The 57,671-nt window shown below is 58.3% G+C and carries 51 protein-coding genes (1 of these 51 running past the window's edge); 25 read left to right on the forward strand and 26 right to left on the reverse strand.

The window, feature by feature from the left end; translation table 11 throughout:
* Positions 1-571 precede the first annotated feature (571 nt).
* Complete coding sequence (locus TU76_RS16970; protein WP_019825759.1) at positions 572-2,065, reverse strand: CoA-acylating methylmalonate-semialdehyde dehydrogenase; 1,494 nt, start codon at positions 2,063-2,065, stop codon at positions 572-574.
* A gap of 84 nt (positions 2,066-2,149) precedes the next feature.
* A complete protein-coding gene (gene aptA, locus TU76_RS16975; protein ID WP_019825761.1) occupies positions 2,150-3,499 on the reverse strand; it encodes an omega-aminotransferase AptA in 1,350 nt (449 codons plus the stop codon).
* Positions 3,500-3,623: 124 nt separating this feature from the next.
* On the opposite strand from aptA, the gene TU76_RS16980 reads away from it, so the two are divergent.
* From TU76_RS16980 to TU76_RS17000, 5 genes are all read left to right on the forward strand, one after another.
* Entirely contained in the window at positions 3,624-4,544 is a 921-nt protein-coding gene (locus TU76_RS16980; protein ID WP_019825763.1) for a LysR family transcriptional regulator, read from the forward strand.
* Positions 4,545-4,600: 56 nt separating this feature from the next.
* Positions 4,601-5,251 carry a TetR/AcrR family transcriptional regulator gene (locus TU76_RS16985; RefSeq protein ID WP_048352175.1) on the forward strand — a complete coding sequence of 217 codons (651 nt, stop codon included), beginning with the start codon at positions 4,601-4,603 and terminating at the stop codon, positions 5,249-5,251.
* Between the two features lie 13 nt (positions 5,252-5,264).
* Complete coding sequence (locus TU76_RS16990) at positions 5,265-5,867, forward strand: IMPACT family protein (RefSeq protein ID WP_048352176.1); 603 nt, start codon at positions 5,265-5,267, stop codon at positions 5,865-5,867.
* Positions 5,868-6,011: 144 nt separating this feature from the next.
* Complete coding sequence (locus TU76_RS16995; protein ID WP_019825770.1) at positions 6,012-6,698, forward strand: SDR family oxidoreductase; 687 nt, start codon at positions 6,012-6,014, stop codon at positions 6,696-6,698.
* Positions 6,699-6,786: 88 nt separating this feature from the next.
* Entirely contained in the window at positions 6,787-7,740 is a 954-nt protein-coding gene (locus TU76_RS17000) for an adenosine deaminase (RefSeq protein ID WP_048352177.1), read from the forward strand.
* A 133-nt stretch (positions 7,741-7,873) separates the two neighbouring features.
* Here the strand turns inward: TU76_RS17000 and TU76_RS17005 are convergent, their stop codons facing one another.
* Positions 7,874-8,791 carry a LysR family transcriptional regulator gene (locus TU76_RS17005; RefSeq protein WP_048352178.1) on the reverse strand — a complete coding sequence of 306 codons (918 nt, stop codon included), beginning with the start codon at positions 8,789-8,791 and terminating at the stop codon, positions 7,874-7,876.
* Positions 8,792-8,915: 124 nt separating this feature from the next.
* On the opposite strand from TU76_RS17005, the gene TU76_RS17010 reads away from it, so the two are divergent.
* Both TU76_RS17010 and TU76_RS25420 read left to right on the forward strand, forming a co-directional pair.
* Complete coding sequence (locus tag TU76_RS17010) at positions 8,916-9,929, forward strand: zinc-binding alcohol dehydrogenase family protein (RefSeq protein ID WP_048352179.1); 1,014 nt, start codon at positions 8,916-8,918, stop codon at positions 9,927-9,929.
* Positions 9,930-10,053: 124 nt separating this feature from the next.
* Positions 10,054-10,224 carry a hypothetical protein gene (locus TU76_RS25420; protein ID WP_019825774.1) on the forward strand — a complete coding sequence of 57 codons (171 nt, stop codon included), beginning with the start codon at positions 10,054-10,056 and terminating at the stop codon, positions 10,222-10,224.
* A 1-nt stretch (position 10,225) separates the two neighbouring features.
* Here TU76_RS25420 and TU76_RS17015 read toward each other — a convergent pair whose 3' ends face one another.
* A complete protein-coding gene (locus tag TU76_RS17015) occupies positions 10,226-11,422 on the reverse strand; it encodes a multidrug effflux MFS transporter (RefSeq protein ID WP_019825776.1) in 1,197 nt (398 codons plus the stop codon).
* Positions 11,423-11,572: 150 nt separating this feature from the next.
* Positions 11,573-11,773, reverse strand: a complete 201-nt coding sequence (locus TU76_RS17020) for a heavy-metal-associated domain-containing protein (RefSeq protein ID WP_019825778.1) — start codon at positions 11,771-11,773, stop codon at positions 11,573-11,575.
* A 146-nt stretch (positions 11,774-11,919) separates the two neighbouring features.
* Between TU76_RS17020 and TU76_RS17025 the strand changes: the two genes are divergently transcribed.
* The 3 genes from TU76_RS17025 to cueR all read left to right on the forward strand — a co-directional run bounded on the left by TU76_RS17025 (position 11,920) and on the right by cueR (position 15,199).
* The gene (locus tag TU76_RS17025) at positions 11,920-12,300 is read left to right on the forward strand and encodes a hypothetical protein (protein ID WP_019825780.1); all 381 of its coding nucleotides are present in this window, start codon (positions 11,920-11,922) and stop codon (positions 12,298-12,300) included.
* Positions 12,301-12,396: 96 nt separating this feature from the next.
* Positions 12,397-14,784, forward strand: coding sequence for a heavy metal translocating P-type ATPase (locus tag TU76_RS17030; protein ID WP_151121075.1), 2,388 nt, complete (start codon positions 12,397-12,399; stop codon positions 14,782-14,784).
* 13 nt (positions 14,785-14,797) lie between these two features.
* Positions 14,798-15,199, forward strand: a complete 402-nt coding sequence (gene cueR / locus TU76_RS17035) for a Cu(I)-responsive transcriptional regulator (protein WP_019825782.1) — start codon at positions 14,798-14,800, stop codon at positions 15,197-15,199.
* A gap of 59 nt (positions 15,200-15,258) precedes the next feature.
* On the opposite strand, the gene TU76_RS17040 is transcribed toward cueR, so the two are convergent.
* From TU76_RS17040 to TU76_RS17050, 3 genes are all read right to left on the reverse strand, one after another.
* Positions 15,259-16,059 (reverse strand): sulfite exporter TauE/SafE family protein, encoded by an 801-nt coding sequence (locus TU76_RS17040; RefSeq protein WP_046808567.1) that lies wholly within the window; start codon positions 16,057-16,059, stop codon positions 15,259-15,261.
* Positions 16,060-16,067: 8 nt separating this feature from the next.
* Complete coding sequence (locus TU76_RS17045) at positions 16,068-17,633, reverse strand: bifunctional protein tyrosine phosphatase family protein/NAD(P)/FAD-dependent oxidoreductase (protein WP_082136554.1); 1,566 nt, start codon at positions 17,631-17,633, stop codon at positions 16,068-16,070.
* Positions 17,634-17,703: 70 nt separating this feature from the next.
* Positions 17,704-18,033 (reverse strand): ArsR/SmtB family transcription factor, encoded by a 330-nt coding sequence (locus TU76_RS17050; RefSeq protein ID WP_019825789.1) that lies wholly within the window; start codon positions 18,031-18,033, stop codon positions 17,704-17,706.
* A gap of 92 nt (positions 18,034-18,125) precedes the next feature.
* On the opposite strand from TU76_RS17050, the gene TU76_RS17055 reads away from it, so the two are divergent.
* A complete protein-coding gene (locus TU76_RS17055) occupies positions 18,126-18,989 on the forward strand; it encodes an MBL fold metallo-hydrolase (RefSeq protein WP_048352180.1) in 864 nt (287 codons plus the stop codon).
* Between the two features lie 177 nt (positions 18,990-19,166).
* Here the strand turns inward: TU76_RS17055 and TU76_RS17060 are convergent, their stop codons facing one another.
* Positions 19,167-20,060, reverse strand: a complete 894-nt coding sequence (locus tag TU76_RS17060) for a PA4780 family RIO1-like protein kinase (protein ID WP_019825793.1) — start codon at positions 20,058-20,060, stop codon at positions 19,167-19,169.
* 141 nt (positions 20,061-20,201) lie between these two features.
* A complete protein-coding gene (locus tag TU76_RS17065; RefSeq protein WP_048352181.1) occupies positions 20,202-20,996 on the reverse strand; it encodes an AraC family transcriptional regulator in 795 nt (264 codons plus the stop codon).
* A gap of 82 nt (positions 20,997-21,078) precedes the next feature.
* Between TU76_RS17065 and TU76_RS17070 the strand changes: the two genes are divergently transcribed.
* Positions 21,079-22,092, forward strand: coding sequence for a bile acid:sodium symporter family protein (locus TU76_RS17070; protein WP_048352182.1), 1,014 nt, complete (start codon positions 21,079-21,081; stop codon positions 22,090-22,092).
* A gap of 111 nt (positions 22,093-22,203) precedes the next feature.
* On the opposite strand, the gene TU76_RS17075 is transcribed toward TU76_RS17070, so the two are convergent.
* Positions 22,204-23,478, reverse strand: coding sequence for an acetyl-CoA C-acetyltransferase (locus tag TU76_RS17075; RefSeq protein WP_046810465.1), 1,275 nt, complete (start codon positions 23,476-23,478; stop codon positions 22,204-22,206).
* Between the two features lie 122 nt (positions 23,479-23,600).
* On the opposite strand from TU76_RS17075, the gene TU76_RS17080 reads away from it, so the two are divergent.
* The 7 genes from TU76_RS17080 (at position 23,601) to TU76_RS17110 (ending at position 30,552) form a co-directional block, all read left to right on the forward strand.
* Complete coding sequence (locus TU76_RS17080) at positions 23,601-24,953, forward strand: 3-oxoacyl-ACP reductase (protein WP_019825800.1); 1,353 nt, start codon at positions 23,601-23,603, stop codon at positions 24,951-24,953.
* 3 nt (positions 24,954-24,956) lie between these two features.
* Positions 24,957-25,811, forward strand: coding sequence for a MaoC family dehydratase (locus tag TU76_RS17085; protein ID WP_048352183.1), 855 nt, complete (start codon positions 24,957-24,959; stop codon positions 25,809-25,811).
* A 221-nt stretch (positions 25,812-26,032) separates the two neighbouring features.
* The gene (locus TU76_RS17090; protein ID WP_019825804.1) at positions 26,033-26,338 is read left to right on the forward strand and encodes a nucleotide pyrophosphohydrolase; all 306 of its coding nucleotides are present in this window, start codon (positions 26,033-26,035) and stop codon (positions 26,336-26,338) included.
* A complete protein-coding gene (locus tag TU76_RS17095) occupies positions 26,335-27,084 on the forward strand; it encodes a methyltransferase domain-containing protein (protein WP_046810468.1) in 750 nt (249 codons plus the stop codon). Before TU76_RS17090 ends, TU76_RS17095 begins: the two co-directional genes overlap by 4 nt.
* A 23-nt stretch (positions 27,085-27,107) precedes the next feature.
* Positions 27,108-27,722 (forward strand): DUF4136 domain-containing protein, encoded by a 615-nt coding sequence (locus TU76_RS17100; RefSeq protein WP_046810469.1) that lies wholly within the window; start codon positions 27,108-27,110, stop codon positions 27,720-27,722.
* Between the two features lie 28 nt (positions 27,723-27,750).
* The gene (locus TU76_RS17105) at positions 27,751-28,338 is read left to right on the forward strand and encodes a DUF4136 domain-containing protein (RefSeq protein ID WP_019825810.1); all 588 of its coding nucleotides are present in this window, start codon (positions 27,751-27,753) and stop codon (positions 28,336-28,338) included.
* 234 nt (positions 28,339-28,572) lie between these two features.
* Positions 28,573-30,552: a pilus assembly protein TadG-related protein gene (locus TU76_RS17110; protein WP_048352184.1), complete on the forward strand. Its 1,980-nt coding sequence runs from the start codon at positions 28,573-28,575 to the stop codon at positions 30,550-30,552.
* A gap of 202 nt (positions 30,553-30,754) precedes the next feature.
* On the opposite strand, the gene TU76_RS17115 is transcribed toward TU76_RS17110, so the two are convergent.
* Together TU76_RS17115 and TU76_RS17120 are read right to left on the reverse strand one after the other, a co-directional pair.
* A complete protein-coding gene (locus TU76_RS17115; RefSeq protein ID WP_048352185.1) occupies positions 30,755-33,505 on the reverse strand; it encodes a PAS domain-containing sensor histidine kinase in 2,751 nt (916 codons plus the stop codon).
* Positions 33,495-33,938 carry a TadE/TadG family type IV pilus assembly protein gene (locus TU76_RS17120; RefSeq protein WP_048352224.1) on the reverse strand — a complete coding sequence of 148 codons (444 nt, stop codon included), beginning with the start codon at positions 33,936-33,938 and terminating at the stop codon, positions 33,495-33,497. Before TU76_RS17120 ends, TU76_RS17115 begins: the two co-directional genes overlap by 11 nt.
* A gap of 71 nt (positions 33,939-34,009) precedes the next feature.
* Between TU76_RS17120 and TU76_RS17125 the strand changes: the two genes are divergently transcribed.
* Together TU76_RS17125 and TU76_RS17130 are read left to right on the forward strand one after the other, a co-directional pair.
* Positions 34,010-34,483: a prepilin peptidase gene (locus TU76_RS17125; RefSeq protein WP_048352186.1), complete on the forward strand. Its 474-nt coding sequence runs from the start codon at positions 34,010-34,012 to the stop codon at positions 34,481-34,483.
* A 116-nt stretch (positions 34,484-34,599) separates the two neighbouring features.
* Positions 34,600-35,385 carry a response regulator transcription factor gene (locus TU76_RS17130; protein ID WP_046810473.1) on the forward strand — a complete coding sequence of 262 codons (786 nt, stop codon included), beginning with the start codon at positions 34,600-34,602 and terminating at the stop codon, positions 35,383-35,385.
* Between the two features lie 74 nt (positions 35,386-35,459).
* Here TU76_RS17130 and TU76_RS17135 read toward each other — a convergent pair whose 3' ends face one another.
* The 8 genes from TU76_RS17135 to cpaB are packed head-to-tail and all read right to left on the reverse strand — an operon-like array spanning position 35,460 to position 42,885.
* Positions 35,460-35,726, reverse strand: a complete 267-nt coding sequence (locus TU76_RS17135) for a DUF3613 domain-containing protein (protein WP_048352187.1) — start codon at positions 35,724-35,726, stop codon at positions 35,460-35,462.
* A gap of 17 nt (positions 35,727-35,743) precedes the next feature.
* Positions 35,744-36,433: a tetratricopeptide repeat protein gene (locus TU76_RS17140; protein ID WP_048352225.1), complete on the reverse strand. Its 690-nt coding sequence runs from the start codon at positions 36,431-36,433 to the stop codon at positions 35,744-35,746.
* A 14-nt stretch (positions 36,434-36,447) separates the two neighbouring features.
* Positions 36,448-37,332: a type II secretion system F family protein gene (locus TU76_RS17145; RefSeq protein WP_046810475.1), complete on the reverse strand. Its 885-nt coding sequence runs from the start codon at positions 37,330-37,332 to the stop codon at positions 36,448-36,450.
* Position 37,333: 1 nt separating this feature from the next.
* Complete coding sequence (locus TU76_RS17150) at positions 37,334-38,218, reverse strand: type II secretion system F family protein (RefSeq protein ID WP_048352188.1); 885 nt, start codon at positions 38,216-38,218, stop codon at positions 37,334-37,336.
* Between the two features lie 10 nt (positions 38,219-38,228).
* Positions 38,229-39,503, reverse strand: a complete 1,275-nt coding sequence (locus TU76_RS17155) for a TadA family conjugal transfer-associated ATPase (protein WP_019825828.1) — start codon at positions 39,501-39,503, stop codon at positions 38,229-38,231.
* A complete protein-coding gene (locus tag TU76_RS17160) occupies positions 39,500-40,699 on the reverse strand; it encodes a CpaE/TadZ family protein (protein ID WP_048352189.1) in 1,200 nt (399 codons plus the stop codon). Before TU76_RS17160 ends, TU76_RS17155 begins: the two co-directional genes overlap by 4 nt.
* Positions 40,696-41,922, reverse strand: coding sequence for a type II and III secretion system protein family protein (locus TU76_RS17165; RefSeq protein WP_048352190.1), 1,227 nt, complete (start codon positions 41,920-41,922; stop codon positions 40,696-40,698). Before TU76_RS17165 ends, TU76_RS17160 begins: the two co-directional genes overlap by 4 nt.
* Positions 41,923-41,949: 27 nt before the next feature.
* Positions 41,950-42,885, reverse strand: coding sequence for a Flp pilus assembly protein CpaB (cpaB, locus tag TU76_RS17170; protein ID WP_048352191.1), 936 nt, complete (start codon positions 42,883-42,885; stop codon positions 41,950-41,952).
* Positions 42,886-43,220: 335 nt separating this feature from the next.
* On the opposite strand from cpaB, the gene TU76_RS17175 reads away from it, so the two are divergent.
* Both TU76_RS17175 and TU76_RS17180 read left to right on the forward strand, forming a co-directional pair.
* Complete coding sequence (locus tag TU76_RS17175) at positions 43,221-43,445, forward strand: Flp family type IVb pilin (RefSeq protein ID WP_048352192.1); 225 nt, start codon at positions 43,221-43,223, stop codon at positions 43,443-43,445.
* Between the two features lie 30 nt (positions 43,446-43,475).
* A complete protein-coding gene (locus TU76_RS17180; RefSeq protein ID WP_019825835.1) occupies positions 43,476-43,889 on the forward strand; it encodes a response regulator in 414 nt (137 codons plus the stop codon).
* Between the two features lie 60 nt (positions 43,890-43,949).
* On the opposite strand, the gene TU76_RS17185 is transcribed toward TU76_RS17180, so the two are convergent.
* The 3 genes from TU76_RS17185 to pbpC all read right to left on the reverse strand — a co-directional run bounded on the left by TU76_RS17185 (position 43,950) and on the right by pbpC (position 49,832).
* Positions 43,950-45,632, reverse strand: coding sequence for a ShlB/FhaC/HecB family hemolysin secretion/activation protein (locus tag TU76_RS17185; RefSeq protein WP_019825836.1), 1,683 nt, complete (start codon positions 45,630-45,632; stop codon positions 43,950-43,952).
* Positions 45,633-45,822: 190 nt separating this feature from the next.
* Complete coding sequence (locus TU76_RS17190; RefSeq protein ID WP_048352193.1) at positions 45,823-47,175, reverse strand: collagen-like triple helix repeat-containing protein; 1,353 nt, start codon at positions 47,173-47,175, stop codon at positions 45,823-45,825.
* Between the two features lie 320 nt (positions 47,176-47,495).
* On the reverse strand, positions 47,496-49,832 hold the full coding sequence (gene pbpC / locus TU76_RS17195; RefSeq protein ID WP_269457731.1) for a peptidoglycan glycosyltransferase PbpC: 2,337 nt from the start codon (positions 49,830-49,832) through the stop codon (positions 47,496-47,498).
* Positions 49,833-49,915: 83 nt separating this feature from the next.
* On the opposite strand from pbpC, the gene TU76_RS17200 reads away from it, so the two are divergent.
* Positions 49,916-50,209 carry a hypothetical protein gene (locus tag TU76_RS17200; RefSeq protein WP_019825839.1) on the forward strand — a complete coding sequence of 98 codons (294 nt, stop codon included), beginning with the start codon at positions 49,916-49,918 and terminating at the stop codon, positions 50,207-50,209.
* Positions 50,210-50,321: 112 nt separating this feature from the next.
* On the opposite strand, the gene TU76_RS17205 is transcribed toward TU76_RS17200, so the two are convergent.
* Positions 50,322-55,211 (reverse strand): alpha-2-macroglobulin family protein, encoded by a 4,890-nt coding sequence (locus TU76_RS17205; RefSeq protein ID WP_048352194.1) that lies wholly within the window; start codon positions 55,209-55,211, stop codon positions 50,322-50,324.
* A gap of 194 nt (positions 55,212-55,405) precedes the next feature.
* On the opposite strand from TU76_RS17205, the gene TU76_RS17210 reads away from it, so the two are divergent.
* A complete protein-coding gene (locus TU76_RS17210) occupies positions 55,406-56,749 on the forward strand; it encodes an MATE family efflux transporter (RefSeq protein WP_046810398.1) in 1,344 nt (447 codons plus the stop codon).
* 78 nt (positions 56,750-56,827) lie between these two features.
* Here the strand turns inward: TU76_RS17210 and speA are convergent, their stop codons facing one another.
* Positions 56,828-57,671 carry the end of an arginine decarboxylase gene (gene speA, locus TU76_RS17215; protein ID WP_019825845.1) on the reverse strand. Its footprint extends 1,076 nt past the window's final position, so 844 of the gene's 1,920 nt are visible here — the last part of the coding sequence; its start codon lies off the right edge, out of view; its stop codon occupies positions 56,828-56,830.

Raw genomic sequence — 57,671 nt, forward strand, 5'->3', positions numbered from 1 at the left:
TTCAAACATCTTTGGGTTTTTAAGAAACCCTAAACTTGGCTCAGCAATCGTTGGTTACATCTTTGATTTCTCGCGGAGTAACTTGTGATGCTGATAATCTTGTTGACTATCAGTCTGACTCCACAAGCACCCACACGAATTGCTTGATTCAGTTGTTAAAGAGCGGTTGGTTTAGCTTTCGCTGAACCGAGGCGCGCATTCTACAGCAGCCTCTGTTGCTGTCAAGCGGTTATTTTAAGATGTTTTCAAAGTTTCCTCTGTAACATCAACCACTTGCGCTTTCGATCTCTCGTTAGCGGGAGGCGAATTCTACAGCGTTACACGCTGCTGTCAACACCTTATTTCCTGCTTCGATGACCTGAAGCTGACACTGCCGAAAATCAATCCAACTCATTGAAACTCAAGGAGTTTTCCGTTTCGACTGCGCCGGAAGTGGGCGAATTATAGGCCGTTACAATTCTGGGTCAAGCACTTGTTTCACATTTCTGTCACAGAACCCTAAAAGCCCCTCAAAAGCAGAGGCCAGCCTTGCGGCTGGCCTCTCTTCTTCTATATAGAGCTGCCGCCCGCCTTACAGGCTCGGGAATGCAAACTGCGATGCCTCATGACTGGCCCGTTGCGGCCAGCGCTGGGTGATTGCCTTGCGGCGCGTGTAAAAGCGCACCCCATCCGGACCATAAGCATGCAGGTCACCAAACAGCGAACGCTTCCAGCCGCCGAAGCTGTGGTACGCAACCGGTACTGGCAGCGGAACGTTAACCCCCACCATCCCGACTTCAATTTCATCGCAGAACAAACGAGCAGCCTCGCCATCACGCGTGAAGATACAAGTGCCATTACCGTACTCGTGATCATTGATCAGTTGCATGGCCTCTTCCAGGCTCTTGACCCGCACGATGCACAACACCGGACCGAAGATTTCTTCTTTATAGATGCGCATTTCAGGCGTCACGCGATCGAACAGGCACCCCCCCAGGAAGAAGCCTTCTTCATGACCCTTGATACTCAACCCACGCCCATCAACCACGAGTTCGGCACCTGCCGCCACGCCATCGTCGACATAGCCGCTGACCTTGTCACGCGCCTGCCCTGTAACCAACGGCCCCATGTCCAGACCACAGGAAGTACCCGCCCCGATTTTAAGCGCCTTGATTTGCGGAACCAGCTTGGCAACCAGGGCATCTGCCACTTGATCGCCCACACACACCGCTACCGAAATAGCCATGCAGCGCTCGCCGCACGAACCGTAAGCAGCCCCCATCAACGCACTGACGGCGTTATCAAGATCCGCATCCGGCATCAGTACCGCATGGTTCTTCGCCCCACCCAACGCCTGAACGCGTTTACCGAGCTTGGTGCCTTGCGCGTAGATGTACTCGGCAATCGGAGTCGAGCCCACAAAGCTCAACGCTTTAACTTCCGGCGCCTCGATCAAGGCGTCCACAGCAGACTTGTCACCGTGAACCACGTTCATCACGCCCTTGGGCAGACCGGCTTCCTGCAGCAACTGAGCAATCAACAGCGTCGAGCTTGGATCACGCTCCGATGGTTTCAGAATGAAGCAGTTGCCGCACACGATCGCCAATGGATACATCCACAGAGGAACCATGGCCGGGAAGTTGAAGGGCGTAATCCCTGCAACCACACCCAGTGGCTGAAAATCCGACCAGGCATCAATGTTCGGGCCTACGTTGCGGCTGTACTCGCCTTTCAAGATTTCAGGAGCTGAACACGCATACTCAACGTTCTCAATCCCGCGTTTCAATTCGCCTGCAGCATCTTCCAGCGTCTTGCCATGCTCTTCGCTGATCAACTGCGAGATACGTGCTTCGTTCTGCTCCAGCAATTGCTTGAAGCGGAACATCACCTGAGCACGCTTGGCTGGAGGTGTATTACGCCACGCTGGGAATGCTGCTTTCGCCGCATCGATGGCTTGTTGAATTGTCTCGCGACTGGCCAACGGCACCTGATGAATCACTTTACCGGTGGACGGGTTAAACACATCAGCGGTGCGACCGGAATCGCTCAGCAGTTCGCCATTGATCAAGTGTTGGATGGTGCTCATGAATACTCCAGAAAAGTTGTCCACAGGCGCGAATGCTGCGCGCCTGTGTGAATGCAATGAGGTTCGCTTCTATATATAGAAGGATCAGTCAATCTGGTTCAGTGCTTCGCCGACCGCATCGAACAAACGATCCAGGTCTTGCGGTTTGCTGTTGAAGGTTGGCCCGAACTGCAGGGTGTCACCGCCAAAGCGCACGTAGAAACCGGCTTTCCACAGTTTCATCGCTGCATCGAACGGACGCACAATCGCATCGCCATCACGCGGTGCAATCTGAATCGCCCCCGCCAGGCCGTAGTTACGAATATCAATGACGTTCTTCACGCCTTTCAAGCCGTGCAAGGCATTCTCAAAATGCGGCGCGACTTCAGCCACGCTCTGCACCAGGTTTTCCTTTTGCAGCAGATCGAGCGCTGCAAGACCTGCAGCGCAGGCCACTGGGTGGGCGGAATAGGTATAACCATGAGGGAATTCAACCGCGTACTCAGGCGTCGGCTGATTCATGAACGTGTGATAAATCTCGCTGGTCGCAATCACGGCACCCATAGGGATCGCACCGTTAGTGACTTGCTTGGCAATACACATCAAGTCAGGCGTTACACCGAAGCTGTCAGCACCGAACATCGAACCTGTACGACCAAACCCGGTAATCACCTCATCGAACACCAACAGGATGTTGTGCTGGTCGCAGATTTCACGCAGGCGCTTCAGATACCCCTGAGGTGGAACCAGTACACCGGCCGAACCGGCCATAGGTTCCACAAACACCGCCGCAATGTTCGAGGCATCGTGCAGTTCGATCAATTTGAGGAGCTCGTCGGCCAGGGCAATACCGCCCAGCTCCGGCATACCGCGAGAAAACGCGTTGCTTGCCAACAGCGTGTGCGGCAAGTGATCAACATCCATCATTGCCTGGCCAAACATTTTACGGTTGCCGTTCACACCGCCCAGGCTAGTGCCGGCGATGTTCACACCGTGATAACCACGAGCACGGCCAATCATCTTGGTTTTAGTCGACTGACCTTTCAGGCGCCAGTAGGCACGCACCATCTTGACCGCAGTATCGGCACACTCCGACCCCGAGTCAGTGAAGAACACGTGATTGAGATTGCCCGGCGTCAGCTCGGTGATTTTTTCTGCCAGCTTGAAGGACAGCGGGTGGCCATACTGGAACGCCGGGGAGTAATCGAGCGTGCCCAATTGCTTGGCAACAGCTTCCTGGATTTCTGTGCGGGTATGCCCTGCGCCGCAAGTCCACAGACCTGAAAGCGAATCGTAGATTTGCCGACCCTTATCGTCCGTCAGATAACTACCTTTAGCGGCCACGATAAAGCGCGGATCGCGATGGAAGTTACGGTTGGCGGTGTAAGGCATCCAGTGAGCATCCAGCTTGAGCTGGCTGGTCAGGTTCAATTCGGCATTCTCGGGCATGTTCATCAGCAAAACCTCGCAAGGCGAAAGCGGCGTAGGATGTTGAAAGCGTTGTTGCACCTAAATTGCCACGCCTATAAAGTCGATGAAATCCAACTCTTCTAACCTTTAGTTAGGCTTCCACTAAACTATGAGCAGCCGTCGTCCCGATGCACTGGCCCAGGTCAGCGACTTTGATATTCGATTGCTGCGCATTTTTCGCAGCGTGGTGGAGTGCGGCGGCTTCTCGGCGGCAGAGACAGTGCTCGGTATAGGCCGCTCGGCCATCAGCCAGCAAATGAGTGACCTTGAGCAACGCCTGGGCTTACGCCTTTGCCAGCGTGGGCGCGCCGGGTTCTCGCTGACAGAAGAAGGCCGAGAGGTCTATCAGTCGGCGCTGCAGTTACTGGGCGCACTCGAAAGTTTTCGTACAGAGGTCAACGGCCTGCACCAGCACTTGCGCGGCGAGCTGACCATTGGACTGACAGATAACCTCGTCACCCTGCCCCACATGCGCATCACCCATGCCTTGGCCCAACTCAAAGAGCGCGGCCCGGATGTGCAAATCCATATCCGCATGATTTCGCCCCACGAAGTTGAACAGGGAGTACTCGACGGGCGCCTGCATGTGGGCGTCGTACCTCAGGCCAGCACGTTGTCCGGGCTGGAATATCAGCCGCTCTACAGCGAGCGCTCCTTGCTGTACTGCGCCGTAGGTCATCCGTTGTTTTATGTCGATGACCGGCAACTGGAAGATGCGCGGCTCAATGACCAAGATGCCATCGCTCCTACCTTCCGCCTGCCCTCCGATATTCAGGCTCACTATCAAGCTCTCAACTGCACCGCCAGTGCGTCGGACCGCGAAGGCATGGCCTTTTTGATTTTGACCGGACGTTACATTGGCTATTTACCCGATCATTACGCCAGCTTGTGGGTTCAGCAGGGCCGGCTACGGGCGCTGAAGGCAAAAACGCGTTTCTACGATTTGAGCCTCGCATCCGTCACCCGTAAAGGTCGTCGTCCACACCTTGTACTGGAAAGTTTCCTTGAGAGCCTGGAGGCGACGCGTTAACGTGAAAAACCTCGCAATGGTACAGAATGCTCCCACACAGATTGCCTGGAACGACCATGACCTTTGATGTCCCCGCCCACGATGGCAAGCCTGCAAGTCGCATTCGCCAAAAAAACGAAGAGACCATTCTCAAGGCCGCTGAGGATGAATTTGCCCGTCACGGCTTCAAAGGCACCAGCATGAACGCCATCGCGCTCAGCGCCGGGCTGCCAAAAGCCAACCTGCACTATTACTTCATCAATAAGCTGGGTCTCTACATCGCGGTTCTCAGCAATATCCTCGAATTATGGGACAGTACCTTCAATGCCCTGACCGCTGAAGATGATCCCGCTCAAGCCCTGACACAGTACATCCGCGCCAAAATGGAGTTCTCGCGCCGCCAGCCCCAGGCTTCCCGTGTTTTTGCCATGGAAATCATCAGCGGCGGCGCCTGCCTGACCGAATACTTCACTCAAGACTACAGAGCCTGGTTCCAAGGCCGGGCCGCAGTATTCCAGGCCTGGATCGATGCCGGAAAAATGGACCCGTTCGACCCCGTGCACCTGATTTTCCTGCTGTGGGGCAGTACTCAGCATTACGCCGACTTTTCGACGCAGATTTGTCGCGTATCGGGCCGTACACACCTGACCAAACAGGACATGCAAGCGGCCTGCGACAACCTGATTCGTATCATCCTTAAAGGCTGCGGCCTGACGCCCACTGTCTAAGCCTGGAACCGACATGCCTTCTACCCTCACGGGACTTTGCGAATACCGCGAAGAAATCCGTAAAAGCCGCTTTATCACTTATGCCGCGCCCATCACCAGTGCCCAGCAAGCCGTCGACTTTATCGATCAATACAGCGACCTCAATGCGTCGCACAATTGCTGGGCCTGGAAGCTCGGGGATCAATACCGCAGCAGCGATGATGGCGAGCCCGGCGGGACAGCCGGACGTCCGATACTCTCAGCCATTGAAGCTCAGGATTGCGATCAGGTCGCGGTGCTGGTGATCCGCTGGTATGGCGGTATCCAACTGGGGACCGGCGGACTGGCTCGCGCCTATGGTGGTGGCGCGAACAAATGCCTGCAAAGTGCCGAAAAACTGCCTTTGGTCAGCCGTGTAGCCCTCACCTGCTCCTGCAGTTTCAGTGAACTTGCTCTGGTCAAACTGCGCCTGACCGAACTGAGCGGCCTGATCATCGACGAATCGTTCACCGCCAATGGCGTTGACTTACAACTGGCGCTGGCCGAAGAACAGATTGCTCCTGCACAACAACAACTGGCTGACTTAAGCCGCGGCAGAATTTTACTCCAGCGCCACAGCCTCAAGACTGACGAGTAAAGGTGCTACTTTCCTGCATCCATAGTTGCCCACAGCCACTGTGCACCTGCCTGTGGATAACCTGAGCACATAGCGCTGCAGCCCGTTTCAAGCACTTGTACGCTTTTTAGCCAACTCTTATCACCTTTCTATAGGACGCTACTCATGACGGCAAAACATGCACTGATCATCGGAGCTTCACGTGGCCTGGGCCTGGGTCTGGTCAAAGAGTTGCTCGCAGATGGATGGAACGTCACCGCGACAGTTCGTGATCCCAAAAAAGCAGAGGCACTGAAGGCTCTGGGTCCGGTGCGTATCGAGCGCCTGGACATGGACAATCAGCAAGCCATCAAGGCGTTGAGCAATACGTTACACAACGAAATCTTTGACCTGCTGTTCGTGAACGCCGGGGTCAAAGGCCCGGACGATCAACTGTCGGGCAACGCGACGCTGGCCGAGGTGGGGCAGCTGTTTTTCACCAACAGCGTGGCGCCGATCAATCTGGCCCGCGAGTTTGTCAGCAAGGTCCGCAAAGACAGTGGCGTACTGGCCTTTATGAGTTCAGTGCTCGGCAGCGTCATTCATCCTGACGCCCCTGAGTTGGCCCTCTACAAGGCCAGCAAAGCGGCGCTCAACTCCATGACCAATACGTTTGTGCGTTACGAACTGGGCGATAACAACCCAACCGTGCTGTCCATGCACCCTGGCTGGGTGAAAACCGATATGGGCGGCGAAGGCGCGGACATTGATGTCCAGACCAGCACCCGGGGCCTGGTTGATCAGGTCAAGGCGTTTGCCGGCAAAGGCGGCCATCATTTTATCGATTACAAAGGCCAGACGATTCCCTGGTAAGCCGCCTGCGACAAATGGCGGGAGAACTGTGCCGCCTCCCGCCTGTAGAATGTCGACATCTGCACCCGATTTGATGAGAAAAACTTTTATGTATGACTGGCTCAATGCCCTGCCAAAAGCTGAACTTCACATGCACCTTGAGGGTTCTTTAGAGCCCGAGTTGCTGTTCTCGCTGGCCGAGCGCAACAAGATCGCCTTGCCCTGGAACGATGTTGAGACCTTGCGCAAGGCGTATGCTTTCAACAACCTGCAAGAGTTTCTGGACCTCTACTACAAGGGCGCGGACGTACTGCGCACCTCTCAAGACTTCTACGACCTGACCTGGGCTTACCTGTTGCGCTGCAAGGCACAGAACGTCATTCACACCGAACCGTTCTTCGACCCGCAAACCCACACCGACCGTGGTGTTCCGTTTGAGGTCGTGCTCAATGGTATCGCCAGTGCACTCAAGGATGGTGAGCAGCAACTGGGTATCACCAGCGGCCTGATCCTGAGCTTCCTGCGCCATTTGAGCGAAGAAGAAGCAGAAAAAACCCTCGATCAGGCACTGCCATTTCGCGATGCATTTGTCGCCGTGGGTCTCGACAGTTCAGAAATGGGCCACCCGCCCAGCAAGTTCCAGCGCGTCTTCGACCGGGCACGCCATGAAGGCTTCCTGACCGTGGCCCACGCGGGTGAAGAAGGCCCTCCGGAATACATCTGGGAAGCCCTCGACCTGCTGAAAATTCAGCGTATCGATCACGGCGTACGCGCAATCGAGGACGAGCGTCTGATGCAGCGCATCATCGACGAACAAATCCCGTTGACCGTGTGCCCGCTGTCCAACACCAAGCTGTGCGTGTTTGATCACATGTCGCAGCACAACATTCTCTACATGCTTGAGCGCGGCGTAAAAGTCACGGTCAATTCTGATGATCCGGCCTACTTCGGCGGTTACATGACAGAGAACTTCCACGCGCTGTACACCGACCTGGGCATGACCCAGGACCAGGCCAAACGCCTGGCGCAAAACAGCCTGGATGCGCGTTTGATCAAGCCGTAACACACCCTGTGGGAGCGGGCTTGCCCGCGATGGCATCAACTCGATCAGACAGACACACCTGATTGTTAGCATCGCGAGCAAGCCCGCTCCCACAGACATCTGAAACTGCATCACCGTCAGTACCACAACAGTTTTACTGTTTTCCCGGGTACAACTTGCTCAACATCGCACACCGCTCACTGAGCATCTCGTGCAACAACCGCACCGGCTTGCTCAACTGCGCGCGATGACCGCAGAGCAGATTCAACGGTGCACGCTCACACACAAGCTCCGGCAGTAACACCTTGAGCCTGCCCGCAGTCACATCGCCCGCCACATCCAGCCATGACTTGTAGGCAATGCCCTCCCCGGCGACTGCCCACAAGCGCACCACATCGGCATCATCGCTGAAACGATTGCCGCTTACCGTCAGCCCCAGCTCGCGCTTGCCATCATTGAATTGCCAATGGTCGTGAACCCGCGTGCCAAGCATGTAAAGCAGGCAATTATGTTGCAGCAATTGCTCAAGTTGACGCGGCTCCCCCTTGCGCGCCAAGTAGCCGAGCGACGCACACAGCACTCGACGATTGTCCGGGGCCACCGGCAGTGCCACCAGGCTGGAGTCTTCTGGCTCGCCATAACGCAAAGCGATATCCACAGGCTGACGAAACAGGTCGGCAATACGGTCGCCCAATAAAAGCCGTACGGTCAGTTGGGGATGCTCACGCTGAAACTCATCCAGCCAGGGCAACAGCAGATTACGCCCGAAGTCCGAGGGAGCTGACAACTGCAGCACACCGCTGACTTGATCTTGCCCACGCGCCAACAAGCGCCGTCCTTCATCAAGACTGCTCAACGCCGTACGGGCATATTCGAGAAAGCCGTCACCTTCGGCCGTCAGACGCAAGCTGCGGGTCGAGCGAGCCAGCAACCGAGCACCCAACTGCGCTTCTATCCGCTTGAGTGCCGCGCTGGCCACCGCGGGTGACATGTCCATCACTCGGGCGGCGGCCGACAGGCTGCCCAAGTCGGCAGCGCGAACAAACAATTGCAGGTCATCAAAACGCAGCATCCAGAACTCACTCGGCCATTATCAAAAAAATATTGAAAGAGACTGCTGTTTTAGCCGGTTTTATCATCCTGCGAAATAGCCAATTATCTCTACCAGATTCTTACCCCTTTTCAGGACATGTCCGATGAAAGCTGTCGCCTACTACAACTCGCTGCCCATTCACGACCCACTGGCCCTGCAAGACATCGAATTGCCTGAACCGGTCGCCGGTCCAAGGGACTTGCTGGTCGAGGTCAAAGCCATCTCCGTCAACCCGGTGGACACCAAAGTCCGCCAGAACGTGCAGCCAGAGGCCGACGCTGCCAAAGTTCTGGGTTGGGATGTCGCCGGGGTCGTAAAGGCCGTAGGCAGTGACGTCAGCTTGTTCAAGGTGGGCGACACTGTGTTTTACGCCGGATCCATTGCCCGGGCCGGGGCCAACAGTGAACGCCATGTGGTTGATGAGCGAATTGTGGGGCACATGCCAAAAAGCCTCGACTTTGCCCAGGCAGCCGCGCTGCCGCTGACCGCCATCACCGCATGGGAGCTGCTGTTTGAGCGCCTTGGTGTTACAGAAGGTAAAACTGACGAGCAGCAAAGCCTGCTGATCGTCGGCGCAGCCGGTGGCGTTGGTTCGATCCTGACGCAACTGGCCCGCCAACTGACCGCGCTCAAGGTGATTGGCAGCGCATCACGCGCTGAAACCAAAACCTGGGTCCGCGAGCTTGGTGCCGATGTTGTTGTCGATCACAGCCAAGCGTTGAGTGAAGAGCTCAAGCGCCACGGCATCAACACCGTCACCCACGTCGCCAGCCTGACCCAGACCGATCAGCATCTGGATCAACTGGTCGAAGCCCTGGCACCACAGGGCAAACTGGCATTGATCGACGACCCCAAGGCTCTGGATATCACCAAGCTCAAGCGCAAGAGTCTGTCACTGCACTGGGAATTCATGTACACCCGCTCACTGTTCGAAACCGCGGACATGATCGAGCAGCATCACTTGCTTAATCGAGTCGCTGACCTGATTGATGCTGGCACCCTGCGCACCACCGTCGGCGAGCACTTCGGCACCATCAACGCGGCGAACCTGCGCCGCGCCCATGCGCTGCTGGAAAGCGGAAAATCCAAGGGCAAAATTGTGCTCGAAGGGTTCTGATAAAACGCGACACGGGACTGATGCGGCCAACGCTCAACCGTCAGTCAGAGACTTGACCCCGGACATATTTACCCACGTATTTCGGCATACACTGGCCTCCTTTGCGAACCGAAGGAGGCCAGTCATGAAAATCCTGATACGAGCGTTAGCAAGATCCCGTAACTGCCAATGGCAGGTTCAAATCGACCAACAAGCCGTCAATTTTCGCAGCGAGTCCGAGGCCCGCGCCTTTGTGGACAAATTGCAATCTCGCCTGCAAGCCCCGCATAGCCTGCCCGAACGTTTGGCAGGCTGAATCAGATCGACTGCTGAGCGGCGATCCGGGCGGTGTACAAACGCCGGGTCGCCATCGCGATCGCCACGGCCAAAACCCCACACAGCGTAATGACCAACGCCATTGGCATAGCGCTACCATCGTGCAGAACACCCACCAATGAAGCCGCCGCCGCTGCCACGCTGAACTGCAAGCAGCCGAGCATTGCCGACGCGCTACCGGCACGCGCGCCCTGCCCGCTCATGGCACAGGCCGAAGCATTGGGAATGATGCAACCCAGACTGGCAATACAGATAAACAACGGAATCAGCAGCGGCCATAGTTGCTCGGTGTGCAACGCACTGACCCCAAGCAACACCAGACCTGCAGCCAGATAGACCCACACCGTTCGCGCCAGCAAAAAAGCCGGGCCGCGCGATGCCAACAACCGGGCGTTGACCTGTGCTACCAGAATAAAGCCCGCCGCGTTACTGCCAAACAGCCAGCCGTAATGTTCGGCAGGTACGCCGTACAGTTTGATAAATACGAAAGGTGAGCCGGCTATGTAAGCAAACATCCCGGCCATTGCGATCCCCCCTGTGAGTGCATGCCCCAGAAACTCACCGTCCTTGAGCAATCGCCCGTATTGGCGCAGTGCTCCCGACAGAGGTTGACGCGGCACATTGGCCGGCAGACTTTCCGGCAACCCCAGCGCAACGGCCAGGGCGGCCAAGGCACTGAACCCGGTCAGCACGATAAAGATCGATTGCCAGCCATGCAGGTTGACCAACAGACCACCGAGCATCGGCGCCAGAATCGGAGCCAGCCCCATCACCAGCATCAATTGCGAAAAGACCTTGGCCGACCCCACCGCATCGCACTTGTCGCTGACAATCGCCCGCGACAGCACCATCCCCGCGCAACCGCCCAGCGCCTGAACGAATCGGGCGCCGATCAGCCATTCCAGGGTCGGGGCAAATGCACAGGCCAGCGATGCCGCCGTAAACAGGCCAACCCCTACCAATAATGGAATGCGGCGGCCAAAACGGTCCGCAATCGGGCCATAAGCCAGCTGGCCGATAGAAAGGCCCAGGAAGTAAACCGCCAGGGTCAACTGAATATGCTGCTCATCTGTTGCAAAGGCTTGTGCCATGGCTGGGAAGCCTGGCAGATAGAAATCGATCGCCAACGGACCGAAGGCGCTCAGGGCGCCAAGAATCAAGATTGTTCGAAGGTTCATCAGGTATCCAGATCGGGCTGCAATTAGCGCAGCCCGATAGTCTAGCCGTGGATACTGAACTTGAACATTAAGATAGCCAGCTAGCTAATAAATTGTAGAGACTCCGTTGTGAGAGTGAGCAGGCTCACCCCCACGATTGGGCGATGCTTTCTAGTGCGCAGTCCGCGCTTCAAACCCTGCATTGGTAATCACATCGATAATCTGCAGAGGAGCCACCTTGCTGTCCACTTTTACGGTTTTGCTCGCCAGATCCACTTCGACCTTCGCATCTTTATCCACAGCCTGCACCGCACGGGTCACCGCGCCAACACAGCCGCCACAGGTCATACCTTCTACTTTGAACGTTTGCATGATCACGCCTCCTATCTGAGAGATGGCTACAGCTTCGACCTTGCCATCGTGGCAAGGTCAAGCCCGTTGTTTCACTCGCTGACTGGCAATCCATCCCCTGCTCGGCCAAGCTGCAGGCCTTGGGATTTAAAACAGGATACTGAGTCATGCGCTGGACCGCTTTGAGCCTAGTCAGCCTTTTGGGTCTCGCCAGTTTGCCGCTGTCGGCAAATGCCGATCAGGACTACGGCGTACTGATCATTTCCCGCGAGCGCCTTGAAGTGCCGACCCACTGCGAGGTCGGTGTGTATATCGACGATCAACTCGCCGGGCGATTGTTTCAGGAACAAGCGCTGGCCTTTAACTTGCCGGCGGCAAGCGTTGATATCCGTCTCAAGCTGCTACCCGGGCAAGCCCCCGGCTGCTTGCCCGGCATGCTGGTACCGCCCGCACAGCAATTCACCCTAAAGGCCGGTGACGTACGCAAATACCGCATCGCTCTTGGCAAGCAGGGCATGTACCTAAAGCCCGCCAAACTTGAGTATTGAACGCGGCACACAGGCAAACCCGACGAACAGCAAGAGCCCTTGACCTTCCCATGGGGTCAAGGTCGATTCTATGGATAGATAACTTCTTGAGGAGGACTGCTCGTGCCCACCCAATTCGATCTGCCGATTGATGGCATGACCTGCGCCAGTTGCGCAGGACGCGTAGAAAAAGCCCTGACCAAAGTACCCGGTGTGCGTTCGGTAAGCGTCAATCTGGCCACTGAACAGGCCCGTATTGAAGCCCCTGCCGACAGCTTGCCGGCACTGGTCGAGGCCGTGAAGCAGGCAGGTTACAGCGTGCCCGCCCACAGCCTGGAACTGGATATCAGCGGCATGACGTGCGCCTCTTGCGCAGGGCGCGTCGAAAAAGCCCTGACCAAGGTGCCGGGGGTCAAAAGCGTGAGCGTTAACCTCGCCAGCGAACGTGCTCATATCGAGTTGCTCGGTCAAGTCGATACAACCTTGCTGATCAACGCTGTCAGCCAGGCGGGCTATGGCGCCAGCGTCCATCAAACCGCCAAAGCCACCGAGGACGATCAGCAAAAACGTCTGCGCCGCGAACGCTGGGCACTGACCCTGGCCATTGTGCTGGCGTTGCCACTGGTGTTGCCGATGTTGCTCGCCCCATTTGGCGTCCACTGGATGCTCCCCGCCTGGGCCCAGTTCCTCCTCGCCACCCCGGTTCAATTTATCCTCGGAGCACGCTTTTACGTGGCCGCCTGGAAAGCCGTCAAAGCCGGTGCGGGCAATATGGACCTGCTGGTCGCCCTGGGCACCAGCGCCGGTTATGGCCTGAGCCTCTACGAGTGGGCGATTGCCGAACCCGGCAGCATGCCGCACCTGTATTTCGAAGCTTCGGCGGTGGTGATTGCACTGGTGCTGCTGGGCAAATACCTCGAAAGCCGTGCCAAACGCCAGACTGCCAGCGCCATCCGCGCCCTCGAAGCCTTGCGTCCGGAGCGCGCCTTACGTGTAGTCGACGGGCAGGAACAAGACGTCGCCATCAGTGACCTGCGCCTCAATGACCAGGTGTTGGTCAAGCCCGGCGAGCGCTTTCCGGTAGATGGGGAAGTGGTCGAAGGCCAAAGCCATGCCGATGAAGCCTTGATCAGCGGTGAAAGCCTGCCTGTACCCAAACAGCCTGGGGATAAAGTCACCGGGGGCGCCATTAACGGCGAAGGCCGATTGATCATCAAAACCCTGGCGCTGGGCACCGAGACCGTACTGGCGCGCATTATCCGCCTGGTCGAAGACGCCCAGTCCGCCAAAGCGCCCATCCAGAAACTGGTGGATAAAGTCAGCCAGGTGTTCGTACCCGTGGTCCTGTTGATAGCCCTGGCAACGCTGCTCGGCTGGTGGCTGTATGGCGCACCCATTGAAACGGCGCTGATCAACGCCGTGGCCGTGCTGGTTATCGCCTGCCCTTGTGCCCTGGGCCTGGCAACACCTACCGCGATCATGGCCGGCACGGGTGTTGCCGCCCGTCACGGGATTCTGATCAAGGATGCCGAAGCCCTCGAACGCGCCCATGAAGTCAGCGCCGTGGTTTTCGACAAAACCGGCACCCTGACCTCTGGCACCCCGCAAATCGCCCATTTCAGCGCCCTCGACGGCGATGAGGCGCATTTGCTGCAAGCCGCGGGCGCCCTCCAACGCGGCAGCGAACACCCGTTGGCCAAAGCCGTTCTGGATGCCTGCGCCGCACGCAATCTGAATGTACCGGATGTTACGGACAGCCAATCCCTTACCGGGCGGGGCATTGCCGGCACGCTGCAAGGTCGTCGCCTGGCGCTGGGCAACCGTCGTTTGCTCGAAGAGACCGGCCTCACTCCGGGTTCGCTCGCCGAATCCGCCAGCGCCTGGGAAACCGAAGGCCGTACGCTGTCCTGGCTGATAGAGCAAAGCCCGCAGCCTCGCGTGCTGGGCCTGTTTGCCTTTGGTGACACACTGAAAACCGGTGCCCTCAGCGCAATTCAGCAGCTCAATGCACGCCACATCAGCAGCCACTTGCTGACCGGCGACAACCGTGGCAGTGCGAAAGTGGTCGCCGAGGCGCTGGGGATTACCGATGTTCACGCTGAAGTGCTCCCCGCCGACAAGGCCGCGACAGTGACTGAGCTGAAAAAAACCGGCGTGGTGGCCATGGTCGGCGACGGCATCAACGATGCTCCGGCATTGGCCGCGGCCGACATCGGCATCGCCATGGGTGGCGGCACCGACGTGGCCATGCATGCAGCGGGCATCACCCTGATGCGCGGCGACCCACGGCTGGTGCCTGCGGCACTGGAGATCAGCCGCAAGACCTACGCCAAAATTCGTCAAAACCTGTTCTGGGCGTTTATCTACAACGTGATCGGGATTCCACTGGCCGCCTTCGGCTTTTTGAACCCGGTACTGGCGGGCGCGGCCATGGCCTTTTCCAGCGTCAGCGTGGTCAGCAACGCGTTGTTGCTCAAGTTCTGGAAACCCAAGGATCTTGATTAAGGAGGCAACCGTCATGAATATCGGCCAAGCCGCCAAACACAGCGGCTTGAGCGCCAAGATGATTCGTTATTACGAGTCCATTGGCCTGCTCAAACCCGCCAGCCGCAGCGACAGTGGCTACCGCCTGTACAACAGTGATGACCTGCACACGCTGGCGTTTATCAAGCGCTCACGTGACCTTGGGTTTTCACTGGAAGAAGTCGGCAAGCTGCTGACACTTTGGCAGGACCGCCAACGCGCCAGCGCTGATGTGAAGGCGCTGGCGCGTCAGCACATTGAGGCGTTGAATAAAAAAATCGCCGAACTGACCAGCCTGCGCGATACGTTGCACGAACTGGTCGAGAGCTGCCAGGGCGACCATCGCCCTGACTGCCCGATTCTCAAGGATCTTGAGAGTGCTTGTTGTGTCGGCTGAACAAAAAACCCCGTAGCAGCTGCCGAAGGAACGAGGCTGCTGCTACGGAAATTCGGGGCTTACGTCAGGACTGCCTTGGCGAGCATCAACAGGCCTATCACCGCACACAGCGCCGCGAAGCCTTGCTGTAGCCACTGGGCCGAGATGCGAGGGGCCATCAGCCGCCCGGCAAACATCCCGGCCAGGGTTGCCACGATAAACATCACACCCTCGCTCGACAGGCTCACACCCTGGCTCATCAGATTGCCCAATGTGCCCAGCGATACCAGCGCCACCACCATCAGCGACGTTGAAACCACTGCATGGATGCGCACGTCACTGAATTTGCGAAACGCCGGCACGATCAAGAATCCGCCCCCCACACTCAACAATCCCGTCAACAAACCCGACGTAGCACCAATCGACACCAGCGTCATGCTGCAGCGGGCGTTCCAGGTTAACCGTCCGGTGGACGGGTTGAGCATGCAGTTTTTTTCAATGGCTCCCGCGCTGCTACCTTCACGCGCATCAGCTCTGGCCTGCAAAAACATCCGCAGGGAGACGAACATCATCACCCCGCTGAACATCAATACCAGTGCCCTGGAGGGGATTTGTCTGGCGAGATAAAGCCCGATCGGCGAGGTCATCGAACCCACAATCGCCATCAATGCGGCCGCCTTGTAGCGCACCAATCCTTTGCGCAGGCCATCCAGCGCGCCCAATGCCGCAGCTGTACCCACCGCCAGCAATGCTACTGGCGTGGCTTGCACCAGCGTCCACCCGAGGCCAAGGGTCAACGCCGGTATGGCCAGAATACCTCCCCCGGCCCCCGTCAACCCAAGCACTACACCCACCACCATGCCTAACAGAATAATCAACATGGTCAGGTTCAGTCCGGCTTGCAATCAGTGAACCACTCGCGCCCCTTGAGCATGCCTTGCCAGTAGAACCAGGGCAGAAAGGTTGCCTTGAGCCACCAGGCCGAGGTGCGGGCCACTGTAGGGTCCAGCCCGAAGGTGGGCAGCAGTTTGCCGCCATAGCCAAACTCGGCCAGGATCACCTTGCCGTTTTCTACGGTCAGCGGGCATGAGCCATAGCCGTCGTAACGTTTGGGCAAAACCGTACCCTTGCGCAGGGCGAGCAGGTTCTCGGCCACCACGACCACTTGCTTGCGGGTCGCCGCCGCGGTTTTGGCATTGGGGGTATTGCAGACATCGCCAAGGGCGAAAATGTCGGGGTAGCGTGGGTGTTGCAGTGTAGCCGGATCGGTCTCGAACCAGCCCGCCTTGTCCGCCAACTCGCTGCGACGGATAACATCGGGGGCCTGCTGCGGCGGCACTACATGCAACAGGTCGAAGGTTTTCTCAACACGGGTCACGCTGCCGTCTGCGTCGGTGACATCAAACCAGGCGGTCTTGCCTGGCCCGTCGACCTTGACCAGATTGGACTGGAAGGCCAAGTGGGCGTTATAGGCCTTAACGTATTTCATCAACGGCGGGACAAAGGCCGGCACACCAAACAGCACCGCCCCCGCCAGATTGAACTCAACCGCAATCGAATCCAGAACGCCGCGCTTGCGCCAATGATCACAGGACAGATACAGGGCCTTTTGCGGAGCACCGGCACACTTGATCGGCATTCCCGGCTGAGTAAACAGCGCTTTTCCGCGACCCAAGGTACGCACCAACTCCCAGGTATAAGGTGCCAGGTCATGACGATAATTAGACGTGACACCGTTCTTGCCCAGGGTCTCTTCCAGGCCCTCGATAGTCTCCCAGGCCAGTTGCAACCCCGGGCAAACGATCAATTGCTGATACCCCAGTTCAGTGCCATCACTGAGCAGCACGACCTTGCGTTGCGGGGCGAAGGCGCACAGTGAAGCCTTGATCCAGACAACGCCTTTAGGCATCACGGATGCGGTCGGGCGAACCGTGTTTTTGACATCAAAAGCACCGCCGCCCACCAGCGTCCACGCGGGCTGATAGTAATGCTCTGTATTGGGCTCGATCACGGCGATGCGCAATGCCGCATTGCGCTTGAGCAGGCTCGCCGACACCGAGATTCCGGCCGAGCCCCCACCCACCACGACAACATCGTACAGCCTGGCCTTGCGCGGGGCTTGAGTGGCGGCTTCGTAAAGTTTTGAGGAGCGATTGCCCGTACGGCAATACGCCAGAACGGGCGTTGGTAGCTCATTAAGCAAATGACGCAACTGCTGCGCCTGCTCAGGTGTCGCGCCAGTGCTGGGTACTGGCAGGTAGGCAAAGCTCAGCCCCAAGGCATGCGCGGCCTGTTGGATCGATGCGTGCCCGGGCTGCTCTGGTCCGCCTTCATGATCCGGACGGTTACAGATCACACTGGCAAAACCCAGTGCAGCCAAAGAGTGGAGATCAGACTGCTCGATCTGACCGGTCACGGAAAATGACGCGTCGATTCGCTTGATGTTTTGCTCCATTGAGCACTCCAGGCACAACAAAAATGAATGGAATAAGCCGGGCGATGTCAGCAGGGGGGATGAGGCCGCGTTACTTTTTAAGTGCTTGCCCGCAATACAAACCCGACAGGGCTTGCATCACACAAACCACTTCAAAGCTGGCAAGCGAATAAAAAATGTACTTCCCCATCCTCCGGGTGTTGACCATGCCCTCATCGCGCAACACGCCAAGCTGTTGCGACAAGGTGGGTTGCCTGATGCCCGTCAACCCTTCCAGTTCACCGACATTGCGCTCACCTTGGGTCAATTGGCAGAGCAGCAGCAGTCGGTCTTCATTGGCCAGGGCTTTGAGAAGGGTGCAGGCTTTGGATGCAGAGTCGCGCAGAAGTCCGATTTCTTCGCTGGTTAACTGAGCAGTCATGAAAAGCTCCGGGCCGTGATGGTCGACAGTCTACGACCCGATAATATATGTTTCAATATATTGAGTATTTTTTGACTAACGCGAGGCCATTCATGCAACCCGCCATTCAAGGTTTTTTCGACCCCGTGACGTCGACCGTGAGCTACGTGGTTCATGAAGCTGGCGCTCGCGAGTGCGCAATCATCGATCCGGTGCTCGACTACGATGCCGCCGCCGGACGCATCAGTACCACCGGTGCAGAAATCATTGCTGCTTACGTGCAGGCACAGGGCCTGAAGGTGCAATGGCTATTGGAAACCCATGCCCACGCCGACCACCTGTCTGCCAGCGCTTACCTGAAGCGCAAACTGGGCGGCCAGATCGGCATCGGCGCTGCCATCACCCAGGTACAAGGGGTATTTCGCGACATCTACAACCTTGAGCCCGAGTTCAAGCTGGACGGTTCGCAGTTTGACCGGTTGTTCGAACCGGACGAGCTGTTCCAGATCGGACGACTTAAGGTGCAAGCGTTGCACGTGCCCGGGCATACCCCGGCCGACATGGCGTATCAGGTTGAAGGCGACAGCCTGTTTGTGGGCGACACGCTGTTCATGCCCGACGTTGGCACGGCCCGCTGCGACTTCCCGGGGGGCGATGCGCATCAGTTGTATCAGTCGATCAAGCGTCTGCTGGCCCTGCCTGCACAGACCCGGTTGTTCATGTGCCATGACTATCCGCCAGCAGGGCGTGAGGCCGCATGGTCAACGACGGTGGGTGAACAGCGCGCCAAAAACATTCATGTCAACGACAGTATCGACCTGACGGGTTTTGTCGACATGCGCACCGCCCGCGACGCGACGCTGGGGGTTCCGGCACTGCTGATTCCGGCCATTCAAATCAACATCCGGGCCGGCAACCTGCCGCCTGCCGATGAAACCGGCCTGTGCAGCCTTAAAGTGCCGCTGAACCGTTTTTAGCCGCACCATTTTTTTGTGTGTGGGAGCGGGCTTGCTCGCGATGCAGGGAACGCGGTCTACCGGTATGACCGCAGTGATGCCATCGCGAGCAAGCCCGCTCCCACAACAAGCCTGCTCCCACAGGGCTGCATTGAAGTAAAAAAAATCCGGCCTGAGCCGGATTTTTTATTTAGCCAATTACTGCATCCACGGTGGAGGCGGCTCTTCAGACTTGCTCGGTGGCGCATCATCTGCAGCACGCACGGCCTGACGGAACGCTTCGTCCAGACGGGCAGCTTCGATCTCGCGCATGACACCGCCAACATCAGCCAGCTCGTCCGGCTCGTCAAACTCGCCCGTCAATACGCTGCCAGGGTGCAAAGTGGCGGCTTCGTAAAGCGCCCACATTTCCTTGGCGTATTTGGTTGTCTTCAATTCCGGCGCAAAACGCCCGAAGTAAGAAGCCATGTTGCCCACATCACGCTCCAGCATGCTGAAGGCGTGGTTATTACCAGCTGCATCGACAGCCTGTGGCAGATCGATAATCACCGGCCCGGTTGGCGTCAACAGTACGTTGAACTCGGACAAATCGCCGTGGACCAAGCCGGTACACAGCATCAGCACAATCTGCTGAATCAGGAACGCGTGGTACTCGCGAGCCTGGTCCGGCTCCAGCACCACGTCATTGAGTCGCGGTGCTGCATCGCCGTACTCATCGGCCACCAGTTCCATCAACAGCACGCCTTCCAGGAAGTCGAACGGTTTTGGAACCCGAACACCGGCGCCCGCCAGACGAAACAGCGCAGCCACTTCGGCGTTCTGCCAGGCATCTTCGGTTTCTTTACGACCGAACTTGGAGCCCTTGGCCATCGCTCGGGCCTGACGGCTGTTGCGAACCTTGCGACCCTCCTGATATTCGGCGGCCTGGCGGAAACTTCGTTTGTTAGCCTCCTTATAAACCTTGGCGCATCGCAGCTCATTGCCGCAGCGGACTACGTACACAGCTGCTTCTTTGCCACTCATGAGTGGGCGCAGCACCTCGTCGATCAGACCGTCCTCGATCAGGGGTTCTAAGCGTTTTGGAGTCTTCATCAGCTTTTATTGTGGGTCCTTTATTACCAAACACGCGAATGTCACTCGTTATACGGCAATCCACTCACCACGGGGAGAGGGCAAACGATTTGAATGATAGACGAGCAACCCGTTTAGAGCACCGACAAATGAGCCCGTAGCTTAGCCCTGGCGAAATAACTCGCCCGGCGTAAAGCCAAACATCTTTTTGAACACCGCGATGAACGCTGACGTCGACTCATATCCGCACGACAACGCCGCGCGCGTGACATGCCCACCCTCCTCTAGCACCCGCAACGAAGACAGCAATCGTACCCGCTGACGCCAACTGCGAAAGCTCAAGCCCGTTTCACGCAGGAACAAACGCATAAGGGTTTTCTCAGACATGCCCAACCGATCCGACCACAGGCTCAGGCTCACGTCGGCATCGGGGGTTTCGATCAACTCATTGCACAGCACCAGCAAGCGACCATGGCGGGGCAACGGCAGCGAAAAACCCACCTCGGGCAGGCTCGCCAATTGATCCAGCAACACCGTCACCAGCCTTTGCTCAGGACTGCCGCCCTCCGGGTATTCGACGGGGAGCGCACAAAAACTTTTGATCAGTTCGCGCGCCAGCGGCGTAACTTCAAGGACCCGGCACTGGTCAGGCGCCCACTGGCAATCCTCTCGACGCACATACAGGCTGCGCATTTCAGCACGCATCGAGGTGATGACCTCATGCTCCAGCCCGGCGGGAATCCAGATCCCCCACTGGGGAGGGGCAAAAAAACTGCCCTCCTCGGTGTGCACGCCCAATACACCACTGATCGCGTATGAAAACTGCACCCAATCATGTCGATGACGTGGCGTCCACGAACCTGCGCCCAGGCTTTCGGCCCGGGCGTACAGCGGCCGCGGCAATGCATCAAGCACTGGAATGACGCGCTGGAGCCCACGTTGTCCGTTTGGCGGCATTGATTGGCCTTATATCGCAAGACGTCAGATACCGGCGACGTTAGGCTAAGTCATCAATTCTTACAATGTTCCGGTGCCCACGATGCCTGTGCTCAAACATCTCAAACGAATGTTCTCCGACTGGTTTCTGTGCGGCATGCTGCTAGCGACACTTCTGGCGTATGTGTTCCCGCATTTCGGCAGCACTGGCGGTGGGATGCACGCTGAGTGGGTCATCAATATCGGTGTGTTCCTGGTGTTTTTCCTGCACGGGGTCAACCTGTCCAGCGAGCAAATCCGCCACGGCCTGAAAAACATCCGCCTGCACTTCATGGTTCAGGGCTTCACCTTCATCGTTTTCCCGCTGATCTGGGTCGTCGCCAACAAGCTACTGGGCGCCCATATTCCACCGTTGTTGATGCTGGGGTTCTTCTACCTGTGCGCGTTGCCTTCAACCATATCCTCCTCGGTCGCACTCACCGGCAGCGCAGGCGGCAACGTACCGGCGGCCATTCTCAATGCCAGCCTGTCCAGCGTATTGGGGATTTTCATCACCCCATTGCTCGTCAGCCTGGTGGTTGGCAGCGGCGCAGGCGGTATCGACCTGGGCTCAACCCTGCTCGACCTGTGCGCCATGCTCCTGTTGCCCCTGGTCCTTGGCCAACTGGTACGCCCGCTGTTCGGACGCTTTTTCGCCCGCCACAAGCGCTACACCAACATCTGCGACAAAGTGGTGATTCTGCTGCTGGTCTACGCGGCGTTCTGCAACTCGATGGTCTCGGGCATGTGGCAACAACAGGGCACGTCGGTGATTTTCAGCGCCTTGATTGGCAGTGCGATGCTGCTCGCCATCATCCTGTGGATGACCACCCGCACAGCCCGCGCCTTGAAGTTCAGCACCAGCGACGAAATTGCCGCCGTGTTCTGCGCCAGCAAAAAATCCCTGGCTGCCGGAGCCCCGATGGCCGCCTTGATCTTCGGCGCCAATCCGGGGCTGGGCCTGATACTGCTACCCATCATGATCTATCACCCGCTGCAGCTGATCGTGTGCTCGGTGATGGCTGAAAGCTACGCCACTCGCACTCGGCAAGAGGTTCGGGCCCCTGTGCCCGCATAACGCCTGGAGAGACTTCAACCGTGGGAGCGAGCCTGCTCGCGAAGATCATTCGCGAGCAGGCTCGCTCCCACAGGGCCTTGACCGGCAACAGAGTGCCTGTCGGGTTCAGCGCTACCGCTCAAGGATTGCGGTCACGCCCTGCCCACCCGCCGCGCAGATCGAGATCAGCCCCCGCCCCTGCCCGGCGGTGGCGAGCAGCTTGGACATATTGGTCACGATCCGTCCTCCCGTCGCCGCAAACGGATGCCCCACGGCCAGCGAGCTGCCCTTGACGTTGAGCTTGCTGCGATCAATCGAGCCCAGCGGTGCATCAAGGTCGAGCCGGCTTTTGCAGTAGGCCGCATCCTCCCAGGCTTTCAGGGTACACAGCACCTGCGCGGCAAATGCCTCGTGAATTTCGTAGTAGTCAAAATCCTGCAAGGTCAGTCCATTGCGTGCCAGCAGCCGTGGGACGGCATACACAGGAGCCATCAGCAAACCTTCTGCTCCATGCACGAAATCCACGGCGGCAGTCTCGCCATCACGCAAATACGCCAAAATCGGTAAGCCGCGCTCCTTGGCCCACTCTTCGCTGCCCAACAGCACCACGGCAGCACCATCGGTCAGTGGCGTAGAGTTGCCCGCCGTCAGCGTGCCCTTGGCACTGCGCTCGAACACGGGTTTCAGGGCTGCGAGTTTTTCCAGGGTCAGGTCGGCACGCAGGTTGTTATCACGGCTCAAACCCCGGAAAGGCGTGAGCAAGTCATCTTCCCAGCCCGCGTGATAGGCCGCCGTCAACGCCTGATGGCTGTGCAGGGCCAACTCGTCCTGCGCAAGCCTTGGAATACCCCAGGTTTGCGCCATCAACTCGCAGTGCTGGCCCATCGAAAGTCCGGTGCGGGGCTCGCCATTACGGGGAAACTCGGGCTTCAGAAATCCCGGACGCAATTGCAGCAAGGTCTTGAGCTTGTCCAGAGGCGCCTTGGTGCGATTGAACTGCAACAGCCATTTACGCAAGCCGTCATTAAGGCCAATCGGCGCATCCGAGGTAGTGTCCACTCCCCCGGCAATCGCACAGTCGATCTGCCCCAAGGCAATCTTGTTGGCCACCAGCAACACCGCTTCTAGTCCCGTCCCGCAGGCCTGCTGCAGGTCATAGGCCGGCGTTTTCGGCGAAAGCCGTGAACCCAGCACGCACTCTCGGGTCATGCTGAAATCCCGTGAATCCTTGAGCACCGCCCCGGCCACGACCTCCCCCATGCGCAGCCCGTGCAGGTTGTAACGCTCGATCAACCCCTCCAGCGCGGCCGTCAACATGTCCTGATTACTGGCGGTCGCATACGGCCCATTAGAGCGGGCAAACGGGATTCGGTTACCACCAATAATTGCTACACGACGCAGACTCATACGATTGCCCCTATTCTTTTGAATCCATTAATCGTTACAAGCGTAGGTCTTATCGCTGATAACGAACGACCACGGCATGTTTGTGGTCAACCCTTTGAACCCCATCTGTCGGAGAGTGTTCCATGTCAGACCGTTATATCGACTTCGTCAACTCATCCCTCGGCCAGCGTCTGGTCGGCGCGTTGGGTCTGCCGTCACCGGGACGACTGGAACGCTGGCAGGCCGGGCGTCTGCGCCCCGTCGAAGGTCCGCTGTTGATTGGTGGCGGGGCATTGGCCGAGCAGGTGAACCGCTTTGCCAGCAAACTCACCGACGCCGTGTACAGCTACGGCCCCGAACCATTGCTCGCCACACCCTGGATTCCAGGCCAGGGCCCCAAGCTCAAGGCCGTGGTGTTCGACGCCAGCGAACTGCTGCACACCGATCAGCTCAAGCTATTGCGCGAGTTTTTCCAGCCACTGCTGCGCAGTCTGGAACACAGCGCCCACCTAGTGATTCTGGGCCGGGCGCCTGAAACATTAAGTGACCCATTTGCCGCCAGCGCCCAGCGTGCGCTCGAGGGCTTCAGCCGGTCACTGGCCAAAGAACTGCGTAATGCCAGCACCCTGCAACTGCTGTATGTCGGTGAAGACGCGCAAGATCAGCTTGAAGGCGCACTGCGGTTTTTCCTTTCGCCCAAAAGTGCATTTATCAGCGGGCAAGTGCTACGCCTCTCGACCTGCACCTCTCAGGTACAGGACTGGACTCGCCCCTTGGCCGGGCGCAAGGCCTTGGTGACCGGGGCGGCCCGCGGAATTGGCGCCTCGATTGCCGAAACCCTGGCCCGGGATGGCGCCCAATTGATCTTGCTCGACGTTCCATCTGCCAAGGCCGACCTCGATGCACTGGCCGCCCGCTTGGGCGGGCACAGCATTGCGCTGGATATTTGTGCCGCCAATGCGGCTCAAGAGCTGGTCGAACACCTGGGTGACGGTGTCGACATCGTGGTTCACAACGCAGGTATCACCCGTGACAAAACCCTGGCCAACATGACGCCCGAGTTCTGGGACTCAGTGATCGCGGTCAACCTCAATGCCCCGCAAGTACTCACCAAAGCCCTGCTCGACAGCGGCACCCTGCGCGATAACGGTCGGGTGATTCTGCTCGCATCCATCAGCGGTATCGCCGGTAATCGCGGCCAGACCAACTACGCCGCTAGCAAGGCCGGGCTGATTGGCCTGGCTCAAGCCTGGGCCCCGATGCTGGCCGAGCGTGGCATCAGTATCAACGCCGTGGCCCCCGGGTTTATTGAAACCCAAATGACGGCGCATATCCCCTTCGCCTTGCGCGAAGCGGGCCGACGCATGAGTTCCCTGGGCCAGGGCGGCCTACCGCAAGACGTGGCCGAAGCGGTGGCGTGGCTCGCACAGCCGGGCTCTGGCGCCGTCAGCGGTCAAGCCCTGCGGGTGTGCGGACAAAGCATTTTGGGAGCATGAACCATGACCGTGAAGTGGCTCGACCTGACCAGCCCACCGCATTTGCCCGCGTTGTACGCCCGCGCCGCGGCCCGGCGCAAAATCACCGGCAGCACCTTGCCAGAACAGGGTTTGCGCTGCTGGGTTGAAGTTGAGCCCACCTCACTGGCGGCGTTCAGGGACGTATGCGACCTGGCGCCTAGCCCCTTGCTGCCTCCTACCTATCCCCATGTCCTGGCCTTTGGGCTGCAAATGCAGTTACTGACCAGCAAGGACTTTCCCTTCCCGCTCCTTGGGCTGATCCATCTAACCAATCGGATACGGCTGCTGCGCCCCATGGGCAGCGTGACGCAACTGCGCATCGGGGTGTTTGTGCACAACCTGCAAAAACACCCCAAGGGGGCGACCTTTGAAGTGGTCACCCAAGTGGACGATATGCTCGGTCCGTTGTGGGAGGCCGAAAGCACCCTGCTGTGCAAAGGCGTCGAGTTGCCGGGCGAAGCACCTGAAACCCTGCCACCCGGGCCGGTGGTGCTCAACGAACTGACTCGTTGGTACGCCCCGGCCGATATTGGCCGCCGGTACGCCAAGGTGTCGGGCGACTTCAACCCCATTCACCTCAGTGCTGCCAGCGCCAAACTGTTTGGCCTGCCCAGCGCCATCGCCCATGGCCTGTGGATAAAAACCCGCGCTGTGGCGGCATTGAACTCGCACCTGCCTGCGGCCAATGTCGAGATCTTTGTCGCCTTTAAAAAACCGGTTCGTTTGCCCAGTGAAGTGATCCTGCTCAGCAGCGAAGCCGGTTCCAGTGGTGATTTCCAGCTCAACGGGCATGGCGACCTGGTGCACCTGATCGGCAACTGGCGACCGATCAGCTAAACGACACAAGCGCATAAGCGGCTACACGAAAACGCCTACTGTGGGAGCGAGCCTGCTCGCGAAGGTCGTTCGCGAGCAGGCTTGCTCCCACAGTAGGGCTTGATCTACAACAGAGTTTGCACAAAGAACTGACTGGCAGCCCAGCATGGCTTCTATGCCTTTCACTTGCACCAACGCCCGTTCGGTCGCAAGCTTTGCTCCTTCTGGAGAGCACACCCTCGATGAACCTCGACGAACTCACGCAACGCATGCACCGCATCCGCGATAACAACGACTGGAAACAATTTCACAGCCCGAAAAATCTGGCCATGGCCGCCAGTGTCGAAATGGCTGAGCTGGTGGAAATTTTTCAGTGGCTAAGCGAAGACCAATCCCGCCAGCTACCCGCCGACAAACTCGCCCACGCAGGCCAGGAGGTAGGCGATATCGTGCTGTACCTGGTGTTGCTGTGCGCCGAGTTGGGACTGGACATGAACGACGTCGTGCGCAGCAAACTGGCCGACAATGAAAGGCGTTTCAACCCATGAGTGACCGTCACTTCGATCAACTGGCCACCCGTTTCGCCGAGAAAATCTACGGCGGCGCCAAGGGTGCCATTCGTCTGGCCGTGCTTCAGGCCGACCTTGAAGAATCACTGCCAAAACGCCCGTTACGGGTACTGGATATCGGTGCAGGGCTGGGCCACATGTCTTTGTGGCTGGCCCAGCAAGGTCACGATGTAACCCTGGCCGAACCAGCCGCCCCCATGCTTGAAGGCGCCCGCCAGCGTTTCGCCGAGGCAGGCCAGACCGGCACCTTTATTCAGGCGCCGTGGCAAGAGCTGCTGGGGCAATTGACCGAGCCCTACGATCTGGTGCTGTGCCACGCTGTGCTGGAATGGCTGGCCGAACCCCACGCGATCCTGCCGGTGCTGCATCAACTGACCGCCAAGGACGGCTGGTTATCGTTGGCGTTTTACAACCGCGACGCGTTGATCTACCGCAACCTGCTCAAGGGCCACTTTCGCAAAATGCGCAAGAACGACATGGCCGGCGAAAAACAGAGCCTCACCCCGCAGCAACCCCTCGACCCACGGGAACTGGCTACGGCACTGGACGGCCTGTGGCAGGTCGAAACTCAAAGCGGCGTGCGAGTGTTTCACGATTACATGCCCGTTGAATTTCAGGCCCGGGCCGAACTTGAGGCGCTGGTTGAAATGGAACTGGCCCATCGTCGCCATCCAGCCTTTGCCGGGCTGGGACGTTATCTGCATTGGGTGTGCCGCCCGGTTTAAATCGCCCTGCGGGGGAGACCATCATGTATCGCCGCGTTGCCTTATTCGTTTTAAGCCTGGGGCTGGGCGCTTGCCAAAGCCCCAACCCTTACACCCCGAGCGCCATGCCCATGCCGCCCGCTCCGGTGCAAGCGGCCAATACTCTGGATTTGAGCGCCTACCCCGCGCCACCGCGCGATTACGGGCGCTACCAGAGCTGGGCCTGGCTCAACGGTCGCCTGCCGGTTGGCACCGCGTGGGCCGACTCTGCCCAGATCGCCGAAGCGGTGAACAATGCGCTGGACCAGCGAGGCTTGCGCCCGGCCCAGCCCAACCGTCCAGCGGATCTGTGGGTAAGCGCTGATTTACACACCGAAAAACGCTTGCGCCAGGTACAGGACGACTATGGTTATGGGGCGGGCTACGGCAGCGGCTATGGCCGGTACGGCAGCCAGTACGGAATGTACAACTCCGTCCCGGTCGTACGGACCTACGAAGTCGAAGTCATGGTGGTGCGACTCAATCTGTATGACGGCAAAACCGGTCAACCGGTGTGGAGCTCCAGTGCAGAAACCAGCAGTAAAGGCAGCCTGGGCGAACGCAGTGATGCCCTGCGCGAATCACTGAACAAGGCAGTACAGGCTTATCCTCCCCATTAAGACTTATTGTTGAAGCGGAGAAATCATCATGCTACGTCGCCTGGCATTACTGGGCCTGGCCCTGCTGCTCAGCGCTTGCGAAACCATGCAGGTCAGCCATGACTACAACCCTGCTGTCGATTTCGCCAGATTCCAGTCCTGGGCCTGGAAAGACCCTGCCGTGCAATATCAACCCAACAACCCGATGCTGCGAAGCGACCTGACCGAGCAGCGCATCGTTCAGGCCATAAGCGGCCAGCTGGACCAGCGCGGCCTGCGCCCGGTAGCGGCAGGCAGCAAGCCGGATCTGCTGGTGCAAGCCTGGCTGATCGTTGCCAACCATCAGGAACAAGTGGTGACCAACTACGGTTACGGTCGCCCATGGGGCGGGCCGTGGGGTGGTTACTGGGGTGGCCCGTGGGAAGGTTATTGGGGCCCACCGATGTACAACGAAACCCGCAACGTGGTCTATCAAGTCGGCACGCTGCAAATCGACCTGATCGATGCCAAAGACGGCAAACTGGTGTGGCGCGGCAGTGCCGAAAAAGTCATCGACACCAGCCCTACTCCGGCTGAGCGCAGTGCGGCGATCCAGGAGGCGGTGACCAAGATATTGAGCACCTATCCACCGAAGTAAGTTCGAGAGCACTAACTTGCTCACAAAGTATATAAGTAAGTTGGTATTAATACTTTCGTGAGCAAGTTAGCTTTCACCCTCGATTTTCGACCATTTATCATCGGCTTTTGATTAACTGTTCACATCACGCCTATAAAACTGGCAACTGGCCAGCGCATCGATCACTTATTAGCTACACTCGTTCAAACTTTGGAGAGTTAGCGCTGGGCAATGTTCCAGCAACAGGAGTGCTCGATGTCTCCCCAACTACGCGGTATTGGTTTTACGGGTCCACAGCAACAGCGTGGCGCAATCGGCTTGATGGCTGCCGTGACCCTCGGCATGGTGCTGCTGTTCATGTTGCTGGTGGTCGACAGCGGGCGTTTGTACCTGGAGCAACGCAAATTGCAACGGGTGGCGGATATGGCGGTATTGGAGGCGGTGAGCAGACTGGGCACCTGTGGCAGCGGCGCTACAGCCGCGAGTTACGCGAACCAAAGCGCCATCCGCAACAGCTTTACACCCGGCGCCGTACAAAAAATAAACACTACCTGCGGAAGCCTGAGTACAAACAGCAGCCAGTTGCGTGTCTTCACCGCAGACGCAAACAAATCCGATGCCATCCGTGTGATCGCCACCACTACCGTTCCCACCAGTGTGGCAGGAGGATTGTGGAGTCTTTTTTCCAAAGACGGGTTTAACCTGAATACCAATTTGACGGCAAGTGCAGTGGGTAGCAATGGTGGGGCGCCGTTGGCAGCACTGACAATCCGCAGTTCTTTGGGCACTATTGATAGCAGTAAATCCGAACTACTCAACGGCCTGGTTGGCGGACTTCTCGGCGGCAAACTCAATCTCAGCCTCGCGTCCTGGCAAGGTCTAGCAACAACCGATATCAACTTGCTCAGTTATTTGAACCAGCTTGCTATAAATTTGAACCTTAAAGCGGGAGATTACAACCAATTACTGAATACCAATGTGACCCCCACCCAGCTTATTAATGCTGCCGTGAATGTACTGGAGAAGAACGGCGCGGGTGCAACGGTAGCTCTTCAAGGACTTAAGGCTATAAGCTTGATCGCTAGCAACACACAAATACTTAAGCTAGGCGACTTGATCAAGATACAAAACGGCACATCCACTGCAGGGCTGGATACGAACTTAAAAGTACTTGATCTTTTGCAAGGCGCTGTACAACTCGCCAATGGCAAAAGTGCAGTAGCGGCCAACATCACCACCAATATCCCGCTGGTGGGCAATGTCACTGTATCACTAAAAATTATCGAACCCCCGCAGATGTCTGTCGTTGGCAACCCTGCGCTTGCAATTCTTGATCCTTTGAACGGTGCTAGCCGTATTTATGTCAAGACCGCACAAGTGCAAACGCATATTCACATTGATTTAGCCATACTCAAACTGGTATCTCAAATTGTATCAGCCTTGACTCAACTCCTATCACCACTCACAAGCATTGTTAACAACCTCTTAGAATTGAAGTTGGACGCTGTTTTGAAATGCGTACTCTCAACCTGCGACCGCACCTCTTTAAGCATTGCTTCTTCTCTGGACATCTACTTGGAAGCCGCCAGCGCCAACAGCTATGTAACAGCCTATAACTGCGCAGGCAGCGCGCCTAAAAGTTTGACGGCTCAAACATCGAGTGCTGCCGCAAAACTTAGTATTGGTCTTCCACCCACCAATGGTGCTTTCCCGAGTACCACCGTAATAAACCAGCAAAACTATCTGGCCGTAGACCCCGTAAAACTAATAAGCATTGATGTAACCTCCTGCACATTAGTTGTTGTTTGCGGACCTTTACAGATCGGTAAAGGTGGAGCCTTAGGAATCAAAGTCCAAACACAAGTTGGCGCAACTAGCAAACCTCTTACTTGGACAGGCGCAAACTTACCAAACGTCAATACTGCCCCCTCATACCAGTCGATCGACGTCAACTCAAACATTATCAAAAGCCTCGGCGACTCTCTGAGCAGTAATCTATTAGTTTCTTACACCCCTCAAACTGGCAACATTACTAGCACTGCACTGACAGCTGTATCCGGGCTAATAAACGAAGTCACAGGCATACTTTCTACTGCGTTAAGTGGCTTGCTATCAAACCTCCTTGATCCGATCATTAAAACGCTCCTAGGGGCACTCGGCATCAGTTTGGGCAACGCCGATGTCGGTGCCAACCTCTCTTGCAACCAAGGCGGCCGCGCCCAGTTGGTGCTTTAACTCCCCCTTGAACGCAGAAGGCCCGGTGTATCAGATACACCGGGCCTCATGGTCTTACGACTGCTGCGCAGCCGATCGCAGCCTCGCTTCGCTCCTCAGCGACTACACGCCCACTGCCTGTAGCCGCTGACGAGTAGTACGAGGCTGCGTTCGAGTGCGCAGTACTCGCAGCTTCGTCAACGGCTACAGATATCGCAGCACCTCAACCCTGCACTTCAACCACCGGCAACTCCACGCAAAACCGGGCGCCGTGCTCGGTGTTGCTGACGCTTAACCGTCCGCCCATGTTGTCGATGATGCCGTAGCTCACGGATAACCCCAGCCCCGTACCAAGGCCAATGGGCTTGGTCGTGAAGAATGGCTCGAAGATTCGTTCCAGCAGACGCGGGTCAATACCGCCAGCGTTGTCGTCCACTCTGAGGCACACATGCTGTGCATCGGATTCAATGCTCAGGGCAATCCAGGGCTCAAAGTCGCGGTCGGTTTCACGCTTGCTCATCAGCGCATCACGGGCATTGACCATCAAGTTGATCAGCACTTGCTCAAGCTGGTCGACATGGCCACGCACCTGCACGTCACACGCCAGACCTTCGCTGCGCAACGCCACGCCTTTGCCGCGCAGGCCTTCGCTGAGCAAGGCCACGGAGCCTTCCATCGCTTGTGAAGGGTTGAACACTTGCTGCTCGATTTCCGAGCGACGGCCGAACACCCGCAAGTGGTCAACCACACGCGCCGCACGCTGGATTTGGCCGTCGATGCGGGCGAGTTTTTCTTGCAAGTACTCGACCTGCGCATCGCCATTGCCAAGGCGCTTGAGCACGTTAGCTACGGCCATGCGCATGACGTTCAACGGCTGGTTGATTTCGTGCGCCAGCCCCGTGGCCATTTCGCCAAGGGTGGCCATTTTCGCACTGTGGGTCAGTTGCTGCTGCGAGCGGCGCACCTCGGTGTTGTCGCGGCCAACAGCTTGTACTTCAAGCAGGTTGCCCTGCTCGTCGAAAATCCCCCGGTCCGACCACACCCACCAGGCATATTCGCGACCCGGCAGTTGCAGGCTGATTTCAGCGGAGCTTACCGGAGACTGTGGAGTCAAACCCGCAATACGCTGCACAAAGGCTTCACGCTGTTCGTCGGAGAGCCAACTGCTCAGGTTGATGCCCGGCAACTGCTCGGTCGCGCACTCCAGATAGCTGGCCAGGGGCTGGTTGCCAAAGGTCAGGGTCAGGTCAGGCCGGTACCGGCAGATCATGGCCGGTGAGTCTTCGACCAGGATTCGATAGCGTTCTTCGCTGCTCTTGACCCGCTCGGCCGCTTCGGTGGCCTCGGTGATGTCCAGCCACAACCCGACGACTTCAACCGGCAAACCCAGGTCGTCGCGCAACAATTTGGCCTCATCGAGCAGCCAATGGTAATCACCCCCCCGGTCACGAAGGCGATAGCGACGGCGGGTGCTGCCTTCGCGCAGCAATTGGCGCGTGCGCTCAAAATAGTGCTCCCGATCATCGGGGTGAACCCACTCGATCAAGGTCGCGCTTGTACACTCCTCCAGCGTCCAGCCCAGCAAGGGCTTGAGGCTATCACTGAAAAACGCGGGCAACAGCGCGCCTTCTACATAACGTTGCACGTAAATCACGGCTGGCGAGCTGGCGATCAGGTTGTCCAACCGCGCATGAGCAGCGGCGACTTGCTGCTGTTGATTCTTGATGTCGCTGACATCCAGCATAAAACCAACAATGCGCCGCCGGGTGCCGGTCCCCAGCATCTGGCCCTGAATCCGATACCACTGGGCAGGCTGTGTGCTTTGGGGTTGATGCACCCGCGCAAACAGCAATAACTCCTTGCCATGCTCCAGCAATTCATTAAATCGGCCGCAGAGTTCGTCTCTGTCCGCGGGATGAAACAGCGCCAACCATGCCTCTCGGGTCAGTGGCTGCGGCTCTGCGGTATCCGTCAGATTCGCAGCCAGTTGTGGCGCAAGTTGCAACAGCTCGTTAGTGATCGACCACTCCCACCACCCCGTGCCCAGCAAGCCTTGCAGGGCTTCCATGCGCTCGCGCTGCTGCACATGCTGTTGCTCGCGCAAGCGATCCAGCAGCGGCGCTGACAAAGCTGCGCACACCTGCATCCAGTCGCTTTCACTCATCTGCGGCCCGTGCAGTGACGCAGGGTAAAAGCCCAGCATCAACCAGGCACACAAGCCTTGCTGGTCGCTGTACGGCACCAGTACACCGTCGGCATTGCCAAACAGATCGTTAAGCCGCGGATTACCATCGCGCTCGACACGCTGGGGCGAGTTGCCGCCCAGCGGGTCGAGCAGGCTGCCCAGGTTTTGCTCTGGCAACCAGAGTTGCGGGGCATCAAACGAGTGATAGGTGCTGTGCATGTACCACGAGGACTGCGCATCATCGCGCACCGCCAGCGCCATGCAGGGCACACGCCCATGCTGGGCCACGCTGCGCAGCGCCTCATGCATCACTTCCGGCAGGCGCAGCACACTGCACTGACGCAATTGCTCGCCCAGGCTGAGGGTCAGTTGCGTGCAGCGCTCACGGTTGCGCGCCTGCTCGCTGCCAAGGCGCAGGTCGCTGATGTCCAGCAGCTGTAAAAGCCAGCCATCGCCCCGGGGCTGAACCCAGCCTCGGGTATGCACTACGCGCAGACCGGCACATTGAAAGTCCAGGTCGAGGCTGTGGCCGACCCAGTCTGCCGGCACACCTTCGAGTGCCAGCGTGCTGCCCGGCACCATGTAGCTCAGCAGCAAGCGCGGTGCACCGTCGCCGCTCGAGCGCGCCAGGCCATAACGCTGCAGGCCGTGAATATCAGTGACGTAACCGTGTTGATCGAGCATCAATTGGATGCCCGCATGGGTGGGCATTTGCGGATCATTGGATTCAGGCAAGCGCTCGTCGGTCCGTCCCAACAATCGCCCAAACAGCCCTTCACTAGTTGCCAATTTGGACGCTCGATTCGGCTTTCAAAATAGTTGGCAGATTGGGCACAGTGATGGTCCCCAGCTTGAGCACTGGCATGATGGAAGTCAGCGCCGTGGCCGGCAGACTGACACTGGCGGTCAGGACTTTGGTTGTCGCGTTGTAGGTCGCGGCCGGGACCAGACTGCTTTTCACCGCAGTTGGCACCCAGGTCAGCTTCTCGTTCAAAACGCTCTTGGCCAACGTTTCCACCACACTCCCGTAGTTAGGCGCCGTCGGATCGACCGCCATGCTACGGCGTACCGCCTCGGCCGTCGCATTATTGAAGGACTGCACCAGTAGCAGCGGCAAGCTGTAGCTGAGGACGCCATAGAGCACTGCAAAAAAAATCACAAACACCAGCGCGAACTCAATCGCAGCGGCGCCTTTCTGCTTTTTGGGAAGTCTTGTTTTCATGACTGCGTCTACCCTGACCATCGACAGTAATATCATCATAGAATCATTGGTAAAAAAGGGAGGTTCTTTACGTGATCCAGTTATGTGTTGTGTTTGTGTGGTTTGCTGCGTGTTCCATTCAAGACCTGCTCCAACGTAATATTTCCAATGTCCTGACCTTTGGTGCCGCGGCGCTTGCGTTGCTGTATTTGCTATGGACGGGGCACACCTGGCTGGGCGCAAGCGCAGCCGAAGGCGGCTGGGCGTTACTGGTCGCACTCGTTCTGACGCTTCCCGGTTATGCGCTAAACAAGCTTGGAGCCGGCGACGTAAAGCTGTTGATGGCTTTGGCACTGGCAACCGACCGTCCGACAATTCTTGGTACCATCATCGGTGCTGGCCTGTGTGCTGGCGCTTGGTGGCTCTTTGCGTCAAAAATCCTGCCGTCAATGAATCAACGGGTTAAGATCCCTTCCCTTGTCAATAACGCCCCAGTGTCAAAAAAGCTTCCATTTGCACCCTTCCTGTTAGGCGGGTTTACCCTGACAATGGCGCTCCTTCGCTAATTGATATGAGGGATTAACACCTTGTACATAGTCGTAAAGTAGGTCTACGTTTAAACCAACGCAGTAAACAAGTGGACCAAGAAGTCCCTGATTGGTTTACCAGGAAGGAGAACCGCGTGCATACGTCCAACCCCCTAATAAAAGTCCTCGTGGTCGACGACCAATCGTTGATTGTCGAAGAGCTTTGCGAATTTCTTGAAAGCAGCGGCTACCGCTGCGTTCCCTGCAATTCAACACGTGAAGCCATCAGTGCCTTCGTCGCCGATCCGGAGATTGGCCTGGTACTGTGCGACCTGCACATGCCCGAGATGAACGGCATTGAACTCACCCAGCACCTGCAAAAAATCGCCGGTAAACATCGCGCCTTTGAAAGCATTTTATTAACCGGTCGAGCAGACAAGCAGGATGTGATCAAAGCCCTGCGTATCGGCATCGCCGATTACTATCAAAAGCCGGTCGACCTCAATGAACTGCTTGAGGGCATCCAGCGCCAGGAAGCCATCTTGCGCGAACGGCACAAGAGCGATCAGTTGGGCCACCTGAACCAAAAACTGCAGTACCTGGCCGAATCCATCGACGACCTGTATCAGGACATGGAGTCCGCTCGACGCCCTCCTCAGTCGGCCACTCAGCCTTCAAACCCGCAGGACTCAAGCGAGGGCACCTGGCAACAGATCCCGACGATTTTCAAACAGCTGTCGCCCCGTCAACTGGACGTTGCCAAGCTGGTGAGCAAAGGCCAGACCAACTATCAGATCGCCTGCGATCTGGGCATCACCGAAAACACGGTAAAACTGTACGTGTCCCAAGTACTGCGCCTGACCCACATGAACAACCGCACCCAACTGGCCCTCGCACTGTCCCCTAATGCACCCTCGCAGCATCGCCAAAGTGCGCATTAATCGCTGAGCGGGTATCAACTGAATCGCTGGCAACACCTGTGAATGACAGGCTTGCCCGCGACAGCATCACGTACTCATTCCTGCTTGGCCGTACCACCCTCATCCTGCTTGTAGTACTCCGGGATCTCATGCTTGTAGCTGTCCAGCCAGCGCTGCAGGCTGAGCTCACGCTCGGCCGGGGTCGCCGTTTGGCGTATCGGCGACTGCACGCTGCCACTGACCTGAAGCTGCAGCCAGTTTTCGGTTTCCTGCTGGTTTTTAGGCGTGGGGCCGGACTCGATGGCCACCGCCCCCAACGGGATAAGAGCGAGCAGCACCCCCACACGAATAGAAAAAGTCATTGCAAACCTCCAACGCATTATTTAATGACAGCTACCTGGTTGCTGGCTGTCTTGGCTTGGGCCTTCAGGGCTTGTGCCCGGGACTGGGCATCACTCACTTGATCGGGCGTTAATTCGGCGCGGGTGACCAGTTCTGCCGCCTGGGTCCACTGATCCTGATAAATCAGCAAGGTCACCAGATTCAGTGCCGCCAACGAGTCATCCTGCTTGAGTTCCAGAGCGGTCAAAAACTCGAACCGTGCATCATCGACACGACGCTGATTGAGATAGACCACACCCAAATCGTTACGGATCTTGGCATCGGTCGGTGCCAGTTTCGCCGCGCGCTCCAGGTGAGTGGTCGCCAATGCGTTGTCACCACGCCCGGCTGCCAACTGACCTAAACCATGCTCCCCCTCTGCGGCCAGACACGAACCCAACAACCCTTGAAACAACGGCTCGGCCTCACTGCGGCCCAACTGACGATAGATCCGCGCCTTGCGTAGCTGCACCTGTGCGGAACGCTCCGGCAGGTTTTGCAGGCTGGCCAGGCTGGCGTGCAGCTTGCCCTCCTTGGCCATGTCATCCGCCAGGTTCATCGACAGTTCCTGATCACCACTTAACTTCGTGCAGCTGCCGCCCATGGCCATCCACGGCGGATTGCTCTGGCCTCCTGTCGCACAGCCGCCCAACATCAGCAGCCCACACAAGACGATGACAGCTTTCATGTTCATACCCCTGATCAAGAGAGAAAGGCTCGTGAGATAGCGACAAAACTTGGTCCGGCCAACACAATCATTAACGCCGGGAACAGAAACACCATCATCACTACCGACATCTTTGCGGACATTTTGGAGATGTACTCCTCCATGCGTGTCAGGCGACGGTCATCAAGCAGCTCTTTGAGTGCCTGCAATGACTTCATCGCGCCACCGCCCTGTTGAATCAATTGCTGAAGAATCACGCAGGTGTCATTGAACTCGTCCACGTCCAGCAGGCTCGCGGTTTTGCTCAGCTCCTGGCTTAGCTCCAGCCCCGAATCGACCCGCGACAGCACGACTCGCAACTCGCCGGTCAGCACTGGCAGTAACTCCCGCGCATCCTGGCTAAGCACCCGTAGCGCCTGCTCGACGGCCATGCCCGACTCAAACAGAATGCGTAGCAACGGGATAAAGGTAGACACCTCAACCGCCACTTCCTGTTGCCGTCTCTTTGCAGCGTAGGCCAACATTCGCTTTGGGATCAGATACCCCAGAGCCAGTGAGAACAACAGCACAACCAACAGGTTTCCGGATCGCGGGAAGAACAACTCATGCCCCAAAAACACCAGCCCGGCAAACGCGAACGGTGTACCGATCTGAAAGGCGGCAAACAATGAACGCTGACTAGCGGTACGCCAGCCCAGCCGGTTGAGCAGCGTCTGAGTTTCGCTGTCCATCGTGATCGAACGCTGGCCAAACTTGCTGTTGCCCACCATCCGCATCCAGAGACTGAGCTTGCCAGGGCCGCTCTTGTCACCGTCCAGACGCTGCATCACCCGTTGCTGACTCAGACGGTCCTGAACCACGTTATTGATCAACAGCGCCATGGCGCCCAACAGTAAAACTGCACAAATCAGATAGGCCATGTCATACGCTCCGTACCATGCGCCACAACGCAAAACTGCCAATTATCTGCATCGCCATAGCCGTAAGCAGCATGTGCTGCCCTCCCCCGTCCTGCCACATTTTGAGCATGTAAGCGGGGTTGGTAGACATGAAGAAAGCCACCACAAACAGCGGCAACATGCCCAGTACCAAAGCCGTCATTCGGGTTTCACCGGTCATGGCTCTCAACCTGCGCGCCCCTTGTTCACGCTCGCGGATCAGCACGATCAGGTTTTCCAGCAGCTCACTGGCGTTACCGCCGTAGCGATGGTTGACCTTCAAGCCGAGGGCAAACATGCGAAACTCGTCACGCTCATACAGCTCGGCAAAATCGCTTACAGCTTCAGGCAAACTCACCCCCATCTGAACGTTGCGCGACACCCGGCTGATGCTCGTTTTGAGCGGATCACTGGACGCATCGATCGCTGTCAGCACGGCATCGGCCAAGGTCCGCCCCGCCTTCAGGCTGCGCACGCTGTGATCGAGCAGGAGCGGTAGTTGCTCAACCATACGCCGTACCCGGCGGTGGTAACGCCAACTGACAAACAGCTTGAGCAACAGTGGCGGCAACACCAGCAGCGCGAGAAAAAATACCCAACCGCCGATCAGGCCAGCCAACACCACGGCCCCCGCCCACAGCGACAGCCATAAACCAAGTCGTTCAGAAGGACGCCCCAATCCCGCCTGCAAGAAAGCCCGATCAAGCCACGCTACACCTTTGATTTTTTCCGCAAACTGCGGCTGACCCTCACCCAAACGGTCCAGCACGCGACTGGTTGTCGGGTCCGTCAGAGCGCGATATACCAGGCTCAGCGAGAGCACGAACATCAGAAAACTGATGGTGAAAAGCAGTAAGGCCGGGATCATGATTAGCGCCTCAGCCGTGGGCATTCAGAATGGGGTCACGACGCAACTTGTCGCCTGCCGGGTTCAAGGCTTCGCGCATAAAACCAAAACCGGTGCGCTTGTCCAGGCGGAACAGGGTGTTGGTCACGTACACATCGTCACGCACCCCGACCACTTCCAGAACTTCACTCACGCAACGGCGACCATCAGGCATGCGCGTGAGCTGGATGATCACGTCCAGCGCTGCGCAGATCATCTGGCGCAAGGTTTTTTCCGCCACTGTGCGGCCCGTGAGGCCGACCAGTGTTTCCAGACGCAGCAACGCATCTTGCGCAGTGTTGGCGTGCACGGTGCTCATCGAACCATCGTGACCGGTGTTCATCGCGGTCAATACGTCGAGCACCTCCACACCACGAATTTCGCCGAGGATGATGCGGTCCGGACGCATCCGCAGGGCGTTGCGAATCAGGTCGCTGGATTTCACTTCACCATGCCCTTCGGCATTGGGCGGGCGTGTTTCAAGGCGCACCACATGGGGGTGACCCAGCTGCAATTCGGCCACGTCTTCGATGGTGACCAAACGTTCGTGGGGGTTGATCAACTGGCTCAAGATATTGAGCAGCGTGGTTTTGCCGGTACCGGTACCGCCGCTGATCAAGATATTGCAGCGCTTGCCCACTGACTCCTGAAAAAACTCATAGATCGCCTGGTCGATGGTTTGCATCGCCACCAGGTCGCTGCTTTTGAGCATGTCCTTGCGAAACTTCCGGATCGACAGGCACGGACCATCCAGGGCAATCGGCGGAATGATCGCGTTGACCCGGCTGCCATCAGGCAGACGTGCATCCACCATCGGCGAAGACTCGTCAAGGCGCCGGCCCAGCGGCGCCAGAATGCGCTGCATGACCCGCTCAACGTGATGATCATCGATAAAGCGCAAGTCGCTCTGGCTGAGCAGACCATCACGTTCAACAAATACTCGGTGGGGGCCGTTGACCAAAATTTCAGTGACCGCGGGGTCACGCAGCAAGACTTCGAGCGGGCCGAAACCGGTCAGTTCGTCGACAATTTCTTCGGCCAGACGCTCCATTTCATAACGGGAAATGGCCAGGTGCAGGCGCGACACATATTCAGCCACCCGCTCAGTGACAAATTGGGCCAAGGACACGCGAGAACCTTCCAGCAGGTTTACCCCGGTCTCTTCAATGGCATCAATGATGTAACGGTGCAGCACCAGTTTCAGTCCGTCATGGTCCGCGCGCCCGTCCTTATAGAGGCCGGAACCAAACAATTGCTCATTGCTCATTTGGCCCCCCACAGGCGGTTTAACCACGCGCCAGACTTGGAAACCGTTTGCTCGGACGACTGCGAGCGCTTGGTCAATCGCTCACCCAGTTTTTTCAACGCCAGGCTCAGGGCTTCTCGCGGGGCCAGATCAAACAGGGTGGTGGCCTGATTCTTGGCATTGATGCGCAGCTCAGGGCTGAGCGCCAGTGTCGCCATCACCGGCAGGCCAAAGCTCTTGCCCAGGGCATCGGCATTGGGGGCAACGCCACCCATATAACGGTCGATCAACAACCCCGTATGCTCAAACTTCATGCCCTTGGCCCGCCAGCGGCCGAGCACGTCCAGGTTGCGGCGGCAATCAAGCACGCTTTGGTCGGTGTACCACAGCAAACTGTCGCAATGAGTGGCAAAGGTGCGCAGCGCTTCACTGTCAGGCTGACCCGTGAGGTTGACCACAATGTGTTGAAAGTGCTGACGCAAGGCGCTGAGCAACATATACAGCTCGGCCGCACTGGTGTGCTCCAGCGGCTCATCACTTTCGCTGTGGGCCAATACCCGCAAACCACTCGCTGTCTTGGTAAAAGCACTGTCAATCAAGGTACTGTCCAGGCGTCGTAAATGGCGCAGGGCATCACCAAAAAAGAACGTACTCTCAAGCCCCAGCACAGCCAGACCATCACCGCGGGGTACACCCAGGTCCAGAAACAAGGTTTTTTGATCGTGTTTTTGCACGACCAGCCCAAGGTGGCTGGCAACCAGCGCGCCATCCGCATTGCATTGCGCGCTGAACAACACGCTCAACCCACCCAGTTCGGTGTTTGGCGCAACCGGCGGCAAGCGCTTGCTCAGACGGCGAACCAGCCCCGCCACCTCACTGGAACGCGAACCATAGGCGACAAAATCCCTTGCCCCGGCGCGCATGGCGTTGAGTACCAACTGGTTATCCATACCATCGCCCAAGGCAACAATGGCCAGCATGGGCTTGGCTTCCAGCGCGCCTTCAATCAGGGCGCACTGGTTGACCACTTTGTCCCGATCGAGGCCTACAAAGATCAAGCCGGCAAACGTCACGTCCACCAGGGCCAGCAGTTCATCCAGGCTACTGGTGCCTGCACCCACCACTTGACCCAGCGGCGCCAGCGCACCTTGCAGCCATTCAAGATCGGTGTTGTTGCGCGTCAGCGCGAGAAATGTCTGGCTCAGGCTTTGGCTCATTGGGATAACCCGCTACGGCTGTTGAATTTGCCGTTTTCCAAGAAGTACAGGCGATACCAGTTAGGGTCGTAGTTACGCAGTTTCTCCCCGGGCATCGATGGCAATGGTGCATTGGCAGCCAATGGCTGAACCAGATGCGGGGTCACGATCATCAGCAATTCTTTCTCTTCGCGACTGATGTTGGAGTCGCGGAAGAACGCGCCAAGAATCGGGATATCGCCCAGGCCAGGGAATTTGTTGACCTGAGAGCTGTTGCGCGAGCTGATCAAGCCGCTGATCACAAAACTTTCGCCATCCGCCAGGGAAATGCTGGTGTCGGTGCGACGAACCGTCAGGCCGGGTACCAGGGTCCCGGCGATATTCACCGCATTGGTGTAGTCAAGTTCACTCACCTCAGGTGCCACTTTCAACATGATGCGATCACGACCAACCACGGTAGGGGTCAGCGTCAGACGGATACCAAACTCCTTGTACTCGATCGATACGTTGTCGCTGCCGCTGCTGGGTACCGGGATCGGTACTTCGCCACCGGCCAGAAAAGTCGCACTCTGGCCGCTCATGGCGACGAGGCTGGGGCGCGCCAGGGTATAGGCAAAACCGCTGCCTTCCAGGGCATTGATCATCGCTTTAACCTTGCCGCCGCCAAAACCAATGTTGAAATACTTGCTGTTGGCAACCGGACCGCCCGTGATCACCCCTTCAGCCGTACTGAGGAATGAGTTCGGCGAGCCGAACAGGAAGTTGCTGCCCATGCCGAAGATCGAGGTGCTGGCCTCTTGCAGCTTGGTGCGGCTGACCTCGACAAAACGAATATCCGTTTGCACCTGAATGGGCAGCGTCGGGTCTTCGGACGGTGACAACGAAGTACCGGTCAAACCCGAGGTGGCCTTGCCCTTGACGAACAACATGGTCTGATGTGGCTCTTTAGAACAGGCGCTCCAGACCATCAGACTCGTAGTACCCGACGCAACGCCGGTCAGCAAAAAGGCGTTTTGACCATTGGTGCGAACATCGGCAACCGTGGGGTCCCCCACGGCGATGCGAGAAATGTTGACCGGAAAGCTCATGGCCTTCTGAGATCCCTGGGGCACTTCCAGTACCGACGGCAACGCGTTGAATGCCGCGCAATTGTCAGCAGCGGCCAACGCCATTTCCAGGGGCAAGCTGCTCAGGATCAGGGTCCAGGCAGCACGTTTGTAGAACGGAACGCAACGATGGCTCATGTTGGTTTTCCCTGCAGAAAAGGATTTTTATTGGGCCGACTGCTGAGCCGTTTGATTGCCACGAATAACTTCAATACCGCGCACACGAGGAGCGCCAGCAGGACTGCTGACAGGCGCTCTTGCCGGGCTGGCCAGGGATAGCTGGTTGAACTGGTAGAGACTGCGCTTGGCGTTCTCCAGGTTGGTTGGAGACTCCTGCTCACCCGCCCAATATTTGCTCAAGCGCTGTTCATCGGCACTGCGCACGGCAAGGCGAAGCGTGCCGGCCTGGGTCGCAAGCATCAGTTGATTGAGAAGAATGTCTGGTACTGCCAGGACTGCGGTGCGCGCATTGATGCGGCCTTGCTCTTGCTTGAGTGCTTCTTCAGCATTTTTCGGCGGGCTGGCCAACTGACCATCACTGGTCAAGCCCAACTCAGTCCCCACGCTCAGCACGCGTACCGCTGGCAACACCACCTGGGCCGATTGCTGCGGATTGCCGGTGTCCTGACGCAGGAACAGCAGAATGTCGACGTAATCACCCGGGGTTAACTGCCCCCCCGCACCAGCTACCTCGTCGATGGATACTGCCAATGCGCGCTCATTGGGGCGGATCATGCGTGCCAGCGGCCCGCCCATTTCAAAACTTTTTTCATTGAGCCAGGTACCTGCACTCATGCTGCGCCACGGAGTACGACCCACCGCCTGATCGATTGCAGTGAGACTGCCTGCAGGTGCGGTACGCAATTTTTCGAGGGTCAGGTCTTCGGCCGTCAAGGCCACATTCGGGGGTACATCGCGGGCCAGTACCACCACCGACTGGCGAGTCGTGTCTTCAGCTGCTGCTACACCCTGCTCCACAACCTGGGTCACCGGAACTTCGGCGACCGGCTGCTGTCGACTCAATACCAGCCCCCAGTAACCAGCGGCAATTGCACCTACAAATAATAGGGCGGCCAGTATTAAACTGCGTCGATTGTTCATGCACAAACTCCCTTTTCCACTGCGCACGGCAGACTAAAAAACCCATTCACAATCAGGCAGCTATAAACCAATAACGCTGTTGCAACCATTCGCTATTTAAAAATAGCCCAGTCGAAGCAAAATGCCATTAGTGAAACTAAAAAGCTCTAATTAATTGTGAATAGTTTGATTTAGCACACATTTTTTAAAAGGCGTATTTGGATTAATACTTTGTGATTAGTCCATTGTTACAGTTGTAAGGAAGTGATTTATTGCCAATCCTATGATGGCAGAGGGAGATCAACCTGCACCATTGTTACGCAGTGCCCGATCCGGCGCACTCAAGGAGAAGTCAGATGATGTTAAATACTGTTCTGAAAGTGTATGTACCTGCACAGGTGTTCCTGGCACGCCAGGCCAAGTTATTTGCAAAAAGGACAGAGGGTGCATCTGGTATTGAGTACGCTATTATTGCGGCGATGGTGGCAGTGGTTATTGCTGGACTTTCACCTGATGTTCAGACAGCCGTAACTGGCGTATTTACCAAAATCAAAACCGGCCTGGGAACCGCTACAACTTAATTAATAAATCACTTCCGGAGCATCACTAACATGCCCCTCTCCCCATCACGGCAACAACTGCTCCTGGTGGATGACGAAGAGGACGCACTACTGGAGTTGGCCGAACTGCTTGAGGGCGAGGGCTTTTGTTGCTTTACGGCAACATCAGTCAAACTCGCCCTTTTGCAGTTGACCCAACATCCGGACATTGCGCTGGTCATCACTGACCTGCGCATGCCGGAGGAAAGCGGTATTGCGCTGATCAGGCGCCTGCGCGAGCACACATCGCGCCAGCATTTACCGGTGATTGTCATCTCAGGGCACGCCGATATGAGCGATGTCAGCGACTTGCTGAGATTGCAGGTACTGGATCTGTTTCGCAAACCCATCTACCACGTGCGCCTGCTCGACACCCTCGAAAATCTCTTTCCAAAACCTGCCCAACTACAGCTAGCCAGCACCTAAAACCCACCCATAAAAACCCCGCAGCCTTAGTTAGCACTGCGGGTTTTTTATATATAAAGTTTATAACTGATAGCTAAAACTTAGTGTATAACGCGGCTTGCGGTTAAAACTGTCCAACGCGATATCCGACATGGGTTTGGCAACTTCCAGGGCAATGTTGTAGTAGCGTTTATCACCAAAACGCAACCCCAGTGCTGCCGAGGACATGTCCGAGCCTTTTAATGGCAGTTCGTTGTACCAGGCCTTGGCCCGATCCACGATCGCATAGGGCTGCAGCAACTTGACCCACTCACCATCGCGGTTAAAGCTGTAGTTCAGCTCGTAGGCCACACCCCAGCCCTTGTCCCCCGATGCCTGATCATCCGGATAACCCCGGCCGAAGTTCTGCCCGCCGAACACGGCACGCTCGCTGTCAGGCAGCGTGTCATCACTCCAGTACACCGCACCCGATACCACGCCTTGCCAGTTGTCAAAGTAACTGTCGCTCTGCACGCCCGACAAACGCAAACGGAAGAAGTCCAGATCATAACGACTGCTGGTCAGATTGGTTTCGCTCTTGGCGCCCATCCCGTCTATGCCTTGGTACAGACCGGCACTGACAATACGCAACTGCCTGGCATCGGACTTGCGCCAGTCACCTTCAAACGCCAGAGCGCGTACGTTGGTTTTTTCGCTGATGGTTTGCCCGTAGCCGACGATCTCGTAGTCTGTGTTGTCGTTGACGCCATACAACCGGGCGCCGGCGCTGAGCCATTGATCCGGCGCGGCAATCAAGGGGTGGCTGACGCCAATCGAAAAGCGGTCATTCTCGCGGTGAGGCTTAAGCTCAAAGCCATCATTTGTAGCAATGCTGGTGCTCGGGTCACTGCGATAACTGGAACCATACACGCTCAGTTGCGTACCTTCGGCATTCAGGTACTGGCTGTAATCGAGACGGTAGTAGTGCTCCTTGTCGCGACCCGGTGGGAACAACCCGCTCAGGGTCAACTGTTCAGCCATGGCTGTTTGCGAGTTGCTGGTGGCCCCGAACAGGGCCTGAGTACTGCTACGGCTGCCTTCGACAAGGCTCATGCTGGTGGTGAACGGTTTGCGGCTGGCACTGACACGCAGTGTCGATGCGCCGTCAGTGGTGCCCGGCGGCGGAACTTGCGCCTGCAGGGTTACACCGGGAATCCGGCTCATCAGCGTGCTGTAGCGATCAAATGTTTTACGGGTCAGTGGGCGCTCGCCCTTGATCTTGTCTACCAGTTCATCAACAAAACCTTTGACCCGCCCTATGTCCCCGTCAATCTGGTAATCGCTCACATAGCCTTCGACCAGCACCACACGCACCAGGCCCTGATCGAAGTCCTGCTGTGGCAAAAACGCGTAAGACAATAAGTAGCCATCGTCCTGGTAACGCTGGGTGATGCTGCGAGTCGCCTCGATCAATTGGCCCAAGGTGATCTCATGGCCCAGCAGCGATTTGAACGCCGCCCCCAACTCAGGCAGCGGGTAAATCGTGCCGCCTTCGATTTGCAACTTGCGAATGGTCAGGCGCGTGCCCATCACCAAGGGTTGAGCCTCGCCCGTTGCCGGCTTGGGCAATTCCAGCGCAGGCGCAGGCGGACGATAGGCATCTACTGGCAAGTTGGGCGTGGGCAAGGTTTGCATGCTGTCGTTGCTATTGAGAAAGCGCGGAAGCGACTCGGCACCCGCATACGGGGTCAGTGCCAGCAACAAAAAAGGTACGTAATTACGCATATGACACTCCATGTTCACAACAGCGGCATAACGAGGGGGGCTTCATCTTTGATTGATCCGTGAAGCTACCCGAGCATCAGTCCTAAAACCTGCACATGAAAAAAGACGAGAGACTCATCTGAATCTCTCGTCCCAACCAAGCGTAGGCGCTGTAGGTACGGCCGTCGAACCGGCCAGGTGCAATTAATCGTCAGTTTTTCTTGCCCAGATTGCCCAGCCCACCCAGCACTCCCCCAAGAGCACCACCCAGACCTGTATTTGCACCCGTGTTGTTACCACCCGTGCTTGCGCCTGCCCCCAACAAGCCGCCAAGACCGCCGCTCAGACCTGCACCTGCACCGGTGCTGCCACCCGTGCTTGCGCCAACACCCAACAAGCCGCCCAGACCTACACCAGCACTTGCACCGCCACCTGTGCTTGCACCTGCACCCAACAGACCACCAAGACCACCGCCAAGGCCTGCGCCAGTGCCCGCACCGGTACCATTACCCGTGCTTGCACCCAGACCCAGCAGGCCGCCAAGACCGCCACCCAGACCTGCACCTGTGCCCGTGTTGGTCGCCGGGTTCAGCAGGCCGCCAGCCTTGTCAACCGCGCCGCCCACGCCCACCAGCACGCCACCTACCAGCGAGGTCACCGGATTTTTGTCGCCGGTTGTCGACACCTTGGTGCCGAGACCGCCAACGGTGCCACCGACCTTGGTCAGCAGACCATCCACGGGGGCCCCGAGACCTGTGGTGGTACCCACTTTGCCTGTAACGTTTTCTACCAGGGAAATAACCGGCACCAGCACCTTGTCGTTCACGCCCCCAGTCACCTTGCCCAATTTGCCACTGTTCACGTCGGTGGTCAGTGTGTTGCCCAGCATGGTCACGGTTGTGCCCACTTTATTGACCAGGCCACCTGTGGTGTCGGTCACTTTACCCACCAGCCCGCCGGCCAGCGGGATCTGGCTGATAGGCGTGTTATCGAGCACAGTGCTCAGGCCCGTGCCGACGGACGAGACGCCTTTACCCACCTCGCTGACAGCATTGGTTGCGCCCGCTACGGTAATACCGAGGGAGTTTTTGTCTGTACCCAGCGAACCCAGGCCATTAGTCAGGCCAGTGGTGACAGAGGACACGGCATCGCCAGTCTTGACCACCAGGCCGCCACCCAGGGTACCGACTACCGGCACGGGGGTCAGGGCAGTGCCCAGGCTGCTGACGGTAGTACCCACACCACCCAGGGCTGTACCGACTTGTCCTATCACCTGGCCTGTAACCAGAGGTGTACCACCTGTACCACCGGTACCGCCAGTACCCCCACCACCGGTGCCGCCCGTGCCGCCCGTGCCACCTGTACCACCTGTGCCACCAGTACCGCCTGTGCCACCAGTACCGCCGGTACCACCCGTGCCGCCGTCTGCACCGCCGCCCGAATCAGTATTGGTTGTAGTCACATAGCTTTTGGAGCCGCCGCCACCGCTGCTGCAGCCAGCCAGACCGACAGACATGACCAACAATAAAGCTGTACTGGTTTTAAACCACAGTTGAGTGTTCATGATTAATTCCCTTGCACCTGTTACACCTGAGTTCGAAAGTTCCCTGCTCTGCGTCAGGGATACATTCATCCGTTGGTGACATAACAACCTCAAGGGCCTTATCAAACAATTCACAACTTGGTATTAACCCCTTATATAAAGAGGCCCGAACCTCGCTTAAGAGCTAATACTTTTGGTTTAAGAAGTTATTAAAAAACGTTATTTATCAAGGCTATCGCCCGCCCGACAAAACACGCGCCTTCACAACCCTACTTTAGATATACCTACAATTAACTGTGTTGCAGGAGATCCTTATCCCGCAGAAACACTCGTTGAGTACCTCACTCCACCACACTGAATTCAACCCGGGCCGTTTGCCCGCTCTCATCAAGCACACTGAGTTCATAACGTCCTGCTTGCTCCAGCGTGGTATTGAAGACCTCGTGCCCGGTGCTGTCTCCCAAGGGGGCCCCGTTAATGAACCACCAGCGCCTTCCCTCTCCGCCCAGGGTCGATATCGCCAATCGCAGCAAGGCCTGGCTCGCAGCAGGACGACGCAGGCGATCACCGTCGCGCACTCCGACAATCGACAGCGGTGTAACCGCACTCAAGGCCGGTGGAGGGCATTGCGTGGAGGCTGCTGGCAATCGCGCCGCCGAGCGCTCAACTCGCGGCAGCCACGGCTCAAGCGGCGCAGGCCACAACGCCACCTCGCGCAGCTGAGCTTCAGGACATTGCGGCCCAACACGAAGGCCCTGCGGGTTGACCCGGATTGTTTCCTTGAGGCCCACACCCAATGGTTGATCCGCCGCCAGCAAGGTCGGGGGGGTGGTGTGATCCAGCGTCCAGGCAAAGCGTTGGCGACGGCAATTGGGGTCGCTCTTGTTCAGGGGCTGGCCCAATGGCCAGCAAATCGCAGCCACCCCGACGCTCTCCGGTACCGCGTGCACCGGCGCGACGATCCCGCGCTGGCTGTCGCGGTTGCTCAGCACATCATGCACTTGCAGCATCAAGGGCGCTGCCGACGCCAGACCAAATTGCCCCGGCACCGGTGTGCCATCCGGACGGCCGATCCACACCCCGATCAAGTAACGCGGCCCCACCCCGATCGCCAGCGCATCACGAAAGCCATAGCTGGTACCGGTCTTCCAGGCCAGCAACGGGCGCTGCACCAGATCCGCGTGAGGGTCACGGTCCGGGCGTGCCTGACCGCTCAGAATACGCCGGATAACCCACGCAGCCCCCGGCGACAGCAAGCGTCGCTCGTGTATTCCATCACTCGGCTGCAGGCGCAAATTAGCACTGCGCCCCTCTCGCGCCAGGGCGCTGTAGCCGCTGACCAGATCTTCCAGGCGACTGCCCGCGCCCCCCAGAATCAGCGCCAGGTTGGGTTCCGCGAGTGCCGGCAAGCTCAACGGCACTCCACCGTTACGCATATCGGCGGCAAAGCGCTTGGGGCCATACGCCTCCAACAACTGCACGGCAGGCAAGTTCAGCGAAGTCACCAGCGCCGCACTGGCAGAGACCGGCCCGCTAAAGCCCATGGAGAAATTACCCGGCCGGTAATCGCCATAGCGCCGAGGCACATCCTGCAGCAGCGACTCGGAGTGGATCAGCCCCGCATCCATTGCCATGCCGTACAAAAACGGCTTGAGGGTGGAGCCCGGCGAGCGCATGGCGGTGATCATGTCGACATGGCCAAAGCGCCGCGCATCGTTGATATCTACCGACCCCAGATAGGCCCGTACCGCCATGTTTTCGGTCTCGACCACCACGATGGCGGCCGATGTGTGATCAGGGAGACGGGCGCGCCAGCCCAGCAGCAAGTCTTCGAGGCGACGCTGCAAGCTGGCGTCAATCGTGGTGCGGATCAGCGGCGGGCTGTCCGGGCGGTTGAGCCGCCGCGCCAGCAACGGCGCCAGGCTTGGTTCCAGACGCGGCGCCAGCAACAAGGGTTCTTCCAGCGCCTCGGCCACAGCTGATTGCGGCCATACCTGGTACTCGGTCAAGCGGCGCAACACCTTGTCCCGCGCCACTTGCGCCCGTTCCGGGTGACGGTCGGGACGCAAGCGGCTCGGTGCCTGGGGCAACACAGCGAGCAACGCCGCCTCGGAATGGGTGAGCTGACGCGGCGACTTGCCCAGATACGCCCAACTGGCTGCCGCGACACCCTGCAAGGTGCCGCCGAACGGAGCCCGATTGAGGTACAGCGTGAGTATCTGGTCCTTGGACAAGTGCCATTCCAGCTGCGCCGTGCGCCACAGCTGACGCAGTTTGCCGGGCAGCGTGCGTTCATGGGGATCAAGCAAACGCGCAACCTGCATCGACAAGGTGCTGCCGCCTGACAACACCCGTCCGCCCGTCAGGTTCTGCCAGGCCGCACGGCCCAGCGCCAAAGGGTTGATGCCGGGATGTTGAAAAAACCAGCGGTCTTCGTAGGTCAGCAAAGCATCCAGATACAACGGCGATACTTCAGTGGTGTGCACCGGATAGCGCCACACGCCATTGGCATCGGCAAACCGCCACAAGGGCGTGCCGTCTTCAGCCAATACCACGCGAGCCAGATCATCCTGGGGCAAGGGCAAGGGCCAGGTTCTGTCCGCCGCCCACAGCAATACGCACACCAGCAGCAGGCCACCGAGTGACCATCCCGCTATTTTTTTGATCCTTGCCCCCACTGACTCTCACTCTCTACGCAACTTGCGGCATGAATGGATGCCTAATCTGGCACAGTGGCCACCTTACTCATCGGAACATGACCATGCACGTCGAAAGTTTTATCGGAAATCTTGGCCTCTGGCTGGGCACACTGGTTCGTTTTATCGTCGAGAGCCTGAGCGGCCTGTTCGGCGCCATCACCGAGGCGGGCAGCAGCTTTGTCGAAGGCATGGCACGCGCGCTGGGTATGGACACCTCGATCATCAGCATCGCGGTGCTGATCATCGGCTTGCTGTTTTTATACAACGCCGTGCGCGCCTTTATGCGCGCCTCGGTCATCGGTGGAGTGATCTGGCTGCTGCTGGGGCTGTGGGTGCTGAGCTGGATCATCAACTGAGCAGCCATCCCCCCTCACGCCTGTGGGAGCGGGCTTGCTCGCGAAAGAGTCGCCGCGGTTTGACGGTTACACCGCGTCATCGCCATCGCGATCAAGCCCGCTCCCACACCGGTCAGCGACCCTTGATTACCATGTCCCCTGGTGTTTCACCCACGGCCTGCCAGTTGGGGCGGTACATCGACTCCACTTGCGGCGGGGGGACGCGGTAGGTGCCTGGGGTCACGGCACGGGCCAGGTACAGCAGGTGCGTGGTGCCGTAGCCATCCAGTTTCAATGCCGCCACATAACGATCATCCCGGTATTCCTGGTGCTGCACGCTGGCATTTTGCATCGACTCGCGCCATTGCTTGACCTGAGTACTGGCGTTTTCAAGGCTGGCGGCGCTTTGGCCCAGGTTCTGGTTCTCAAGCTCCAGGCCCGCCGGCAGCAAATCGACCACCAGCGCATCCGGCACCTGCTGCTTGGCCGTCACGGCCAGGTGCACCAACACCAGATCACCACTTTTCAGGGCTTTGAGGTTCAAGGGTTCCCCGTTCATGCCCAGGTAGTCCCGGCGGATGCTCATGTTCTCCCCGCCCGCCGCCGGGGCTTGCTGTGGATAACCCGAAATCGTCAGTTGTTGATAAACCGGCGCGCTGCCTTCATTGCGCAGGGTCAGGGGTGACGCCAGCAGCGGCCCATCAAGTTTGAGGCCCGACTGGGCGTTGTTCAGCTCACGGGTCTGGTCACCACTGGTGAGCAGGGCTGTCCAGTTGGCCTCAGGCTTGGCCAGCAGATCACGACCGGCGAGAAACAGCGCGTTGCGCTCCTGGGTCGACAGCCACTGGCTCGCCGCCAATTGATCGGACAGGTCGAACAGCCGTTGCTCGCGCTGCCCGGCCATCACGTTGTTTTCTTCCAGCAAGGCCAGAATCAGCGCCTGATCACGCAGCGGGCTGCCGTAGTCGCCCAGCCATTGATCGGCTTTACGGTTCACCGCAAGGCCTGCCACCAGCGCCTGATCCGCTCGTGGCTGATCGCCCATCTTCTGCAAGGCAATCGACAACTGCACCAACGGCAGACCGGAAAGGGCATCGCTACGCCGCTCAAAAATGCTGCGCAAGGTACCCAGCGGCGCTTGCTGGCTGCGAGCCAGAACCAACGCAGCATAGGCCTGCACGGCAAAGCGGGTGTGATCGAGGTTTTCGCTGTAGTCGGCCTCGATCAAATTGCGTTCTTGCACATAACGCAGCAAACGCTCGCTGGCCTTTTTAAGCGCTTCGGGCGGCACGGCGTAGCCTTGATCCCGTGCACGCAGCAAGAAGTCGGTGACATAGGCAGTAAGCCAATACTCCTCCTGACCGTCCGCGCCCCACAGGCCAAAACTGCCGTTGTAACGCTGCATGCCCAGCAGGCGTTCGATACCGAACTCGATGTTGCGTTTGCGCTCCGCGTCCGGCTCGCCTTCCAGGCCCAGCCGCTTGAGCAACGCCGCATCGGCGTACAGCGCCGGGTACAGGCCGCTGGTGGTTTGTTCGGAGCAGCCGTAGGGGTAGGCCTTGAGCGCCCGGATCTGCTCGCCCAGGTTCAGCGGCGGACGGCTCGACAGGCTGATCAGGGCTTCACGCCCGGCCGGCTCAAAGGCTTGCAACTCGGCCTCAGGCAGGCTCCACGGCTGGTCGTTAAGTACCGCACGGTAATGTTTAAGCAGGGCCGGATACGCCGGGCGCACGCCCAAAGTCCATTGGCGGGTAAAAGGCGCCAGGGTTTCACCCGGCAGGTCCAGGCCATTGACCGTCACGTTGACCACGCCGGTGCCATACCCGCCCAGCGCCTTGACCGGCACCTGCAAGGTACTGCGCTGGCCGGGGCTGAGCGTCACGCTTTGCGTCGCGTCACCCTGCAGGCTCAGTTGACCTTCGGTGTTGAGCTTCACGTGCAGCGTTTGCGGCTTGTCGGTGAGGTTGGACACATCCAGCGCCAGCCTTGTCTCGTCGCCACCTGCCAAAAAGCGCGGTGCGGCCAGCTCGGCCACCAAAGGCGCCGCGACCACGGTTTTGGCCTCGGCCATGCCATAACGATCATCGGTCCAGGCTTGAGCCATCAAACGCAGTTCGCCGTTGAAGTCAGGAATATCCACACTGACTTCGCCTTCGCCCTGCTCGTTGAGGGTCACCGGTGCGCTTTGCAACGCCACGATGGTCACACTGGTGGCGGGCCGCTTGCCGCCCTTGGCCAGCGCCGCATCCCCCCCGAACGCCAGACTGGCCAAGCGGCCCTGCCCGGCTTCGATCAATTGCCCGTAGATGTCCAGTTGATCCGCACCATAGGCCTTGCGCCCAAACAGGCTGGCGAATGGATCGGGGGTCGGGTATTCGGTGATGTTGAGCACGCCCACATCCACTGCAGCCAGTAACACGTGAGCTTGCTTGGGGATGCTGCCATCGGCGTTTTTAGCGTGGATTTTCACCGTCAATGGCTGCTTGGGGCGCATTTTCTCGGGGGCATCGAGCGTGAGCGCAAGCTTGCGCTGGCTGCGATCGATCGGCAAATGCAGCACGCCCACGGCACGCTTGGGAGTGATGTTGGTCTTGCGCTCACCCGGGCGAATCACCAGGGCGCTGATGTACAAGTCATGCCGCGCCCAGCGTGGATCAAGCTTGATGTCGAATACCTTGCCCTCGGCCGGCACCTCGATTTCTTCCCACCACAATGGGCCGTCACTGCCTTCAACCAGCAAATAGCCTTTGCCTGCCGCAGGCGGTGTGACCGTCACTTTGGCCGTATCGCCATCGGCATACGCAGCCTTGTCCAGCGCCAGCTTGACCTGGTCGGGTCGCACGGCGCCGCCTTCGGCGTTGTCCTGGGCACGATAACCGGCCCAGAAGCGCAGGCTGCTGATCAGGCCAGTTTTCGGGTCTTCAACTTCAACGCGATACGGCCCCCACTCGACCGGGAAGCTGACCTTGGCGGTTTCGCCCGCCTTGAGGCTGAGGGTTTGCTCATTGAGGTTCAGAAACTTCTCGTTGTAGTGGTAGCTCCAGCCATCGCTGTCCGAGTAGTTCCAGTAATAGTCACGACGCTCGCGCACTAAGCGCACCTTGAGGTCGTCGGCGGCCAGCTTGTTGCCCTCGCTGTCGGCAACCAGCAGCTCGAATTCAACCGGGCCATCACCGTCGGTTTCAGTGCCGTCAAACAGGCCGCGAATACCCGGCAGACGATCCGCTGGCCACACGGGCTGCACCAGACGCCGGGTAATCGGCCGCCCACCCGACTCTTGCAGGCTGGCCTGCACAATCAGTTGCAGCGGCGATTTGGCATCGCTCCACTGGCTTTCGAGGCTGATGGTTTCCTTGCCTTCGGCATTGAGGACGCTTTCGTCCAGTTCCAGGTCCTGAGTCAGCTCAGGTTCTGTCACCGAACCGAACTGATACCCCGGCAAGGCACTGACCGCCTCGCGCAATGGCCGCACATAGACCTGACCACTTAAACGGTTGCCGGCTGCCGGCGCGCCATACAAGTAGCGGCCATTGACCTGGATTTCAGCGGTTTGCTCAGGGCTCAGCGGCGTATCGCTGCCCTTGAGCTCCAGCGCCAGGCGCTCGGGCAGGAAGTCCTCGACCAAAAACTCGTACAGCTGTGGCTTGCCGTCACCGAAATCGAACACCAGTTGCCAGCGGCCGGTCGGGGCTTCGGCGGCCAGTTGCAACGGGTACTGATACAGACCGGAAGCGTCTGGCGACCAGACAAACTTGCGGCTGACCTGCTCGTCCGGGCGACGCACTTCAACGCTGACCGGTTGTGGCTTGACCGGGTTGCCATCGCGGTCACGCAGCAAGGCATTGAGCAATACGGTTTCGCCGGGGCGATACAGGTCGCGCGGGCCAAATACAAAGAACTGCAGCGGATGCGCTTGCGGACCGCCGATGTCGAATTCGGCCAGGTCCAGCGCGGCCGTGTTCAAGCGCAGCAAGCTGGTCTGATCACCCTGACGCGCCACCAGCACTTCGGCCTTGGGTGGCAGCGCCAGTTGGGCGTGGCCGTCTTTACCGGTTTTGCCCTGCCCGAGCATCTGGCCTTTGCCGTCCAGCAGCTCCAGCTCAACATCACCCAGGGCACTGCCACCCTCCAGGGCCTGAGTGAAGACATCCAGGCGCTTCTGATAACGGTGTACCGAAAGGCCGATATCGCTAAGGGTGAACAAGGTAGCGGGCGTCGAATAGTTGTAACTGCCCGTCGCGGTCATGACCGCCAGATACACCCCCGGCTGCTGCAACGGCTTGATCCCGGACGTCGGCAAGATCAGGGTTTCACGGGTATTGCGCGCCGGGTTCAAGTCAAAACGCCCGCCGTACACCAGATCGGCCATGCTCAGCAGATCCTTGGCTTCGTAGCTTTGCAGGCTGCTGTTGCGTCCCCATTGACTGAGAAACGCTGGCAGCGACTCGGGCTTGACCCGAAAGAACTCAACGTCCACCTTGTCGACGTTCAGCGCGATCACCGGCAAGCCTTCGGCCAGACGGGTAGGCAGCAAGTTACCACGGCTGGCGAAGCCGACCGTGGGTTGCAGGTCACGGGTTTCAAGGCGGCTGATGTATTCGGCGGCCAACGTGGCGTCATTGACGGCCCGCAGGCCGGGGTCGACGGTGAGGATCAGTTTGCGCTGAGGCTCCAGATGGCGCAGGCGCAGCTCCATCAGGTTATCCGACAGCTCCCAGGCGCCATCGACCTTGCCGGTCTTGGCGTCTACCAGATGCAGTTTGTCCGCGAAGTTCTGCTCAGGATTGAGCGGCACCGAAAAGCTCACGGACAAGGTGCTGGCACCGTCCAGTTGCACCTCGGACACATCCACCACACTTAACTCACGCCCGGCGTAGCGCTCGGCCAGAACCTTGACGTCCTGCACCGGCTTGTACGGCTGGGTCGCAGCAACGGTCGGCGCGGCGGGCTTGTCGACGCTTGAAGAATCGCAAGCGCTCAACAGCGCAAGCGTGCAGGCCAGGAACAATCCTTTGTTAAGCATGGTGTTCTCGTTTACGGGGCAGGTAAGGGGCGACTATATAGCAGCCGGTGGGGAACCACAGGCACACTGGTCTGATTGTGGGAGCGGGCTTGCTCACGATGGCATCACTGCGGCTGGCCTGACACACCGTGCTGCCTGCAGCGCGAGCAAGCACGCTCTCACAGGTTACAATCGCGCTCCCCAAAGGAGCCTGCATGTCATCTTCTCTATTAGCCGACTGGCGCGACCGCCCTACCCATCGCCGGGTGTGGGCACTGGCGGCGCCCATGATTTTGTCGAATATCTCTGTGCCACTGGTGGCACTGGTCGACAGTACGGTCATTGGCCATTTGCCTCACGCCCATCAGCTGGGCGCAGTGGCGGTGGGCGCCAGCCTGTACATCTTTCTGGCCTGGATGATGGGCTTCTTGCGCATGGGCACCACCGGGTTCTCCGCTCAGGCCGCGGGGCGTGGGGATGGCGCCGCACTGCGGCAAATTCTGGTGCAGGGCTTGTTGCTCAGTGCTGTGCTGTCGATGCTGCTGGGGGCCATCGCGATTCCGTTCAGCGGGGTCGCATTGAGCTTGATGCAACCCTCGGCCGAGCTGCACGCCCTGACCCTGGATTTTTTCCATACCCGCCTGTTTGGCTTGCCCGCCGCATTGGCCAGCTATGCGCTGGTGGGCTGGTTTTTGGGCACGCAAAACGCCCGCGCACCGCTGGGGATTCTGCTGACCACCAACCTGGTCAATATCGCGCTTAACCTGTGGTTTGTACTCGGTCTGGACTGGGGCGTGGTCGGTTCGGCGCGGGCTTCGGTCATTGCCGAGTGGAGCGGCGCCCTGCTCGGCCTGTGGCTGACTCGCGGCGCATTGCGCACGTTTCCCGGCACCCTGGCATGGGCCGCATTGCGCCTCTGGAATAACTGGAAGCCATTGCTGGGGGTCAACCGCGATATTTTTATCCGAAGCCTGATGCTGCAATCGGTGTTTTTTGCCATCACCTTGCAGGGGGCTCGTCTGGGGGACTCAACGGTGGCGGCCAATGCATTGTTGCTCAATGGCCTGCTGCTGGCTGCCCATGCCCTGGACGGCCTGGCCCATGCTGTCGAGGCCTTGTGCGGGCATGCTATCGGCGCCCGGGACCGCAATGCGTTACGCCGTTCGATGGTGGTGGCCTGCGGCTGGTCAATGTTGGCCAGCCTCGCGTTTGCGCTGCTGTTCCTGTTTGGCGGTCACCTGTTTATCGAGATGCAAAGCGATATCCCCAGCGTGCGCGAAACGGCCTATCAGTACCTGCCGTATCTGGCACTGCTGCCGCTGATTGCGGTGTGGAGTTATTTGCTCGACGGGCTGTTTATTGGGGCCACCCGTGCCCGGGAAATGCGTAATGCAATGGTCATCAGCGTGATCATCGCCTTCCCCGTCGCCTGGGCGCTGCACGGCTATGGTAACCACGGGCTGTGGATAAGTTTCCTGCTGTTCATGGTGCTGCGCAGCCTGACCCTGGGCGTTTACGCCTGGAGAATGCAGCGCAAGGATCAATGGTTCGGCGCCTGAAACCCGGGCAAAAAAAAACGCTGCCCCCTGCAGTGCAGGAGGCAGCGTTGTTCAGTCAGCGGCGACTGTGTCGGGCAATCAGTGGCTCGACAGGTACGACGAACGGGTCAGGCCAAGACGCAGCGCGTCCAGGTACTGGGCACGCTCTTTAACGCTGATGTTGGCGCTGGCCACTTTGTCGCGGTAGTGGTTCATCAGCTCTTCAGGCGACAAGTGCACATAGCGCAGCATGTCTTCAATGGTGTCGTGGGTCTCGATACCGGCGTGATACACACTGCCGTCGGCGTTCTGGTAGATGTTTACCGAGTCGGTATCACCGAACAGGTTGTGCATGTCACCCAGAATTTCCTGGTACGCGCCCACCAGGAAGATACCCAGCAGGTAGTCTTCGCCTTCGTTCAGCCCGTGAACCGGCAAGCTGGTTTCGATGCTCTGCTCGTCAACGTATTGCTTGATCTTGCCGTCCGAGTCACAGGTCAGGTCTTGCAGCACGGCGCGACGCAGCGGCTCTTCATTGAGACGGTGCAGCGGCAGGATCGGCAATACCTGGCCAATCGCCCAGGTGTCCGGCAGGCTCTGGAACACGGAGAAGTTGCAGATGTACTTGTCTGCCAGCTTGTCGTTGAGCTCGTCCAGCACCTGACGGTGGGAACGCTGACGCGCTTTCAACGAGTTGTGCAGGCGACGGCACACCGCGAAGTAGCACTGCTCGGCCAAGGCTTTTTCAGCCAGGTTGATCTTGCCGTCGGCGTACTGGGCAGCGATATCGCTCATGTAGTGCGTTGCACGCCAGTAGGTTTCGGTGACCATTTCGATGTCGGTCGGACCCAGCAGGTCAACCAGCCATTGCACGGTTTCCGGCAGGCTTTCCTTGTTCTCGATAACCGGCACGTCGTCGTTGTGTTTCTCGACGTCGGTCACT

The organism is Pseudomonas psychrophila (assembly GCF_001043005.1).
Lineage (GTDB): Bacteria > Pseudomonadota > Gammaproteobacteria > Pseudomonadales > Pseudomonadaceae > Aquipseudomonas > Aquipseudomonas psychrophila.

What these genes read in the sequence shown, in the direction of transcription:
- TU76_RS16970 (WP_019825759.1), bottom strand. Translation starts at nt 2,065, where the DNA reads ATGAGCACCATCCAACACTTGATCAATGGCGAACTGCTGAGCGATTCC.
- aptA (WP_019825761.1), bottom strand. Translation starts at nt 3,499, where the DNA reads ATGAACATGCCCGAGAATGCCGAATTGAACCTGACCAGCCAGCTCAAG.
- TU76_RS16980 (WP_019825763.1), top strand. Translation starts at nt 3,624, where the DNA reads ATGAGCAGCCGTCGTCCCGATGCACTGGCCCAGGTCAGCGACTTTGAT.
- TU76_RS16985 (WP_048352175.1), top strand. Translation starts at nt 4,601, where the DNA reads ATGACCTTTGATGTCCCCGCCCACGATGGCAAGCCTGCAAGTCGCATT.
- TU76_RS16990 (WP_048352176.1), top strand. Translation starts at nt 5,265, where the DNA reads ATGCCTTCTACCCTCACGGGACTTTGCGAATACCGCGAAGAAATCCGT.
- TU76_RS16995 (WP_019825770.1), top strand. Translation starts at nt 6,012, where the DNA reads ATGACGGCAAAACATGCACTGATCATCGGAGCTTCACGTGGCCTGGGC.
- TU76_RS17000 (WP_048352177.1), top strand. Translation starts at nt 6,787, where the DNA reads ATGTATGACTGGCTCAATGCCCTGCCAAAAGCTGAACTTCACATGCAC.
- TU76_RS17005 (WP_048352178.1), bottom strand. Translation starts at nt 8,791, where the DNA reads ATGCTGCGTTTTGATGACCTGCAATTGTTTGTTCGCGCTGCCGACTTG.
- TU76_RS17010 (WP_048352179.1), top strand. Translation starts at nt 8,916, where the DNA reads ATGAAAGCTGTCGCCTACTACAACTCGCTGCCCATTCACGACCCACTG.
- TU76_RS25420 (WP_019825774.1), top strand. Translation starts at nt 10,054, where the DNA reads ATGAAAATCCTGATACGAGCGTTAGCAAGATCCCGTAACTGCCAATGG.
- TU76_RS17015 (WP_019825776.1), bottom strand. Translation starts at nt 11,422, where the DNA reads ATGAACCTTCGAACAATCTTGATTCTTGGCGCCCTGAGCGCCTTCGGT.
- TU76_RS17020 (WP_019825778.1), bottom strand. Translation starts at nt 11,773, where the DNA reads ATGCAAACGTTCAAAGTAGAAGGTATGACCTGTGGCGGCTGTGTTGGC.
- TU76_RS17025 (WP_019825780.1), top strand. Translation starts at nt 11,920, where the DNA reads ATGCGCTGGACCGCTTTGAGCCTAGTCAGCCTTTTGGGTCTCGCCAGT.
- cueR (WP_019825782.1), top strand. Translation starts at nt 14,798, where the DNA reads ATGAATATCGGCCAAGCCGCCAAACACAGCGGCTTGAGCGCCAAGATG.
- TU76_RS17040 (WP_046808567.1), bottom strand. Translation starts at nt 16,059, where the DNA reads ATGTTGATTATTCTGTTAGGCATGGTGGTGGGTGTAGTGCTTGGGTTG.
- TU76_RS17045 (WP_082136554.1), bottom strand. Translation starts at nt 17,633, where the DNA reads ATGGAGCAAAACATCAAGCGAATCGACGCGTCATTTTCCGTGACCGGT.
- TU76_RS17050 (WP_019825789.1), bottom strand. Translation starts at nt 18,033, where the DNA reads ATGACTGCTCAGTTAACCAGCGAAGAAATCGGACTTCTGCGCGACTCT.
- TU76_RS17055 (WP_048352180.1), top strand. Translation starts at nt 18,126, where the DNA reads ATGCAACCCGCCATTCAAGGTTTTTTCGACCCCGTGACGTCGACCGTG.
- TU76_RS17060 (WP_019825793.1), bottom strand. Translation starts at nt 20,060, where the DNA reads ATGAAGACTCCAAAACGCTTAGAACCCCTGATCGAGGACGGTCTGATC.
- TU76_RS17065 (WP_048352181.1), bottom strand. Translation starts at nt 20,996, where the DNA reads ATGCCGCCAAACGGACAACGTGGGCTCCAGCGCGTCATTCCAGTGCTT.
- TU76_RS17070 (WP_048352182.1), top strand. Translation starts at nt 21,079, where the DNA reads ATGCCTGTGCTCAAACATCTCAAACGAATGTTCTCCGACTGGTTTCTG.
- TU76_RS17075 (WP_046810465.1), bottom strand. Translation starts at nt 23,478, where the DNA reads ATGAGTCTGCGTCGTGTAGCAATTATTGGTGGTAACCGAATCCCGTTT.
- TU76_RS17080 (WP_019825800.1), top strand. Translation starts at nt 23,601, where the DNA reads ATGTCAGACCGTTATATCGACTTCGTCAACTCATCCCTCGGCCAGCGT.
- TU76_RS17085 (WP_048352183.1), top strand. Translation starts at nt 24,957, where the DNA reads ATGACCGTGAAGTGGCTCGACCTGACCAGCCCACCGCATTTGCCCGCG.
- TU76_RS17090 (WP_019825804.1), top strand. Translation starts at nt 26,033, where the DNA reads ATGAACCTCGACGAACTCACGCAACGCATGCACCGCATCCGCGATAAC.
- TU76_RS17095 (WP_046810468.1), top strand. Translation starts at nt 26,335, where the DNA reads ATGAGTGACCGTCACTTCGATCAACTGGCCACCCGTTTCGCCGAGAAA.
- TU76_RS17100 (WP_046810469.1), top strand. Translation starts at nt 27,108, where the DNA reads ATGTATCGCCGCGTTGCCTTATTCGTTTTAAGCCTGGGGCTGGGCGCT.
- TU76_RS17105 (WP_019825810.1), top strand. Translation starts at nt 27,751, where the DNA reads ATGCTACGTCGCCTGGCATTACTGGGCCTGGCCCTGCTGCTCAGCGCT.
- TU76_RS17110 (WP_048352184.1), top strand. Translation starts at nt 28,573, where the DNA reads ATGTCTCCCCAACTACGCGGTATTGGTTTTACGGGTCCACAGCAACAG.
- TU76_RS17120 (WP_048352224.1), bottom strand. Translation starts at nt 33,938, where the DNA reads ATGAAAACAAGACTTCCCAAAAAGCAGAAAGGCGCCGCTGCGATTGAG.
- TU76_RS17135 (WP_048352187.1), bottom strand. Translation starts at nt 35,726, where the DNA reads ATGACTTTTTCTATTCGTGTGGGGGTGCTGCTCGCTCTTATCCCGTTG.
- TU76_RS17140 (WP_048352225.1), bottom strand. Translation starts at nt 36,433, where the DNA reads ATGAAAGCTGTCATCGTCTTGTGTGGGCTGCTGATGTTGGGCGGCTGT.
- TU76_RS17145 (WP_046810475.1), bottom strand. Translation starts at nt 37,332, where the DNA reads ATGGCCTATCTGATTTGTGCAGTTTTACTGTTGGGCGCCATGGCGCTG.
- TU76_RS17150 (WP_048352188.1), bottom strand. Translation starts at nt 38,218, where the DNA reads ATGATCCCGGCCTTACTGCTTTTCACCATCAGTTTTCTGATGTTCGTG.
- TU76_RS17155 (WP_019825828.1), bottom strand. Translation starts at nt 39,503, where the DNA reads ATGAGCAATGAGCAATTGTTTGGTTCCGGCCTCTATAAGGACGGGCGC.
- TU76_RS17160 (WP_048352189.1), bottom strand. Translation starts at nt 40,699, where the DNA reads ATGAGCCAAAGCCTGAGCCAGACATTTCTCGCGCTGACGCGCAACAAC.
- TU76_RS17165 (WP_048352190.1), bottom strand. Translation starts at nt 41,922, where the DNA reads ATGAGCCATCGTTGCGTTCCGTTCTACAAACGTGCTGCCTGGACCCTG.
- cpaB (WP_048352191.1), bottom strand. Translation starts at nt 42,885, where the DNA reads ATGAACAATCGACGCAGTTTAATACTGGCCGCCCTATTATTTGTAGGT.
- TU76_RS17175 (WP_048352192.1), top strand. Translation starts at nt 43,221, where the DNA reads ATGATGTTAAATACTGTTCTGAAAGTGTATGTACCTGCACAGGTGTTC.
- TU76_RS17180 (WP_019825835.1), top strand. Translation starts at nt 43,476, where the DNA reads ATGCCCCTCTCCCCATCACGGCAACAACTGCTCCTGGTGGATGACGAA.
- TU76_RS17185 (WP_019825836.1), bottom strand. Translation starts at nt 45,632, where the DNA reads ATGCGTAATTACGTACCTTTTTTGTTGCTGGCACTGACCCCGTATGCG.
- TU76_RS17190 (WP_048352193.1), bottom strand. Translation starts at nt 47,175, where the DNA reads ATGAACACTCAACTGTGGTTTAAAACCAGTACAGCTTTATTGTTGGTC.
- TU76_RS17200 (WP_019825839.1), top strand. Translation starts at nt 49,916, where the DNA reads ATGCACGTCGAAAGTTTTATCGGAAATCTTGGCCTCTGGCTGGGCACA.
- TU76_RS17205 (WP_048352194.1), bottom strand. Translation starts at nt 55,211, where the DNA reads ATGCTTAACAAAGGATTGTTCCTGGCCTGCACGCTTGCGCTGTTGAGC.
- TU76_RS17210 (WP_046810398.1), top strand. Translation starts at nt 55,406, where the DNA reads ATGTCATCTTCTCTATTAGCCGACTGGCGCGACCGCCCTACCCATCGC.